We start from the raw sequence: 53,415 nt of genomic DNA on the forward strand, positions 1-53,415 counted from the left end.
AATGGACCAGAAAATTTTAAAACGGTCAACCGAGGCCCGCTCGGCCTTTGCTGGAAAAAAGAAAAAATACACTGTGCTAAAAGTCCAAAGATTACGAAGGGAATAAGTCCGACGATTATGAATTTAAGGAGTTTCAACATAACATGGCAGCTAACGTTAAAGTGTTTATGAAGTTGTGGCATTTGAAAAACGTCAGTTTCAATTAACCACAAAAGCAAAATAGCGATTTAAAGTTAAAAGTTTGACTTCCAGCCACAATTTAATAAACACACTATTGCAAGCAGTTTTTAATGATTAGATAACGCCTTTTTTAAAAAGAGACATGTTCTTGTCTTTGTGCCAGCTTTTTAATATCAGCAATCTCTAGTATTTTGTTTGGATACTTTTCTAAAACTGTCATAATCATTGCTTGTCCTAGTTGAGATAAGGTCATTGATTTTTGAGGAAAAATTTTCGGGTAGAACCAGCCAATAATTTTGAATACAGATTTTACATTTTTCTGAGTTTTAAAAGGCTTCATGTAACCGGGGCGAAAATTGTAGACATCTTTGAATGACAGCCTTAATAGTTCATTTTCTGTTTTCCCTTTTACTCTTGCCCACATAAATCTGCCTTTTTCAGTACTATCCGTGTACAGGCCAGAAATATATCCAAAAACCATATTTGGATTTAAGCTTGCTAAAGTTCTTGCGAAATGGATGGTTGTATCGTAAGTAAAGTAAGTGTATTCTTTTTCACTCATTAAAAATGCACTTACACCTGCACAATAAAAACAAGCATCATAGCCGTTTAAAGAACTTACATATCCATCTAAATTCATAAAGTCGGGGATGATTAATTCCTTCAATTTTTGATGGCCTATGCCTGATGGTTTACGGCTTACGGCAAATACACTTTTTACAGTGCTATTCTGAAGGAATTCCCTCAAAACGCCTTCTCCTACCATTCCGGTTACTCCGGTTATAATTATATTCATTTTTCTAAGGCTATCATTTTCCAAAACATATCAAAGGTTTGTTCAATCGTTATTTGGGTTGCTTTTTTTGATGATTTTTGTTCGACCAGATAATTTTTTATCACCGTAACTTGGTTGCTGATTAATGTATAAAGCAATATGGGTTCTTGTGGAATGATAACACCCGTTTCTATACCTATCCTAAAATTTTGCAATACGGGTTCAATGTATGTCTGCATTTCCGTGGATGCAATTTTTTGCAGGTAAGGTGAATTAGAAAATTGGGAAAGAAATTGAAATTCAGTATCGTTTTTCAGTGCCCACTTAAGTGATTCTACATAATAAGTTTTAATAATTTCTTTTATCGAAGCCGATTCCTTAATTTTTATTAAAATAAATTCTGAAGCACGATTCTTAATTTCTACATAAAGAGATTTTATCAAGGCCTCTTTCGTAGGGAAAAAGTAAAAAAGCGTGCCTGTTGCAATTCCTGCTTCCTTAGCAATTCTGCTTGTAGGTGTATCATTAAATCCATTGTTTGCAAATAAATGCAATGCAGTATTTAATATTTTTTCCCTTTTATCCATCTAATTCTATTTACAAAAAATCAATCATCTTCTTAAAGCCCTTTTGAGCAACCTGAATATGATTCTTTCAATGTTGATTTTCTAGTTCACCACAAAAAAGCTCGTTCATCATAATAGTATCCAGGTATTCCCTTTGTTCCGTAATAATATCATTCTGCACTCTTAAATGTACCAAGACATCATTATCGTAAATCTTGCCATCTATTCGGGTTGCATTATTATGAACTTGTACAGCTGCATATTCGCCGTCTGTAAGAATAGAATTGATGGTAATGTTTAAGCCGTTAGGAAAACGTTCCTTTACAATCGACCACAATTTACCCATGGATTCCGGTGAATTATATCCTCCAAAAGGCCAGGTGCCATTACCGCTAATCCAATATTTTTGGTTGGGCGATACATACTTTTGCATATCTGCAAGCCTACCTTCTTTCACGGCGTTGAAATAATTCTCAACTACAATTTTTGCACTCATTTTCTTTACTGATTAGTCAGTCACAAAAGTAGTAATTTTCTCCACCTTTAAAAGAATATATTATAATCAGCCTGTGATTATAAATTAGGCCCTAATGAAATTCTGGGAATAAATGCTGACTAATGTTAAACTTAAAATTTGATAATCAATAAGTTGTATTTTTATATTTTCTACTAATTGATTATCTAAAAATAGAAACAAATTTCGTTAGCGACTAAAAACACGTTGGGATTTTAGAAATAGGAGAATTGCAGCCAACGGGTATTATATACAAAGGCTGTAGCGGAGCGAGGCTTTTGTATATACAGTATTATGTGCTTTTGTTTTACTTTGCCAAGTTTAGTAGGTATCGCAAACCGTGGCTAAAAGCGGCACCAGGAACAGAAAGGTGAGATTCATTTTCAAAAACCTGGGTCTTTAAAGAAAGGCCAGAATATTTCCTTTTCTTCAAGGCTTTGGATAGTCTTTTAACATTTGTTTCCATGTATGCATCGCTATACTGCTTTTCTTCTAGTCCACCCACTGACAGGAAAACTTTTGCCATCAAATTCTGATGCGATTTTGCATGTTTTTGCTCAAATGTGAGTGAAATATTGTTGTCGTACCAAATAGATGGACTTGCAATAAGGTAGTTTTGAAAGCTTTGCGGCTCATGAAAAAGTGCATATAAACCAAACAAGCCTCCATATGAAACACCAACAAAGGAAGCTTGATTGGTTACTCGATAATTCTGCTGTATAAATGGCTTTAACTCTTTATTTATGAACTCCAAGAAAGCCGCCGCGCCTCCAGTCGGCCATTGGTTCTCAAATGGGTCAGGTATGGCAGTAGGGGTAAAATCTCTGCTCCGTAAACTAGTCGCCAACTTATCCGTTTTATAACCTATGCCTACTATAAGCACCTGCGGTACTTCGTTTTCAATTTGCATGACCCGCATTTGTTGAGTTAAAGTGGCGAAGTAAAGATTTGCGTCGGAGAGGTATAAGATGGGGTACTCCTTTCCCGAAGATTGGTAGTCAGCTGGGTATGCGATGTAAATAAAGAAAGTGTCCTCCACAATTGCCGAGTGAATAGTTCTTATTTCTGTATGTGGAATAGATACACGAGGGAAGTTTTCTATCTGCTGCGCCATGACTTTATTAGTTATTAGCACCGCTACAGAAACAATCAGAAGAAAATTTATTAGTCGCATTTTTAATTATTGTGAGTGCAATTGCACATAACGGTTAGGCTATGGCGCGTTTTAACGATTTTTAGCTTTTGTTGGCAGGTGGGATTTTTTGTATCATTATATCAAATGGTACAAGTAAACAGCAAAATTTATCATACCTATCAATTCGTTTTTATCCAACTTGTTATATTTTTTGAAATAATATTCAGTCATTCCTTCAATATTAAAATCAGCTAAGTCAGCATAGTTTGATTTGCTCTTGTTGAAGTATTTTGATTTGGCAGTTTTAGAAATCTCAGAAAATAAGTCATTCTTTAATTCTCTAATGTAGTCGACCCTTTCCTGGTTATATTCACCCAAATCATAATATTTAAGTCGCCTTTTAATTTTCTTCTCTGCTTCTTTCTTATCAGAAAAGACAAATTCGTAAGCTAAGTCTGTAAAACAGATGAAATCATATGATTGAGTGGATTCTTCTTTCATTTTATCTTACTGCCAACGGGCCGCGTGTATGCTAAGCCCGCAGAGTTTAGTATAAATTGTGTTGTGGAGCGTTTTTTTAGTTCTTAGTTAGGAGTCGATAACTAGATTTGATGGCTTCTGTTAATTCTCCAGGTACAATTTTACTCTGCTCTGCGTAATATTTAATTTCCGCAAAGCATTTAAGGTCGTCAAAGTCTTTATCGTCATTCTCAAGTATCCACGTCCAATTAAAAATGCTATGACTTAATTCATTTATAATCTTGATGGCCTCTACTTTTTCTTTGTCCGAAGTCTCTGGATTTGAACAAATGCTTCTTATTGCTAAAGTAAGGTGGAAACCTAATCTGTCGTAAAAGCGTAACTTAACCTCTTTAGTCATGCCTTCTAGGTTTTTGAATATGTCTTCTACACTATCCATTTTTTAAATGCTATACAACGTACTGGGCAAAGGCAGGCTTTAGTGTGCTTTAGGTGTGGTTAGGAATGGTTGTTTTTTAATTTTTAGTCCACCAATCTTCGGCTTCAGGCAAAGCTATAAGAACTTTATTGGCTATTTCCCCAAAATCCTCATTCTCAAAATTAAATGGATTTTTTCCTATTCGACTTCTTTTTCCACAATGATTATATTTTACAATTTCTGGAGGGAAGTGCTTGCCATCCAGTAAGGTTATCCCATCAATTGGAGACCTGGCAATATTAACGTAGAATTGTGGACCCCATTGGCTAAATTGAAAACCTAGAATATCAATTTTATTTTCATTTATTCTTTTGAAATGAGGATACGCACCTTTAAATCCTTTTTGACGAAGAGCGGGTACTACTTTTTCCTTTAACTCTCTTTGTCCATAAGTTTTCTCTTTTCTTTCCAATCCATTTTATTTTCAATTTTTCCTAACGGTTAGGCTAAACGGCAGCGGAGGCCGTCGGCCGAGGCTAGCGTTTAGCTGTTGTGTCTGTTGCACAATGGTATGAATATAGGCGTAAAGGGGGAAATGACCAAACCTTGAATAAGATGCAGGGCAAAAAGCACTATATTGATGAGCAGGAGTTATGTTTCTCACTTTCGGCACATGTACCGGCGCATAATTTTTACCGGCGGCTAAAGCAGCAACTAGACTTGAATTTTCTGTATGAGTTGACAGCACCTTATTATGGCCGTTGTGGTCAGCACTCGATTGACCCAGTTGTGTTCTTTAAGCTCTGTTTAGTAGGCTATCTAGAAAACATTATTTCTGATAGAAAACTTATAGAGCATTGTAGTCTGCGGTTGGATTTGCTTTACTTTCTCGATTACCAACTAGACGAGCCGCTGCCCTGGCATTCTACTGTTTCGCGCACCCGCCAGCTTTTACCAGAGTCTTTGTTTGCAGAAGTATTCAGGCAAGTACTTTCTTTATATGTAGAGGCTGGCCTGGTGGCTGGTCATACGCAAGTAGTAGACTCAGCCCTGATAAAAGCCAATGCTTCCCTGGATTCATTAGAGCTGAAGGTTCCTGTACAAGACCTGTACACGCACCTGGAGCAGGTGCGGGCCATCAGCCGGGCAGACAGAAAAGCCAAGATTAATAAAGCTACTATGCAGCAGCAGACCCTCACGGCTACGCATGAGGAGTTGCAAGCGATAAAGGCGCGCAACAAAAAGTGGTGCTTGCAACAGGACCAGCGGCCTGGTTCCCATAATAAAAACAGCAAGTACACTTCCAACAAGACCCACTATTCGCCCGTGGACCCGGATGCCCGCATTGCCGTGAAGCCCGGAAAGGCACGCAAACTCTGCTATCTGGCGCAATTAGCGGTCGATACGGTCCATCATACCATCACCCACGTATAAGCAGACTTTGCGGACAAGAAAGACAATCAATGTTTGCCCACGTTGCTATCAGCTTTGACGGGCAGCTTGCAGCGCTTACATCTAAGCTGCAACACGGTTTTAGCGGATGCCGGCTACTCCTCGGGGGAGAACTATGCGCTTTTAGAAAAAGCAGGCATCACCGCTTTTATTCCCCCGCACGGCACTTACAAAGGCGGCCCCGAAGGCTTTACTTATCATAGAGAGGAAGACTACTGGCTTTGCCCACAGGGCAAGAAAGCTACTTTTAGAAAGATTAAAGTAGCGCCTAAGAACAACATTAAAAAGAAGCTCTACTTCACTACCCGCAAAGACTGCAAAGGCTGTCCCCTGCGCGAAGGCTGTATCGGCAAGAGCCAGGAAAAAAAAGTAGAGATTACCTACTATCGGGAAGCGTACGAGCCGGTCACCAAACGAATCAATAGCCGCTATGGGCGAAAGATGAAAGGACTGCGGCAAGCAACGGTGGAACCGGTGCTGGGTACGCTCATTAACTTTTTAGGCCTTAGAAAGATTAACACCCGGGGCATCGAGCAGGCAACCAAGGTTATGCTCTTGGCGGCCACGGCTTATAACCTCAAAAAACTGCTACACTTTAAACCCCAAAAGAGCCAAACCGCCGTTATGGCTCTGCCTAAACATGCTTTAATCGCTTTTTCTGAAAACTTTTGGCCGAGAATATTTGCTAAAATTGCAAGATAAACCCAAAGAACCTTCCCTGGTTCAACTTTTGAAAGGAGTTGTGCAACAGCTATTGTTGTTACCCACAGTTATTTTACAATAGAGTATAATTTTTAATATATGTTTTCCAATCTTCGCCAAAAGGTATTTTTATAAAATTACCCTGTGGCGAAATCAAAATTTTAGTTGGATATCCAGATACTTCAAATAAATCATTAGTCTGCTTGTCAATCTCGCTCACTAAAAATGTATATTTATTTTTGGCCATAAAATCTGATAAGTTTTTAGAGCCAAAAGAAAAAGTATAAATCTTTAGTTTTGAATGTTGAACTTGCTTAATAGAAGAATACAAAGACTGTAAATCTGGTAATTCTTCGAGACACGGACTGCACCAAGTCCCCCATACATCAATATAAACCCAGCTACCTGACTTATGGGTCAGATCTAATTCTTCGTTTTCAAATTTTATTTTAACCTTTGGAACAGGTTTGCCCTGATTATGTATGTAATTTTCCCAAAATCTTTTAAAAGAAATTGCATTTTTAGTATTTCCATAATAGTCCTCTAGCAGCTTAAGGTTATCATCAGAAGGATTGCTAAAAGTTATATTACAGAGGAGATCGAGGGCCTCGCCTTTTCTATTATTATTGTTTAAGTATTTTAAATATTTTAATTTATAACCAATTTGTTCTGGATTACCAGTCAGGAGAGCTGCATCATAAAAATATGCACTTTTGTTTAGCCTGTCGTTTAAATCTGGACTAAAATCTGAAGCTTTTTTCAAATATTCTTCACTGCCCTTTCCAATTGTATATAAATAATCATAACTATATGCCAGCAAATACCTATGCCAAGCTCGTTCTTCTCTTTCCTTACTAGTGGTTGCATTACCTAAATTAGTAAGATTAGCAGCTAAGCTGCTTATGGTCCTATTTACTAATTCAATCCGCTGTTCATTATCTATTGCATTATTTTTATCTAATTCTTTAAAAATTAAAAGGCAATATCTTTCCCTTTGAGATTTATAATCAGAACGGTCTTTTTGTAATTGTTTTAACTCTTCTTTAATAGATATTATCTCTTGTTTTTCATGGGCATTAATTGCCTTGCTCCAGAGATAAATTGGAGCAATTATTTCATTTATATCTTGATTTCCTTCCTTTTGTAATTGTTCAAGATATTTAAGGCCGAAACGTTGTGAATCCTTTGGTAATTGTTGTGCAAGTGTATTATGAATTCTATCTAATAAAAATGGAGGATAAAGTCGATATAATTCTAATGATGCCTTAATGGCTTTATCAGTATCTCCATTGCGCCATAATTTAGACAATGAATTAGTTAAAGGAAAAGCTTCTTCTGGAATTTGTGCCATACCAATTCCTAATAACAGGAAATTGATAATTAATACTAGTACAACCTTTTTCATTATTCTGGTTTTATTTTAATTGATGATAACGTATTAGCTATGGTGCGCTTATGCACTTTAGTCTTGTTGTGCGGTCGTTACTATGTAAATCATGCAGTCATTTATAACCAAATAAGTGAATATAAAAAGATAATAAGTGAAGTGAGACTTAAAAGGCCTCGAACAGCATGTAATCTTCCCCAACGGTCCAATAGTTGATATGCATATGCTGAATTTTATCCAATGAAGGGTCTAATAATTGTTTGTTGGAAAAATAACAATGACAGTGAAAGGAATTACTAATATGATTGATATGCCACCAATTAGCCATAAGATTCCTGTTCCCATTAACCAAGCAGCGAATGCACTAAGAAACGAAATTAGAGCTAACAGCACTTGCATGATAGTTGCTCTTTTATAACTGGGGGCAAATTCAGTGACGGCTAAAGCAGTGCCGCAACTCATTCTTGCTGGATGTTCCACCAGATTTATATAAATGGATCCACCTGTAAATAAGCTTACTGAAAGTGTAGCGAAAAATTCAAAAATTGGATCCATAATTTATTTTGGGAAACGTGTTTACAACCATTTACAATAAAGTATCATTTTTTATTCTGAATGATTAGTCTTTATAATTTAGAGCAAGTAAGATTTTACAATACTATTCGTTTGACTTTAAAACTATTTGAATCCATTGCCCTGCAATGCCGCACAACGGTTTGTATATGCAAAGGCCGCAGCAGAGCGAGGCTTTTGTATATGCCTTGTTAGGCGTTATAATTCTTTATTTTTAATGGCGGCAGTTTCTCTTTTACTATTTGTTTAAGTTTGTTTAGAGCATCTTCGCCAATTTCCTGCTTTGAAAAGGACCAAGTTGAACTAATCTGCTCCATTAGAATATAAATAGTACTTTCTTCCTCCAAATAAGCTCTAAAATATTCCCATTTAACTTCAGAATTAAATTTTTCAGTTGTTACTTTTATTAAATCCTGATTAAATTCCAAAATAAAATCTCCTAATTGATCAAAATTTTCTTCCGCAACAACCTTCAACTTGGCTTTTTTTTGTTTGTATTTCCGATACTTAATAAAGGAGTTTATTATGAAAATAACCCAGGAGACAATTATAACAATATAGAAACCAATTAAATATTCCATAGAGCCTAACACGGAAAGTCCAACTATTATAGCAGTCAAAGAAAGTATATAAATAAGTTTGTACTTAATACCCCTTAATTCTATTGCTCTAATAAAGTTGAGAAGGAACAAAGCTTGTCGGTAATCTTCTTCAATGGTTTTATTTAATTTAATTGTTTCCAATTTTAAAACTTATTATTTATTACGCCTAACTATTACATATACGTAATAATGGTGTTTATTTCCTCTTAATCAGCAAGTAGCTTATTACAGCTAAATTACTGTTAATCTATATTTTACCTTTTACAACCAAAACTACCATTCCGAAAAAACTTACGGATATATAAATCTGGAGGGGTTTTGCCACAACCTCCTTTAGCAAGGTTGTTACTGTATTTATATAATTTAAAATTGTAGCAGTATAGCTGTAACAATATATAAAAATTACTTAAAACCACCTAATTATAAAACAAAAAAACCGGTGTTACCCGGTGTTCCTGTTTACCCTACAGACAGCTTAGAAATGCCGCTTATTCTTACCAATACCAGCAATACAAAATTTATCTGTTGCTTTCGGGTAAATGCGGCGTTAATTCTTACCAAATTTTTTATTGGGCAAAGCACTTGTTTTAGCTGCGCGGGTGATAATCTTTAATAATTTGCTTTAGGTAATCACGGTCGAGGTGGGTGTAAATTTCGGTGGTGGTAATAGATTCGTGGCCCAGCATTTCTTGTACGGCGCGTAAATCGGCGCCGCCTTCTATCAGGTGGGTAGCAAAAGAATGCCGAAACGTGTGGGGGCTAATTTGTTTTTGCAGGCCGGTTTTCTGGGCCAATTGTTTAATTATGGTAAATACCATTACGCGGGTAAGCTTGGCGCCACGGCGGTTAAGGAAAATATAATCTTCGTGGCCTTTTTTAATGGTTAAATGTGGCCTTACCTGGTCCAGGTAAATCCGGATGTATTTAAGAGCTGCGCGGCCAATGGGTACCAACCGTTCTTTATCGCCTTTACCGCTTACTTTTAAAAAACCCAGCTCTTCGTATAAATTACTGATGCGCAGTTCTACCAACTCGCTTACGCGCAACCCCGAACTGTAAAGCGTTTCGAGCATGGCCTTGTTGCGCGTGCCTTCGGGCGTAGATACATCAATGGCCGAGAACAAATTTTCTATCTCCGGAAAGCTTAACGTATCGGGGAGTTTACGGTCTAATTTAGGCGCTTCTATGGTATCAGTGGGGTCGGCAAAAAGCAAATCTTCCATGATCAGGAATTTATAAAACGCCCGGATACCCGATAAAGTACGCGCCTGCGAATGCGGGGTCATGCCCAGTTCATTTACCCATTCCAGAAATTCCTGGATATACTTGGGTTTCATTTCCAGCGGTTTTACTCCGTAGCCTTTCAGGTCCAGAAACTGCGTAAGCTTTAAAATATCGCGTTTATAAGCTTCTACCGAATTGCCCGACAAAGACTTTTCGAGTTGCAGATAGGCTTCAAATTGTTTTATCAGAACAGACCAGGTCATGGGGCAAATTAATAATTGCAAGTTTCATTTTGGCCGGCAGCAGCATACACCAGCAGCCGGCAAAATTTAAACAAAGATAGGTAATCCAACCCTAACCTGACTTTAAAACAAAGGATTTGGCCAGGCGGTAGCGGGTTTAAAAATTAACTTTTAACATTTAACCTGTAACTTTATACCCAGTTATGTACCTTTGCGGGCTTATACTTAACCGGCAGTAACTCCAAACCATGAAAATAATTATTATTAACGGGCCTAATTTAAATTTGCTGGGCGTACGCGAAAAAACGGTGTACGGCAGCCGCTCTTTCGAACATTATTTTGAGGAGCTAAAGAATACCTACCCCGACATTGAGTTGGAATATTTTCAATCGAATACCGAAGGCACTTTAATTGATAAACTGCACGAAGTAGGTTTTACGTACAACGGCATTATTTTAAACGCCGGGGCTTACACCCATACGTCTATTGCCCTCTCCGATGCTATTGCGGCCATTACTACGCCCGTGGCCGAGGTGCACATATCCAATATTTACGCCCGCGAAGCGTTCCGACATAAAAGTTTAATAGCCGCCCGGTGCCTGGGCAGTATCTGTGGATTCGGGCTGGAAAGTTACCGCCTGGCGCTACAATATTTCATCAGCCTGAAACCCAATAAAGTAGGCTTCGAGTTAAAAAAATCGTAGCGCCGGCAAAATATTGCTGATGCGGTATCGGGCTGATACTGATTAAATATTTCTTTTACCCTTACAAATTTGCCGTATGCTCACATTTTATCCAGGTCCGTCTAAAGTTTACCCGCAAGTGCGGGATTATATGGCCATGGCCTTCGACGAAGGTATCCTGAGCATTCCGCACCGCAGCGACCGTTTTATGCAAATGAGCAAAAACACGGTGGCTTTGTTGCGCAAAAAATTAAATATTCCGCAGGATTACTACATCTATTTTGTGTCGTCGGCTACCGAATGCTGGGAAATATTGGCCCAGAGCCTTACCCGCCACAAAAGCTATCATTTGTACAATGGGGCTTTCGGCGAAAAATGGATGCAATACGCCAAAAAAATAAAGCCCCAAACCACCGGCGCGCGTTTTGAGGTAAACGAAGAAATACCCGTAAAAGACCTGGCGGTAGATGCAGATGCCGAACTGATTTGCATTACTCAAAACGAGACCTCAAACGGTACCCAAATAAAAGAAAATATTATTCTTAATTTATTTAACCGCTACCGCGATGCCCTGATTGCCGTAGATGCCACCTCCTCTATGGCCGGCATTGCTTTAAAATACATTAAAGCCGATGTTTGGTTTGCCTCGGTGCAGAAATGCTTTGGCTTGCCGGCCGGCTTGGGCATTATGGTATGCTCGCCACGGGCGGTTTTCCGGGCGAAAGAAATAAACGATCGCAGCCATTACAACAGCATGGTTACGCTCTACGAAAAAATGCTCAACTTCCAGACTTCTATTACGCCCAATGTGCTTAATATTTATTTATTGCAGCGGGTACTGGAGCAACGGCCCTTAATCAAAGCCATCGACCACGATTTAGTAACCCGGAGCCAGGATTTGTACGAGTTTTTCGAATTATTTACGTCGTTTTCGTTGCTGGTTACCAACCCCGAAGTACGGTCTAATACGGTTATTGCGTTGCAGGGGCCCGAAAAAGTAATTGATGAGGTAAAGCGCAACGCCTTGCGCCACGAAATTATGCTGGGCAACGGCTATGGGCCGTGGGCCAAAAACACTTTCCGGATTGCCAACTTCCCGGCCATTTCCGACGACGAATACAAAATCCTGAAACACTTTTTCCTGTCTAACTACGAATAAGAACTTATTCTATAGTTTGCGCCATGTTTAGTTTAAAAGAAATTTTATCGGTTACGCTAATATTATTTGCAGTTATTGATATTCTGGGCTCTATTCCGGTAATTATTGAACTGCGCCGCCGAGAAGGCGTTATTCAGTCGGAGCGGGCTACCTTGGTGGCGGCCGTGCTCATGATTGCCTTTTTGTTTCTGGGCCAGGAAATATTAAAATTATTTGGCTTAGATGTAGAGTCGTTTGCTTTGGCCGGGGCCATAATTATTTTTTTAGTGGGGATGGAAATGGTACTGGGCATTCATTTATTCCAGACCAACCCTAACAGCAAAAGCGGTTCTATTGTACCTTTGGCTTTCCCGATGATTGTTGGGGCTGGCACCATGACCACTTTGCTGTCGTTAAGAGCGGTGTATGCCTTACCCAATATTTTGGCGGGTATTATTATAAACCTGGTGTTTGTGTACCTGGTATTAAAAACATCGGGTTGGCTGGAGCAAAAATTAGGTCAGGCCGGTACCGATATTTTACGCAAGGTTTTTGGGGTTATTTTGCTGGCCATTGCCATTAAATTATTTAAATCTAACCTGCATTTTTAAACGGGTTGGTGGCTGCCCGGCAAAAAAGATAATATTCTTAAACGGGCTACTAACCAATTCTGCATAGGTTATTTTACAAACCCAAAACCAACCCTTTACTTAAGCTGATTTTAACATGATTGAAATATTTACCGATGGCGCTTCGCGCGGCAATCCGGGACCGGGCGGTTACGGCACCATTTTGCGTTACAAACAACACCAGAAAGAACTAACCGCCGGCTTTCGGCTTACCACGAATAACCGCATGGAATTGCTGGCGGTTATTGTGGGGTTAGAAGCTATTAAAACCGACAATATTCCGGTAACTATTTACTCCGATTCTAAATACGTGGTAGAAGCCGTAGAGAAAAAATGGGTATATGGCTGGCAAAAGAAAGGCTTTGCCGGCAAAGCCAACGCCGATTTATGGACCCGTTTTTTGCGCATTTACCCCAAGCACCAGGTACGTTTTATCTGGATTAAAGGTCATGCCGGCCACCCCGAAAACGAACGTTGCGACGAACTGGCCGTGCAAAGTGCTTTATCCCCTAACCTGCTCATCGACCACGGCTACGAAGCCATTGCCAAACAGAATCTTTAACCCGTGCCCAATCAGTATTTCCGGTTTAAGCAATTCTTGGTAAACCAAGACCAGTGCGCCATGAAAGTTTGCACCGATTCGTGCATTTTAGGCGCTTATACCCCGATAAACGGCGCGGCTACTATCCTGGATATTGGTACCGGCACCGGTTTGCTCGCGCTTATGCTGGCCCAACGCACCACTGCCCGGATTGATGCCGTAGAAATAGAGCTGGCTGCCGCCGAACAAGCCCGGCAAAATATTGCGGCCAGCCCCTGGGCTTCCCGGATTACGGTATACCCAATAAGTTTGCAGCAGTTTGCCGCGCAACAGCCAGGCCCTTACGACCTGATTATTTGCAACCCGCCTTTTTACGCTGCTTCGCTGCCTTCCGAAAGTAAAGCCCGCAATGCGGCCATGCACAGCCAGGAATTATCTTTACCTGAAATTGCCGCTTTTTGCAGTCGTTTTCTCTCCCCTACCGGGCAATTATATATTTTATTCCCACCCCTGGAAAGTAATTATTTTAAAGCAATTGCCCAGGAGTACGGCCTTAATCTTACAGCAACTTTAAACATATTTACAAAAGTGGGAGGCAAGCATATCCGGACGGTGCAGGGCTTTGGCAAAAAAGAAAATAACCAGGTTCCGGCAGAAGAACTGTTTATTCGGGATGCAATCAATGCTTATACTCCTGCTTTTAAAGAACTGCTGCAAGCGTTTTACCTCCAATTTTAATAATTGCGGCAGCATTTAAATTGATATCAGGTGCTAATTAGTATAAAACTTCTTCTATAGCTGAAAATAAAATTCGTTCTACCCAGCCCAGTCATTCAGTAGAATTCGAAGAATTCCAAAAGAATCTTCTGGGTTTCCTAATCAGAAGATTCTTTCTGAAGGACGGACCTTGATTGGCAAAGCTACATGACTTGCTGCCAGGTAATTTGATTTATATCAGGTGGTAATAGGCGCTAAGCATTATTTTAAGGCTTTAGCCAATATTTATAGCACTTGCTCTTCTTCCTGGAGAGAAATGCCGTAGGTGGCCAGCTCGGCCAGGATAGGTTTATACCAGCTTGGTTCCGTTGGAATGACTACGCCGGTTTCCGTTATTTTGCCCAGTAGCATCAGTTTAGCCGCAATACCTACCGGCAAGCCCACGGTCTTGGCCATAGCTGTGCGGCGGCTATCCTGGCCCATTACCACCAACGACGATGTTATTTGCCTTTGCTGACCGTTTAGTTCATACGTAACCAGGTGCTGCATTACCACCATGTCTTTGTCCGGGGGGGCAAGTTGCCATTTTTGCAGCAGTAATTTTTCTAAAACCTGGGCCGGGGTAGCTTGCGGTAAGCCAATGGCCTGTTCCGGAAATTCTAAATAGGCCAGCAGCTTTAGTACTTCGCTATCCGCCGGAATATTTAAATATTCAGCTACCTGGGTTAACCCATTCGTACTTCCGTTAGCAGCAGGTAAAAAACTAAGTAAAAACTGCCGATAGGTTAAGTGCTGCGTTTCGGGTAAAGTATAGGTATCGTCGGTAAGGCCTAGTTGTACCAGCAGGTGCCAGCCCTGACAATAGCCGCGCCGCCGCAAAGTACCTCTAATTAAAGTTTGTACATCTTGTAAGCCGTAGGGCTGCTGGTATAAAAGCGAATCGCGGTTAGCGTATCCATCAAAGGCACCTAGCTCTTTTACCACCAGGGGTTCAGTGCGGGCAAATAATTGGTGATACGGAATAAATTTATAGCGCCCGTTTTCCAGGTATTTGGCCGTTCCCTGACCGGCCAGCACCACGTTGCGCGGGTTCCAGGTAAATTTGTAATGCCACGGATTATTATCCGATTCCGGTGCTACCAACCCACCCGTATAAGATTTAAACGTTAAGACTTTGCCGCCGGCCTGCCTAATTCTATCTAACAAAGCCATTGCCGACAAATGGTCAATGCCTGGATCCAAGCCGGCTTCCATCAGAAACAGCAATCCGGCTTGTTTAGCTTCCTGGTGCAAGGCGCGCAGCTCCGGCGTAACGTAAGAGGCGGTTATAAAATTCTTTCTTAATTTTAAACACCAGCGGGCAATTACCGGATGTAAAGTGGCCGGCAAAAGCGAAATAACTAACTCGGCACGCGCTATCTCGGCAGTCAAAAGCGCTTCGTCCTGAATATTTAAAGAAATAACCCGGCACTCCTTTTGCGCTGGTACTGGCACTTGGTCTACTACTGCATCGGCTACCGTAACTTGCCAATTATAATGTACAGCCTGGCTAAACAAGTAAGAAATTAATACCGTAGCCGAGCGGCCAGCCCCCAGGAGCAAAATACTTGGCATCATAACGTTTAAATTAAAGTAAATACTTAAAGTATAGCTAAAGAGCCGCTCCTTTTACTGGGCGTATGGCATTTTACGGAGAAAAGAGTACATTTAGTTCCTTTTACTAAACGCCAATATTTGCATGGCTCATAAATTAGAAATTAATATAGCAATAGAAGTATTTGCTTCAGCAGCCGAGTTACCCACCGATGAACAACATTTATTAGCCCAGGCCCAAACTGCCAGCCAACATGCGTATGCCCCCTATTCTAATTTCCTGGTTGGGGCCGCCCTGTTACTCCACGACGGGAACATTTACCTGGGCAACAACCAAGAAAATGCCGCTTACCCCTCGGGCTTATGCGCCGAACGTACGGCTTTGTTTGGCATGAGTGCAAATAATCCGGAAAAAATAATCCGGAAAATTGCCGTTACAGCTACCCGGAGCGGAACCCACCAATATGTTGCGGCCCTGCCCTGCGGCGGTTGCCGCCAGGTTATGGCCGAATACGAAAACCGCCAGAAAGCCCCCATAACCGTTATTATGCAAGCCGATAATGGCCAGGTGTATCGCTGCGACTCCGTAAGTATGTTGCTGCCTTTGCAGTTCTCTAAACATAATTTGGGGTTATAATTAATTAATTTATACAGGTGTTAGCAACAAGTCAATTAACCCTCAATACTAAATGACCACGCAGATTGTAATTGTATTAGTTCTGACTTTTATAATTAATATAATTACAACGCTGTCTTATTCGGTTAGGATAGTTGGTATTAGAACAGGAAGAATTGCTATCTCTTTTGCTTTATTTAATATTTTAGTGCTAATCTCAAGAACCGCTAATGGTTTCCAGGCACCATTATTAGCAAAGGCAGTTGAGGATGATATTAAAAGCGGAATATTGGACAATATTGAACCGTTCAGATATGTAATTCTTTCATGTACAGTAGGTACAGTTATCGGAGCCATTTTAATTCCTACATTTCAAAGGGTACTTTCTAAAGCAGTATTAAATTTTAGTGTTTATAAATCCATACCTAAGTTGGTTTTACATGGATTCTCTAAAACGGGTATTCTTTATTTTAAAGAAAGCCTTACCATTCCTGTAAAAGAGAATCTTACGCAAATCCAAATGGATAAATACTTCCCGTGGAAAATATTCATATTAAATGTTGTTGCAGTAGCAATTTTAACTATTGGCGTTTTATCAGCTGTATATGCCTCTTATTTAAATCCAGAGTACCGGACAACAGCTAGTAATCTTTCAGCATTTATCAATGGCTTTGCCACTATTTTAATGTTTACCTTTATTGACCCGCATTTATCTGTTATGACCGATGATGTAGTTATAGGGAAATGCTCAGAGACAACTTTTAGGAAATACATCGTATACATGGTTATAGCCAGACTATTGGGAACATTGATGGCACAAATACTATTTTTCCCTTGCGCAAAATTGCTAGCTAGCATTGCAGAAATAATGTAAAGTGGCTCAGCAACATACACCAGCGAAAAGCATTACTAAAGCACTATTCCTTGCTCTTAATCCCCGCTTACTAAAATATTCGTATTGTTCGGCAAAAAGTTAAATGGCACAATATTAGCCTTTCTGTTCAGCCCGGAGCTACTAGCCACATTATTAAAGAAGATTGATTCTTTTTTAAGGCAATATCTGATATCCGGATAAACAATACTGAACAGTTAATGGGCTATATGAAAATTTTATTTTCTCTTGTAAGTGGGCTGCTGTTATCCTTAAGCGGCATTTGCCAGAATGCGGATACCTTGGTGTACCAAACCGGCCGTAAACTAACGTGGCAAGATTTTAAAGGGAAACCCCGTACTGCCGACCGGAATAATGGGGCCGAAATAAAAGTTACCATTAATTTAAAAGTTAAAAAGGTAAGCTTTTGGACCGGTAAAACAACTTACGATGCTTTTGCGGTAGCCTTTGCGCATGAGTCGTGGGTTAAGCCCGCCTATAAAGACGATTACACCTTAGCGCACGAGCAACTGCACTTTGATATTGCCCATATTTACGCCGAAACCCTGGAAATGGAAATTAATAATTTGCCCAATGCGGCCCGGCAAAAAAAGGAAGTAGCGGCATTGGTGGAAAAATACGTAAAAGAAATGAGCGCTTACCAGGCTTTGTACGACCGGGAAACCAGCGGCGGCAATAATAAAGCAAAACAAAAAGAGTGGGCACAAAAAATAGAAAAAGATTTAAATCTTTTCGGCGCTCGTTAAGGTCCTAGGTTACTGGTTTTGGGGAATATTGCTTTAAATATTATCTAAGTCAGAATAAGCTGCTTTTAACAACCTATTCTGGCTTAAATATTTTTATTATCAGTAAGCTACCGTAAACCGTTGTTGGTAGTGTTTGGGATTTTCCAGTTCATCCACAATCGCAATGGCCATATCTTCTACCGAAATAATACTCCGGCCATTTTCATCAAATACCGGGTTTTCCAGGCCCTGGCGGTACGATCCGCGGCGCTCGCCCGATGTACCCTGGTGCATTTCAATGGCCGGGCTTAAAAAGGTCCAGGCTAAATCTTGTTCCTGCTTTAAAATATTTAAATATTCGCGGGCCGCTAGCGCTCCGGGTTTATATTCGGCCGGGAACTGAGGCGTATCAATAAGTTGGGTCTGGGGATCAACGTACAAACTACCGGCCCCGCCTACTACAAAAAAGCGCTTTACTCCCGATTTTTTTACGCCGTTCTGAATAGCCTGCGCTCCTTGTAAAAACTCTTCGTAAATATTGGGGTTGGTCCAACCAGGGTTATAACAGCTCACAACTACGTCGTGGCCCTTCACTGCTTCAGCTATTTCGTTTTCGTTTAAAGCGTTGGCACTAACCGCCGTTACTTTGGCTTCGGTTTTAATTTTTTCGGGATGGCGGGCAATAGCGGTAACTTCGTGCCCCCGCTGGACTAACTCATGTAAAACCGCTGTGCCTACAAAGCCGGACGCCCCAATTAATGCTACTTTCATGTGGTAATTATTTAAATAGGTTATAAATATTATCTGTAATAATTAATATAACAGTTAAGAACAAAAAAAAATTACTTAAACTTTTTACTAAAATCGGCCAAAGTTGTTTCCTGCAAGTTTTTAATTAAGGCTGCCTCTGCCTCCTGGTACAAATTTTCTAAATGCTGATTGATGTTTTTACCGATTGGACATGCGGGATTGGGCTCGTTGGCCCGGCCCAACAACGGCGACGAATTAACGGCTCTATAAACATCGGCAAGCTTAATATTTGGGGCTGCTTTGGCCAGGGTACTGCCGCCGCCTTTCCCTTCTTTGCTTTTGATTAAGCCGTGTTCGCGCAAATTGCTCGTCTCCTTCCGGACAATAGCAGGGTTTATGCCAATACTGCCGGCAATATATTCCGACGATAACAACTCTCCTTGCTTGTACGCAAGCAAAGTAAGAATGTGCAGTGCAGTAGCAAATCGGCCGTTATACATACTGTAATATTATTTATTACAGTACGAAGGTAAAATAAGTTTAGTTCCAGTACAATTATTTACTGGATTTCATTTTAACCCCTATAATTTAGGCAGGATTGTAAATAAAAGCTGAAAATAAACTTTGCAGAAAATAGCAAAGGCAGGTTAATCGAAGGAAAACCTGCCTGCTAATAGTACTATCAAATAAAATTGATATAACCTTAATTTACCCCAACTATCATCAGGCTTTTTGAATAACAGTGGCCGACGCTTGTGCCGTTGGGAGCAATAAAATATCGGCCAGGTTTACGTGGGCCGGACGGGTAACCATAAACAAAATTAAATCGGCAACGTCTTCGGCTACCAAGGGTTTAAAACCCTGGTAAACCGCGGCTGCCCGGTCTCTGTCGCCTTTAAAGCGTACTTCCGAAAACTCGGTTTCTACCGCGCCCGGTTTAATTTCCGAAACTTTAATACCTTCTTTTAACAAATCGAAGCGCATGCCCTGCGTAAGCGCATTTACTGCGGCTTTGGAAGCACAATAAACGTTGCCGTTGGGGTAAACTTCTATTCCGGCTATAGAGCCAATATTTATAATATGCCCCTTTTGGCGGCTAATCATCAGGGGTATTATTTCTTTTGAGACGTACAGTAAGCCTTTTACATTTATATCCAACATCATGTCCCAATCCGTTAAATCGCCGTTCTGGATGGGCGCTAAACCGTGGGCATTGCCGGCATTGTTAATCAGCACATCAATCTGGCGCCACTCTTCGGGTAAACCCGCTATAGTTGCGGCTACCTGGGCCTGGTCGCGTACATCAAAAGTAAGCGGTAGTACCCGGGCCGTCGATATTTCGGCTTGTAGTTCCTGCAACCGTTCGGTACGCCGACCAGCCGCAATAATATCGAAACCATTTTGCGCCAGTAACAACGCAGTAGCCCGGCCAATACCCGAAGTAGCGCCGGTTATAAATGCAATTTTAGCCATAATCTAGTTTTCGAAATTAAGGTAAAGCGTAATGGTGTTGGAACGCATGCCCTGCACACTGCGGCTGTAAGGGTTTACGCCCGTAGCGTACCGGTTTACAATACCATTAGAGAAACGTAATTCGGGCGCAAATTTAAAGAACGGATAAAACATATCTAAGCCAACGCCATATTCAATGGCAAAATCCTGGGTATTCACTTCCAGCTCGGTGCTGGCACTGGCTTTCTTTTTGTTGCCTACGTCTATACCGGCTTTGGCACCGCCTACAAAATACATGCGTACGTTGCCCCGGCGCAACGACTTAAATTTAAAAAGCAACGGAAACTCTACTGATGTAGAACCCATTTCCTGCATTACCGTGGAACTGCTGGTTTTATATTCTATGCCGCGCGAGTAAAAACTTACTCCTGGCAAAAAGCGCAGGTCAATAAAATCGGTAATGCGTTTATTTAAAATAAAACCAATAGAAAAGCCCGGATAAAACTTAGGATTTATCGCCATGGTATCGCGCACCCGCTCTACGTAATAATCAGAATGCGTTAACGTAAACCGCGAAGTATTGCCCGCCAGGAAAAAACCATAGTGCATCGATTTATCGTCGTGGCCCGGTAAATTTTCGCGGACATAGCGTTTTTTTTGCGCGTGCGCCGAAAAGCTTAAAAAGAATAAAAGCTGAAATAGAAAGAAAAAGATTATTTTATACCGGTATAAATAGAACTGATGCCAAAGGTTAGGGAATGCCATTGCGTGTTTTTAAAACCTACTTGATTTAAAATCGAAATAAAATCTGCGCCATCCGGAAATGCCTGTACCGACTCTGGCAAATACGTATAAGCCGCCTGGTCTTTAGAGATTAACTTACCGAAAACGGGCAATATTTGTTTAAAATAAAAATTATACACTTGCTTAAACGGGAAAGACTGGGGTTTAGAAAACTCCAGAATCACAATCCGGCCACCCGGCTTTAACACCCGATGCATTTCCCGCAGTCCCTGCGGCAAGTTTTCAAAATTACGGACGCCAAAAGCCGCCATGGTTCCATCAAAGGTATTGTCGGCAAAAGCCAGGTTTTCAGAATCGCCGAGCTGTAGCTCAATTCTATCGGTTAACTGGCGTTTCTTTATTTTTTCCTGCCCTATGGCCAGCATCCCTTCCGAAATATCTACCCCAATTATTTTTTCTGGTTTTAGTTGCAGAGCTTCTATGGCAAAATCGCCGGTGCCGGTAGCAATATCTAAAATTAAAGCTGGTTTGCTTTGCCCCATAACCTTAATGGCTCTTTTGCGCCAGTAAATATCAATGCCGGCACTTAAAAAATGATTTAAAAAATCGTATTTGCCCGCAATGCTGTTAAACATTTGCGCTACCTGCGATTTTTTATTTTCCTGTGCATCTTTATATGGAACTACCGACATGCTGTAATTATTGTGAGAACGAAAAGCCAAAATTAGTAATCTGATAACTTAAATTTTAGAAATATGTTGTAAAAAAAAGGCTAAACCTCCGTTTAGCCTTTTTTTGCCCTTGCGGGTTATCTTAAAAAGAAATGGTCTACCTCAATTATCTTTTCGGTTTTACTTATTTCGATTCGTCGGCGCGGGGAATAATGGTAAATTCGGTCCGGCGGTTTAACTGCATATTTTCTGGCGTATCGTTAGGTACGGCTGGCCGGCGCTCGCCGTAGCTAACGGTAATTAACCGGGTTGGCGCAATACCGTTTTTAACCAGATAGTCGTAAGCCGCTTTGGCGCGGTTCTCACCCAAGGTCATGTTATAAGCATCGCTATGGCGCGAATCGCAATGGCCGTCAATCGAAATATTTAACAACGGATTGGCTTTCATTACCGAAATTAAAGTATTCAGCTCCTGCACCGATTCGGCCCGCAGGTCATACTCGTCGGTATCAAAGTAAATAGGCTGCACAGCCAACCGGCCCAAACCAGCGGTATCGGCAAACGGTACGTAAAAATCTTTTTCAATCACCGTGGTATCGTTGGTTACCACGGGTACATCAAACTCTTCGTTGGCAATACTGCGGCCATCTTTGGTTACAGCTACTTGGTATTTCCGGCCCGATAAAACACTCACCTCGTAAGCACCGGTACCGGGTTTGGTTACATCGCGGTAACTAATGGCTTGGCGGTTAGCTTGCTGGCCGCTAAATACCAACTCTACACCCGGAATAATGGATTTATCGCGCAGGTTATATACGTGGCCCCGGATGGTGATATTTTTAATGTAGTTAATGGTCCAGATATCTTTTTCGCCGTAGCCGCCCATGCGGTAAGACGACAGGTAAGCATACGAACCATCAGGGCTTAAACGGTAATAGGCATCGTCGTCGGGGGTGTTGATGGGATAACCCATGTTTTCGGGTTTGCTCCAGCGGCGCGATACCGAATCGAATTTGGTAACAAATACATCGTAACCGCCCATGCTGTTATGGCCACGCGAAGTAAAATACATGGTTTTACCGTCGCGGGTTAAATACGGGCTGTCATCATCTTCGGGCGAGTTAATTAAAGTACCCATGCTCTTGGGTTTACCCCAGTCGCCGTTGGTTTCCCGCTCCGATACATAAATATCTTTATCGCCGTTTTCGGAATAATGGCTGGTTGAGAAGTACAGAAACTTACCGTCTGGCGTAATGTACGCATCACCTTCGTAATCGCGGGTGTTAATGTTGCTGCTCAGCGGCTTAGGTGCCGACCAGGTGCCATTTTCGCGGGTGCTGTAAAAAAAGTCGCCGTTGTTCTGGTCGCGGTACAAGAGCAGTTTGGTATCGTTATCAAACAACTGGATAGCGGCATCGTGGTACTGTGAGTTTACGTTGGCTACTGGTTTAGGAGCTTCCCAAGCATCAGGGCCGGTGCGGCGGGTCTCAAAAACATCCTCAAAATATTCGCCGTACTGGTCTTCTTTACCACCTGTTACGTTTTCGGCCCGTGAGGTAAATAACAAATAGTTATCGTCGGAGGCTATTACGGGGCTGTGCTCCGAGTAAGCCGTATTTACCTGGTCGCCTAAGTTTTTAACAAAAATATCGCGGGCGTTGTTAAACTGGGCCTTGGCATTGCGGCTTTGCTGCATTAAACGCGCAATTTCCGGTTTACGCTCGTCGTTCTTTTTAAGGGTAGCATCATAAGCGCGGTAATGCGCAATGGCTTCGTCGAAGCGGTAGTTGATATGATCGATGCGGCCTAACCAATATTCTACATCTTTGGCTACTTTAGGTTTAAGCCGCTGTGCCCGGTAAATGTAATCGCTGGCTTTTTCCTTATCGAAAGAGATGTAACTAACGCCGGCTTTAAAAAGGGCTTCTGCTTCGTCGGGGTCTTTCGTTAATATTTGTTCGTAAAAAGGAATAGCCGAGCGGTAAGCTTCATCATTAAATAATTTGTCTCCTCTTTTCATTAACTGCCGGTTACTCTGCGCCATTGCAGATACCGCTACCAGCAGCGTAAAACAGAACAGCAAGGAAAACTTAAAAACTCTGGAGGCTAATTTATTCATAAGGGCTAAAGATTGATATCTGGTGAGTTTTACGTTTTTACTGTTTTTTAACGATTTAAAATATATGGTGATTTAGAATAAAATAAGAAATATTATATTTTACTAGGCCTATACGTTATTTTTAATGGTTTGATATAACCTTTAACCTAGTTTTTATTCAAAAATTTATAACATTTGCCCTGCGCTTGCCAACCTGTATAATTCTGCTTTAAGGCAATTTGTGCGCTAAGATAGAAAACTTACGTTTATTCAAAAAAAATATTCTGCTAAGTACACTAAAATATCCAGGGCAAATATATAGTTAATTATTTATATAGTTTAATAAAGGTAGCTGCAATCTTACATATAAATGTGGTTGGTTAAACGGCAGGCCATATTTTATTATTTACTAATTTAAATTAATAACCGGGCAATATTTAATTTAATTAAGAATTTAATTTTGCCTTTATCGCGCTAAACGCCGTAGGGTTTAAACAAAAAAATTGGGTAATTCATACACTTCTGAATTACCCAATTTTTATATAATTAAGTGGCTAAGTTTCTGCCCGGTTATAGCTCGTTATCCACAAAGCTAATGGTCATGCCGGTAGTTTTGGTAATTTTATCATCGATAACGGCATCTTTTTTACCCTGAAAACTAACCCGGCCGGGTTCAATGCCTTTGGCGCGTAAATATTTAATAATCGCGGCGGCTCTTTTGGCATTTAAATTCTTTTTGTACTGGAAGGTATCATCGGGGTTTGCATAACCGGTAATTAAAACATCCAGGTTCGGGTTGTCTTGCAAGTAGGTATATAACCAATCTAATTCGGCTAAAGAATAACTTTTAATGTAGTCGTGGTTCGGGAAAAAATGCACGTTTTGCAAAGTTACTGCCGCCTGCGCATTATCGCGGAAAAGCATGGGTTGCACTGCAACGGCTTCCGCCTCGGGTTGCTCGGGCACCACCACCGACTCCGAAGTAACCGGGTAACCATCGCTTTCTAAAACCAAACCGTAATTTTTATCACGGGCTACTTCAATTTCAAAATAGCCGTTTACGTCGGTTTCCAGAATTGCCTCAGTACTCAGCAAGGTTTTATCGAGTAAAGTAACGCGGGTATTTATCGGCTGACAGGTAATGGCATCGGTTATAAAGCCTTTTAACAGGAAAGTATTTTTCTCTACCGCCGGAGCAGCCGTTTCGGTGGGGTAAAGAATAAAGTCGGAGTCTAACATGGCAGTATAACCACCTTCCAGAGTATTCAGATCGGCCAGTTCTTCGGTGGCCGACGGCACAATGGCATATATATCGCTCTCGCCAAAGCCACCGGGGCGGTCAGAAGAAAAGTAAGCCATTTTACCGTCTTGGGTTTGCATGTAAAAAGCATCGTCGTAAGGCGAGTTTACCGGCACGCCCACATTTTGCGCTATCGACCAAACTGTGCCATTAATGGTGGATTTAAAAATATCGTAGCCGCCTATAGAGTTATGGCCTTTAGAGCTAAAATATAAAATATTGTTTTCGGCATTCAGGAAAGGGGCATCTTCGTCGTAAGCGGTATTGATATTGGCTCCCAGGTTAATGGCTTCGCTCCATTTACCGTTGCCTTCGTTAATACTCATGTACAAATCTAAACCACCGTAACCACCGGGCCGGTCACTAGAGAAAAAGGCAAAGTTACCATCGGCCGACAAGGTAAAAGATAATTCATGGTGACGGGTGTTAATGGCCGAGCCTAATTTTACCGGTGCTTTCCAAACGCCATTGGCTTTTTCGCTCTCGTAAATATCGCCGTTGGCTTCTTTGTTGCTGTACAGGTACATTTTATTGCCATCGGGCGTAATGGCCAAAATAGCCTCGTGCTTGGGGGTGTTAAAAGGCTTGTCCAGGCGGTTAGGCTCCGACCAGCCTTTTTCCTGGCGGGTCATCAGAAATATATCTTCGTCCTGGGCAGCATTGTTTTTTGCCGTAGCTTTGGGGCGCTGCGAGGTAAACAAAAGGGTTTGGTCGTTGGCGGTAAGCACCGGCACGTGGTCGGTGCTAGAGGAGTTAACCAATGCGCCTAAATTATGCACCTGCACTTTTGTAGGGTTAGCCATTAATTGCTTACCGGCTACGCATTCGTTTATTTTTTTCTGATAAACGGCAATTTCGCTGCTGTTTTTACTTTGCCGCTTCAGCAAATCAAAATACAAAGTAATTGCGTTATCAAAATCATTAGATAGCTGATAGGCCAGCCCTAATTGTTTATTTAATTCTTCGGAGTAGCCTTTGTGCATCTCCAAGGCCTTTTTTAAGTATGCAATAGAACGATCAGGCTGGTCAGAACTTAAATACAAGCTGCCCAAGCGGGCATTCGATAAATAATGGTTGGGAGTAGTGCGCAGCACTTTTAAATAAAGTTCTTCGGCTTTTACCAACTTGTTTTCAGCGTAAGCTGCTTCGGCCTCCTGAAAACTAGTTTTGTATAATGGTTCTGCAATGGTGGTAGTACAAACAAACATTGCAAGCACCAACATAACTGATTTGTAATTCTGTTTCATAAATTTGATGTTGGTAAGTATTACAGACCTGACTTAAATATTATAAATTCTATTATGAAATTTTTATTAACCAATAACAACCCAATACTTAAAATAATTGCACTTATTAAACATTTATTTACCTAAGCAATTTTAAATAAATATTTTTTAGTACAATCCTTAAAAAATTAAATCGCCTTAAAACATTAAATAATAAGGCTTTTTACTTACTAAGTGTAGTAAATTTAAAACAACTTTTATCTATATTCAAAATATATAATGATAATTTTTCAATATATGATAAAGTTATAAAATAAGGTAAAAATAATGATAATCAAAGAAGCTACTTTTATCAGCAGCAATACTACAGTGGCTAAGTGCCCGGAAACTACCCTACCCGAATATGCCTTTATCGGGCGCTCCAACGTAGGTAAATCATCGCTTATAAATATGCTGACGGGGCGGAGCAAGTTGGCTAAAACATCTTCGTTTCCGGGTAAGACCCAGCTGATTAACCACTTTTTAATTAACAACAACTGGTACCTGGTAGATTTGCCGGGTTACGGCTGGGCCAAAGTGAGTAAAGAGTCGCGGGAGAAATGGCAAAAAATGATAAAAGCTTACCTGCAGCAGCGAAAAAACCTGGCTTGCGTTTTTTTATTAATAGATTCGCGGCACGCACCTTTAAAAGCCGACCTGGACTTTATTCAGTTATTGGGTAGCATTGGCGTGCCATTTGTGGTAGTATTTACCAAAACCGACAAGCAATCTTTAAATAAAACCCAGGAAAATGTAGCCGCTTACAAACAAAAATTGCTCGAAACCTGGGAAGAACTCCCGCCTATTTTTCTTTCCTCGGCAGAAGAAAGAATGGGCCGCGATGAAATTTTAGGTTTTATAGATTCGGTAAATGCCGACCTGAACAAATAAGTTAGTAAATTGGCACTAAAATTGGGCAACCTTCTGTTATTTACCCGTTAAAACTTTATTAAATATTTATGAAAATGAAATTTTCGCTTTTGTTTGCCCTTTTGTTACTCGTTGGTGTTGGTTCGGCTACGGCGCAAACGGCTGCTCCGGCGCCGGTTAAATTACAAAGTCCGCCGGTAACCGATAAAGTTTTGCCGGCAGCTGAATTTTACGAAGGCGGCCAGGCGGCCATGTATGAGTTTATTAACAAAGAGATGGTTTATCCGCCTTTGGCTAAACGTAACCGTATTGCCGGCCAGGTAATAATAAGCTTTGTGTTAAACGAAGATGGTACCACCTCTAGCCACAAAATTGTAAAAGATGGTAGTGGCGGTATGGGCGCCGAAGCGTTACGTTTAGTAAAACTTTTAAAATTTAAAGGGCCCGGTTATAGCCTAAATACCAGCATTCCTATTAATTTTAAACTTTAATTTAAATTTTATAAATATTTATGCCTGTTGAATTAAAAGATATTGCTTCTATTGCCGGCATGAGCGGATTATACCGGGTGGTAAGTCCCTCGCGCAATGGTATTGTGGTAGAAACACTCGATGAAAAAAATAATCGTTTTGTCGCACAGGCAAAGCACCGGATATCGTTGTTGAGCGAAATTTCGGTTTACCAGGCCAATACCGAAGAAACCTTGCCTTTGGCCGAAGTATTTGATCGAATCCGGAAGGAATTTGGCGATGACCTGCCCGTAAACAGCAAATCCGATAACCCGGCATTAATCCAGTTTATGGAAACCGTAGTTCCGGATTATGACCGCGACCGGGTGTATATTTCGGATATTAAGAAAATAGCAGGCTGGTACACCATAGTAAGCAAACACGTACCTTTTACCACCGCCCAGGCCCCATCTGACGAAGCCGCGGCGCCGGAAGCGGTAAATGCCGAAGACACAGGCTCCGAAAAAGCTTAAAATTAAAAATCCTCGTAAGAGGATTTTTTTTTGCCTACGTCTGCCCACCAAGCCCGTTTAGGGTTAAGAAACTTTGTACCATTAAAAATTCAATAGTTGTAAAGGCCGGAATAAATTTTAACCTTTAGGCTCTTCTATTTAAGTAACGCATGAAAGTTTTTAAATTTGGTGGAGCCTCGGTAAAAGATGCGGCGGCCATCCGGAATGTAGCGGCTATTTTATCGCTTTACCCCGGCCCTTTGGTAGTAGTGGTATCGGCCATGGGTAAAACCACCAACGCCTTAGAAAATATTTACCAGCAAGCGGTAGCACAACAAGATTTTCACACCCCGCTCCAATCGCTTACAGATTATCATCTGCAAATAGCCCAGGCCTTATTCCCGGATAAACAACACCTGGTGTTCGAAAAGTTACTGGCACAATTTGCAGAACTAAGAAACTACCTTATCCAGCTTCAGCCGGGTAATTACGATGAGCAGTACGACCAGGTGGTAAGTTACGGCGAAATGATTTCGTCGGTGTTGCTGTACCATTATTTAGCCGAGGCCGGTTATAAAGTAGTTTGGCAGGATTGCCGTACCTGTATTTGCACGGATGCCAGTTGGCGCGAAGCAAAAGTAGATTGGGCCGTATCCGAAAGCAACATACAACAACAGGTAACGCCCTTGCTCCGGGAGAATATTGTGGTTACGCAAGGTTTTTTAGGCGGTACTACCAACCAGCGCACCACTACGCTGGGCCGGGAAGGCTCTGACTTTACGGGGGCAATATTTGCTTATTGCCTCTCGGCCGAATCGCTAACTATTTGGAAAGATGTGGCCGGCTTTTTAAATGCCGACCCCAAACATTTTAGAAACACCTTTAAATACGAAGAAATTTCTTACCAGGAAACGGTAGAAATGGCTTATTACGGCGCCAGCGTAATTCACCCCAAAACCATTAAACCCCTGGCCAACCGCCACATTCCGTTGTATGTAAAATCTTTTCTGCACCCCACTGATGCCGGCACTGTAATCCGGGAAACCAAAAACGATAAACTGGCTCCGGCTTTTATCCGGAAAGATAACCAATGCCTGATTTCGTTTGGCGTGCGCGATTTTACTTTTATTTCGGAAAAAAACTTAAGTGTAATATTTCAGGCCTTGGCCGATTTGCGTTTTAAAATAAACCTGATGCAAAACTCGGCCATCTCCTTCTCGGTTTGCTCCGACTACGACCAGCAGCGATTAGAGGATTTAAAAAACCGTTTGCAGGAGCAATTTGTTATTCATTACAACTCCTCGCTTTTGCTGTATACCATAAAAAACTACACCGAGAACAGCATTAATTTTTTAACTGTAGATAAAGAAATATTACTGGAGCAGCGCACCCGTTCTACGTTTCAGTTTGTTTGCCGCGACCATTAAGTCCTTTTTTAAAGTTTATTTTTGTTAGCCGATGGGCAAAATGACGGCCGTACAAAACTTGACAGAAAAAGCTTTTATAAAAAGGATAGCCTGCTGATTAAAGGGAAAAATGCAGCGGGCTTTTCTTTTATTAGCCGTGTGGCAGTATTTCTTTCGGGAATTTATCGGCAATTAAATTTAATGTAATATTATGTTCCAGAAATGCCTTTAAGCCATCGAGTACCGTTGTAAAACCACCCGTCGAATCTTTAATGGTATTTAAAAGCTCGTCGCCGGTTTGGCTAAATCCATAATTTCTGATGGTAACATAAGTGGTATCATTGCTTAATGGCTTAAACGCAAAGTCTACCGTGGTGGCGGGCTCGTCCCATTCAATTAATATTTTTTCATTTACCACAATTTCCTTAACCAGCACATCGGTCCAAACATCATACATCTCCCACTGCCATTTAACTGTTTTGCCCACTTCCAGCTTGCCACTCCCTTTGGTAAACCAAAAATGCTTGGTTATCTCGGGATCCACAAAGGCATTAAACACTTCGGCTACTGGTTTCCGGATTAACATCTGCGCTTCTACACATGCGGCGTCATTCATAGTTGTTTAGTAAGGTTTAGTATAGAAAATATTAGATTAGCCTGTTATACATATTAAAAGATTAGAAAAGCCAGGTTGCCATGCGCCCTATAATTTATCTGGCATGACAGCTTATTTTTTTATCGGTATTCGCAAAATACTGGCTTATAAGCGCGTATAGTTCCGGATCGTATTGCTTTAATTCGGGCCGGGTATTTATTTCGTTGTGCACACCATTGGCCGGACTGGCTTCCAGGTTTAAGTTAAACCAGCTTTGCACACCTTCGGCAAAATATTCGGATGAGTTGGTAGCAGCATAGGTGTTTTTCCAGAGGCCTGCCGCCAACGCATTATTATAAATCTTAACCAACTTATCTTGAAAATCTTTTTGACTAAATCTTAAGCCCATTTCATGAATGGTATGGGCAAATTCATGAATCAGAATATCTTCGCCCCGATAACGATCGTTTTCATAACACAAAAGGTTTTCTTCGGCGCAACTGGTTGCCGGGCGGGCTAAAGTAGCGCCCAGGCCGCGGGATCGGGTATTCCAGTTTGTCGCCGGAAAAGCTTTGTTTAAATCGCTGTGCTCCGGAATATCGGTGGTTTGTTCGGTTTTACCCATTACTGCCACTCTAACTTTGTTCTGGCTAATTTTAGCAATTGCCGCATCCGGAATTTTCTCCAGCATAAGTAAAATTATTGCCTGGGCCTGGTACAAGGCAGCATCGGGTACCTGGTTTGAACTAACCACCGGAATACCTTTTACATTTAAATATTTCTGGTAAAACGTACTGTACCCCAACGCGGCCGGTACTTTGCTTACAAAAGATGTGCTGTCTGGCAGGGGGGCCAGAGCAGGAAGCAACAGTTTACCAGATTTCTGCTGCCAAACGGGCCAATAATCCGGCAATATATTTATTGGCCAAACTTGCCCATACGCGCGGTTATTTCCGGTTGCAAACCTTTCCGGAAAAACAAAGGCCTGGCTAACTAAAAGCGCTCCAAAAATGAATCTAGTAATTAGCATAAGCTAGTTAAGTTATTAATGGAAAAATAAATAAGCCATGGCTATAGCCGTAATAACCCCCACCAAATCGGCCAAGAGGCCGCAGGTAACCGAGTAGCGAGTGTTGCGAATACCAACCGACCCAAAATAAACCGCCAGAATATAAAAGGTTGTTTCGGTACTACCCTGTATACACGAGGCCACCCGACCTACAAACGAATCGGCACCGTAGGTTTTCAGAGTATCCAGCATCAGGCCGCGGGCACCGCTGCCGCTCAGGGGTTTCATAAAGGCAACCGGTAAAGCCGGTACAAACTCGGTATTTATGCCCAATTGCGCCAGGGCCCACCCCATGCCGTTTACCACCATATCCAATGCTCCCGAGGCCCGAAATACCCCAATAGCCACCAGCATAGCCACTAAGTACGGAATGATATTTATGGCCACGCCAAAGCCTTCTTTAGCGCCTTCAATAAAAGCATCGTAAACATTTACTTTCCGGAGCCAGGCCAACGTTATAAAAGATACAATAATCGAAAACAGAATTACATTACTGGCAACTTGCGAAATAAGCGCCACCCGCTCCTGACTTTGATTTGATAGGTAATAAATAATTAAGCCAATCAGCAGAAAAGCCGTGCCTAGGTAAGCCATAACTACGCTGTTAAATAAATTAATGCGCTGGTAAATAGCCACAATTATTAAGCCCACCAAAGCACTGATAATAGTTGTGAGCAAAATCGGAATAAAAATATCCGTAGGGTCGGCAGCGCCCATTTGGGTACGGTACACCATAATGCTAATAGGAATAACCGTAAGCCCGGCGGTATTGAGCACCAGAAACATAATTTGGGGGTTAGAAGCCGTTTCTTTGGTAGGGTTTAGCTCCTGCATTTCTTTCATGGCTTTTAAACCCAGAGGCGTAGCGGCATTATCTAAACCCAGCATATTAGCCGAAAAATTCATGAGAATAGAGCCAAATACCGGGTGGTTCTTGGGTAGATCCGGGAAAATACGGTTAAAAAATGGACCAACGGCTTTTGCCAGAATGGCCACAATACCACCCTGCTCTCCTATTTTCATCAGCCCCAGCCACAAGGTCATTACACCCGTCAAGCCCAAAGATATTTCAAAACCGGTTTTAGCATTATCAAAGGTACTGGTTACCAAAGCCTGAAAAATAGCTGTATCCTGAAAAAATATTAATTTAAAAAGGGCAATGGCAAAAGCAATCAGAAAAAAAGCAATCCAGAGGTAGTTTAAAGCCATGTATGCTGCTAAAAGTAAAGTTAATTGGGCTTACAAGATAGTATTTTAGGTCGATAGAATTTTAACTCCTGTATTAAACTGTTTGTATTTCGGCGCAAAAATTATTTATGTACTTGGTGAGCGTATCTAAATCGGTGGGGGTATGCAAACTATTTAAAATAACGCGGGTAATGGGTGCATGGGCCGGCGTAGGATACGAAAAACTGGAAATAAGAATATTATGCGCCAGCAGGTATGGGTATAACTGATGCTGAGGCGTGTAAAAGACCGGGTAGTTGCGCAAAAACCGGAATAAGCCGGGGTATTTAAGCTTAGCTAAAAAATAACGGATATTAGCCTGTAATTGCTGTCGGGCCTGCTCATAAAGTTGCATGCTCTGCATAAAAGCGTACAAATAAGCCGGCGCAACCGGGGACCCGCCGCCAAAAAAAGAACTTTTTTTAAAGGTATCGATACTGGCTTTATCGGCCAGGATAACGCCTGCCGGAATACCCAAAGCTTTGCCAATTGAACTCACCACAATTTTAGAGACAAAAGACGGCACTTGCAATTGGTTAAAAATTCCTGCTCCATTTTTACCGGTAATTCCAAAGCCATGCGAATCGTCGATAATAAGGGTAATATTTCTATTGGTATGGGGTAAAGATTGTAGCCAATCCATAGAATATTCCTGGGCAAAGAGCGGGTCGAGGGCGTTAAACAACAGGAATATTTTCTGCGCAGATGACGCGTTGATTAAGCGGGGAACTTGCTGCGCCCAGGTATTAAATTCCTGTTCTGAATAAAGAGTCGGGTTTAAGCCCAAAGCCGGGTGCACGCCTGGGCTATATATAAAATCGCCGGTGCCAGCCAATGTTCTTACTACCAATTGCCCGGCCAAAAAGCCTGACGAAACAGTTAAAGCCGCTTCGGCACCGGTATAAGCCGCCAGGTAATTTTCAGCTTCGGCAAAAATAGCTAACTGTACATTAGATAACCGCGAACTGGAATAATTGGTACCGTAGCGCTGCTGCCCTTCGTGCAAATAGGCATTAAAATCCGGGTTTCGGCCCATGCCCAGGTACGAGGTTCCACTAAAGTATAAATATTCTTTATCGGCCGTACGCAAGGTTCGGCCCGGCAATTCCTGGGTAACTAAATCCGGCGACAACACTTTTGATTCTTATGAGAAGATTTATTTATCTCTAATAAACATAAGTATGCATTAGAAAACAAACTAATATTTCCTGTTGCGCACGGCACAATAGAATAAAATAATTTTAAAGATTTGGCTATGACTGAAAAAAGAAACCGGGCAATAATAGCGTTTTAGCCGGATTTTATTCTTACTTAAAGCTATATAGCCATTATATTTTATAACTTAGTAGGCCAAATGAATAATTAACATATCTCAAAAGATGAATAAAATTTACGCGCTGTTCTGCTTTTTATTCTTTTTAATGGGAAGCTTAGCAACTGCCCAGGCCCAAACTGCCCAGGAATATTTAGATGCCGGTAACCGTAAGTTTAAAGCTCAAAATTTTAATGCGGCCATCGAGGACTTTTCCCAGGCCATAGCTTTAAAACCAGATTTGGTACAAGCCTATAATAACCGCGGATTAAGCTATACCAGCCTCCGTAACTATGTTAACGCCATTCTGGATTTTAATAAAGCTTTAAAATTGGCTCCCCGGCAAGCCGATATTTATTATAACCGGGGCCTTGCTTACGCTGGTCAGGGAAAACAGGCGGCTGCTATCCAGAATTATTCGCGGGCAATAGAATTAAAACCGGCCTTTGGTGCGGCCTATTATAACCGGGGTATAGCCAAAGGATTGTTAAAAGATAATGCGGGTGCCATTACGGATTTTACCCGGGCTACGCAGCTAGATCCGCAAGATGCTGCTGCTTATTATTTATTAGGCATGGCCCAATTTAACCAAGGGAACCGGCAAGGCGGCTGCCACAACTGGGAAAAAGCCAGCCAAATGGGCTATGCCAAGGCTAAAATAATTTTAAACCAAAAATGTAAATAGCTGGTTGTACTGTATTTCCCCGCGAATAAATTACGCCATTGAGCTAGCAATTGCCCCTACAACCCTAATTTTTCTTAAATCCCAAATTATCTAAAGGCTAACCTGAACCCAGCTAAACGACTGTTTGTTCTACTGATGTAAACCGGTAATACAAAGAAATCTGATCCTGAACCTTTCGGTTTAAATTGGGTTTATATATTTTTGCATTATATTTAATTAAATAAATTAAAAATTAGTAATATGGGAATGTATCCTGAATATATGGTGGCTCCAATTCGTGAAGATTTAACTTCAGCTGGATTTGAGCAATTAATGACCCCCGAAGAAGTAGAAAAAGCTTTATCTGAAAATGAGGGAACCGTTTTAGTAGCCGTGAACTCGGTTTGTGGCTGTGCCGCCGCCAAAGCACGTCCGGCCCTGAAAATGGCAGTTTCGGCTTCTGATAAACGTCCGGATAAGCTGGTTACTGTTTTTGCAGGTATGGAAACCGAAGCGGTAGCAAAAGCCCGGGAACACATGCTGCCGTACCCTCCTTCTTCGCCGTCTATTGCCTTGTTTAAAAACGGCGAGTTGGTGCACATGATTGAGCGTTACCACATAGAAGGCAACGACCTGGTAAGAATTGTAGATAACCTGAAAGGCGCTTTCGATGAATATTGCTAAACTGCCTTTTACCTGGTTAACCGGTTTAACTGCCTAAAATAAAAGCGGGCTGAATTTAAATATTCAGCCCGCTTTTATTTTTTATAAGCTTAATCTTTAGAAAACAAAAGAATATTTCTACTAAAGTATTCGCAGTTTATTAAATTTTACTGTAAATCAAAGCCGATGTCTTTGCGGTAGTAGCGGTTATTCCAGGTTACTTTTTCGGCCGCCGTGGTTGCTTTGGTTAAAGCTTCGGGAATATTAGCGCCCAACGCCGTTATCGCAATTACCCGGCCACCGTTGGTAACAATCTGGTCTTTGTCATTTACACCGGTACCGGCATGAAAAACAAGCACTTCGGCCTGGGGTTCTAAACCGGTAATAACATCACCTTTTTCATACGCTTGGGGGTAACCGCCAGCTACCAACATAATGGTGGCCGCAGTACGCGGATCAATATCTAATTTAAAACTACTTAATTCGCCGTCGTGCATGGCCCGGAACAATTCAAACAAATCGGTTTGGATGCGGGGTAAAATGGCTTCAGTTTCCGGATCGCCTAACCGAACGTTATATTCAATTACATACGGCTCGCCGTTTACATTCATAAGGCCAATAAATAAAAAGCCGAAATACGAAATTTCTTCTTTTTGCAAACCGGCAATAGTAGGCTTAATAATGCGCTCTTCTACCTTTTGCATAAAAACGGCATCGGCAAACGGTACTGGCGAAATAGCACCCATGCCACCGGTATTCAGGCCGGTATCGCCTTCGCCGATACGCTTATAATCTTTGGCTTCCGGCAGCATTACGTATTCTTTGCCATCTGTTAAAATAAAGGCCGATAACTCTATACCGGTTAAAAATTCTTCGATTACTACTTTATTACCGGCGGCACCAAACCGGTTCTGGTGCAACATGCCTTCCAGCTCGGCACTGGCTTCTTCGTAGTTTTGCGCAATTATTACGCCTTTACCAGCGGCCAAACCATCGGCTTTTAGTACAACCGGATATGGGTGTGTTTTTAAATAATCCAGCGCTTCAGTATAGTTTTCCTGGGTAAAGGAGCGGTAGCGGGCCGTTGGTATGTTATGGCGCTGCATAAATTTTTTAGAAAAATCTTTGCTGCCTTCCAGTTGGGCGCCGTCTTTACACGGACCTACCACCAATATATGTTTCGAATTTTCGAGGCTTTTAAAATAATCATGAATACCTTCAACCAAAGCCGCTTCCTGCCCTACTACTACCATCATAATATCGTAATCGTCAGCAAATTTGGCGAGCACTTCAAAATCAGTAATAGCAATATCTATGTTGGTGGCTACCTGGGCGGTGCCAGCGTTACCTGGCGCTACAAATATTTTGTCGGCGTACTGGCTTTGGCGCAGTTTCCAGGCCAAAGCGTGCTCTCTTCCTCCCGAACCAATAATTAATATATTCATGTTATAATAATTTGCTGAACTGGTCTTTTTTTTAATCGGTTATTTAGGCTAACCTAAGTGGCGAAGTTACAGCTTTTAGGAAATGGATTTAAATTTCGTTCAGGAATTTTAATTTATGAGGTTATAAAAAATAAAAGGCCAACCCTAAGCGGCTGGCCTTTTTTATATCTATTTTAAATGTTTAAAAACTTTTTAAAGCGATTAAATAAAGTTAAATATTTGTAGCCTAAACACTTAGTTAGCGTATTCCGATAAGAATTTAATCCGCATCAGGCGCAGATCTTCTTCGGTGTAATCGTCGGTACCTAATTCTTTTAAAGCAACAGCAATATTATCGGTGCTGGCGTGCATAAAGTAATCGTAAATTTCATCCTGCCGCTCTTCGTCCATTACTTCGTCTATATAATAATTAAGGTTTAGCTTAGTGCCGGAGTAGCAAATGTGCTCAATTTCTTCAATGAGCTCGGCCATGGTTATATCTTTAGAAGCGGCAATTTCTTCTAAATCCATCTTTTTATCGATCTGCTGAATAATGTAGATCTTAATTTTAGATTTATTTACCGCCGATTTTACCACCACATCAGCCGCAGTTACAATATCGTTGTCTTCTACGTATTTGGTAATTAAATCCAGGAAGGGCTTGCCAAACTTCTGCACTTTACCCATACCTACTCCCGAAATGTGGGCCAGATCTTCTTTTTTAGTGGGGTAAGTAGTAGCCATCTCTTTTAAAGACGGGTCTTGGAAAAGTACGTAAGGCGGCAAATCTAACTGATTAGCCATTTTTTTCCGTAGCGCTTTCAGCATGTCAAACAGTACGGTATCGTGCCCGGCCGAAGACTGAATTTCTTCTTTTTCTTCTTCTTTCTGAACTTCTTCTTCGAAGTTATGGTCTTTGGCTATTTTTACCGGATGCGGCGCATCAATAAAATCTAAGCCTTTCTGGGATATTTTAAGTACGCCAAAGTTTTCAATGTCTTTTTCTAAGAACCCCGATAAAAGTATTTGCCGGATTACGGAAGTCCAGAACTGCGCATCTTGTTCACTGCCTTTGCCATACACTTCTAACTGGTCGTGGCCATAGCTTTCTACGTACTGGTCTTTCATGCCGGTAAGCACGGCTACCAGGTGGTCCATGCCAAAACGCTGGTCGGTTTGTACTACAGTTTTCAAGGCCAGTAAAACTTCGTCGCCGGCTTCAAACCGTTCTTTGGGGTGCACACAGTTATCGCAGAAGCCGCAGTCTTTCTCAAAGATCTCGCCAAAGTAGTGCAGCAATTGTTTGCGCCGGCAAACCGCCGAATCGGCGTAAGCGGCCATTTCCTGGAGCAAAAGTTTAGAATTATCGCGTTCCGTAACGGGCTTGTCTTTGCTAAACTTTTCGAGTTTAACAATATCGTCGTAAGAATAGAACATGAGGCAATTGCCTTCCAGTCCGTCGCGCCCGCCCCGGCCGGTTTCCTGGTAATAACCTTCTATAGATTTAGGAGTGTCGTAATGAATAACAAAACGTACATCGGGTTTATCAATGCCCATTCCAAAAGCAATGGTGGCTACAATTACGTCGGCATCTTCGTTCAGGAAAGCATCCTGGTTGGCCATGCGTATATTAGAATCTAAACCGGCATGGTACGGCAAGGCTTTAATATCGTTTACACGCAGCAGTTCGGCAATTTCTTCTACTTTTTTGCGACTCAGGCAGTAAATAATACCGCTTTTGCCTTTATGTTTTTTAATGTATTGGATTAGCTGCTTTTTGGTATTGTGCTTGGGCCGCACCTCGTAGTATAAATTGGTCCGGTTAAACGACGATTTAAATACCGAAGCATCGTCCATTTGCAGGTTTTTCTGAATATCGAGCTGTACCTTAGGTGTAGCCGTGGCGGTAAGTGCAATAATGGGCAAATTACCAATATTATCGATAATACCGCGTATTTTGCGGTACTCAGGCCTGAAATCGTGTCCCCATTCCGAAATACAGTGGGCCTCATCAATGGCAACAAAAGAAATTTGCGCTTTTTGTAAAAAATCTATTGTTTCTTCTTTGGTTAAAGATTCGGGCGCTACGTAAAGCAGCTTTACCTCGCCGCTAATGGTTTCTTTTTTTACCTTGTTCATCTCCGCTTTGGTAAGCGTAGAATTTAAAAATTGGGCATTAACCCCAAAGGCATTTAACTGGTCTACCTGATTTTTCATCAGGGCAATTAGCGGCGAAATTACAATTGCCGTACCCGGCAGCACAAGAGCCGGAAGCTGATAGCACAACGATTTTCCAGCACCAGTTGGCATGATTACAAATGTGTTGTTCCCATTTATAATATTGTTAATTATTGCCTCTTGGTTACCTCTAAATTGGTTATACCCAAAAACTTCTTTTAATTTGTCCTTTAAATTTACCTCTTGTGTTACTAACATGTTTATGGGGTGAGAATATTTCTGTTGTTTTTAAAAAAGCTTGATTGTCTAATTGCTGCAAATATTGCGTAATACAAATTTAAATTGAATATAATAAAAAATATTACTTTAATAGCAAAAAATGTTTTGCAGGAAGAGGCCAGGGCCATTAAACAGCTGGAAAACTACCTGGATGCTGATTTTGAAGCTTGTGTAAACGATATTTTGGCCTTAACCGGCCGGGTGGTAATAACCGGAATTGGTAAAAGTGCCCATATTGCCGCCAAAATTGTAGCTACGCTAAACTCTACCGGCACCCCGGCTTTATTTATGCACGCTGCCGATGCCATTCACGGCGACATTGGTATGATACAGCCAAACGATTTTGTAATCTGTATTTCTAAGAGCGGCAACACTCCCGAAATAAAAGTTTTAGTACCCTTGCTTAAACGCAAAGGCTCTAAACTGGCGGCTATGGTGGGCAACACCGAGTCTTATTTGGCCCAACAAGCCGATTATGTTTTAAATGCTACGGTAGAACGCGAAGCTTGTCCGCATAATTTAGCACCAACCGCCAGCACTACGGCCGCCTTGGCTCTGGGCGATGCCCTGGCGGTATGTCTGCTGGAAACCCGTAACTTTGGCAGCGGCGATTTTGCCAACCTGCATCCGGGTGGGGCTTTGGGCAAACGTTTGTACTTGCGGGTATGCGACATTTATCCTCAAAATGCTGCTCCGGCCGTAAGCGAAACCGCTTCTTTAAAAGAAATAATTATTCAGATTTCTTCTAGCCGCTTAGGTGCCACGGCTGTTTTGGCGGCTGGTAATCAAAATTTAATCGGCATTATAACTGATGGCGATCTAAGGCGCATGCTGGATAAGTACGATTCTTTACAAACCATTCAGGCCAAAGACATCATGACGGCGGCTCCCTTAACCATTGATGAAGATGAATATGCTGCGGCCGCCCTGGCAATAATGCAAAAGCGCAATATTACGCAGCTAATTGTTACAAAATCTGGTAACTTTGCCGGGTTTATTCACTTACACGATTTACTTAAAGAAGGCTTGATTTAATGGAAAGCAAAAACACATTTGTAGTAATAATGGCCGGTGGCATTGGTAGCCGCTTCTGGCCTTTTAGCCGCACCAATAATCCAAAACAGTTTCATGATGTACTGGGTGTAGGTGCCAGTATGCTGCAAATGACCGTAAATCGTTTTCAGGATATTTGCCCGCCCGAAAATATTTATATTGTTACCAACCAGGACTACAAAGGTTTGGTACAGGCACAACTGCCACAACTCCACGACGACCAGATTTTGTGCGAACCAATTGGGCGGAACACGGCCCCGGCTATTGCCTACGCCAGCTATAAAATAAATAAAATAAACCCCAACGCTACTTTGGTTGTGGCCCCGTCTGACCACGTTATTCTGAAAGAAGAAAATTTTAAGGATACAATCCGTGAGGCGCTGGCAGCCGCCCAAGCTTCGGATGTACTGATTACCTTGGGCATTACGCCCAGCCGCCCCGATACCGGTTATGGCTATATTCAGTTTATAGACGAAGGGCAGCCCCTGAAAAAAGTAAAAACCTTTACCGAGAAACCAAACCTGGAACTGGCGCAAATGTTCCTCGACAGCGGTGATTTTGTTTGGAACTCCGGTATATTTATCTGGAGTGTGCGCTCGATTATTTCGGCCTTTAAACAATATTTAAGCGAAATTGCCGAAGTTTTTGAAGATGGATTGTCTTACTTGTATACCAACCGGGAAGATGAATTTATTTCGCGGGCTTATACCCAGTGCCGCAATATTTCTATTGATTACGGCATCATGGAAAAAGCCGACAATGTTTTTGTACTGTTAAGTGATTTTGGCTGGTCGGATTTAGGCACCTGGAACTCACTTTATAGTATCAGCGACAAAGACGAAACCGGCAATGTGATTGACGGCGATGCCCTACTTTACGATACCCACAACTGTATTATAAAAACGCCCAAAGAGCGCTTAGTTGTTATAAATGGTTTAACTGATTTTATTGTAGCAGAATTTGATAATGTGCTCATGATTTGTCCGAAACAAGATGAGCAAAAAGTAAAGGATTTTGTGGCCGATGTAAAATCTAAAAAAGGCCCCGGCTACAATTAATCGTTGTGCTTTAATCGTTATTCGATGTTCGATTTGTGTAAGTTGTTTAAAGTTTAGGCAAAATCTGGTTATGGGTAGCAGTAGTCTACCTACTACTATAAACTTAACAAACACCAATCATCGAATAACGATTAAAGAACAGCGAATAACAAATAATGGCTAAAGATTAACCGCCAAGCGTTGGCGCAGCACTTCAAACAAAATAATACCGCTGGCCACCGAAACATTTAAGGAACCTATTTGCCCCGCCAAAGGAATTTTAACTTTCAAATCTGCTTTTTTCAAGTATTCCGGCGAAATACCATCTTCTTCGCTACCCATTAAAATAGCGGTAGGACCGGTAAAATCGAGGGTATTCTCGTTGATATTGGTTTCGCCTTTTTCGGTGCAGGCCACTATCTGGATACCGGAATTTTGCAGGTAATGCAAGGTGTCTTTCAGGTTATTTTCGCGGCAAACCGGAATAATATTTAAAGCGCCTGCCGATGTTTTTAAAGCATCGCCATTTATTTGCGCCGCTCCTCTACTCGGAATAACAATAGCATCAACCCCCATACACTCGGCATTGCGGGCAATAGAGCCAAAATTACGCACATCAGTTATCCGGTCCAGAATAAGTAAAAGCGGACTTTTACCGCTTTCGTAAATGCCGGTAACAATATTATCGAGCGGCGCATAGGTAATCGCCGATAAATAAGCTACTGCTCCCTGGTGATTTTTTCGGGTAAGGGTGTCCAGTTTTTCGGGTGGTACCATTGCTACCGGCACATTGGCGCGGTGCGCCAGTTCCATTATTTCAATGGTCATGCTGTTGCGCTGACCTTTTTGCAAATAAATGCGCTCTAAGTCTTTGCCGGCCAGTAAAGCTTCGGTTATGGGCCGCAACCCAAATATCATTTGAATCTTTTCGGCGGATTCCCGGCGCGGGGCCCGGTAATTTATTCTTCCAGAATTATTCCTTTTCTCCATTTTTCTACAGTGCTATACCACAAAAACTCGTAACTGGGGTTTCTGACCAGTTCGTAATGATTTTGGGTAAAATTATTTGGTCTTTTAATAAATGCAAATTTTAAAGGTGGGCCGCCTTGAGCCTTACGGTTGTAAATCCATTCTTCGCCGTCGAACCTCCGGTGAACGGCATCCGGAACGCCAAAGATAATATAAAGCATACCGCGGTCGGTTAACCAGCCGGCTTTGTGCGAGCTAAAAAAAATATTGGCTTCTTTTACCCGTTGGTAATAAATTTTAATAAGCTGTTTGGCTAAATTCTGATCCTGGTTGGCAATATCTAACCAAAACCGATCCAGGGCGCGCTTGGGCTCCTCGGCGGCATACAGTTTTTTACGCTCGTCGGAGCTGGTCATGTAAATGAGTGGTTCAATCAGTTCGCGGGCCGTGGTAAGCTCCGGAAACTGATTTTCCACTGTGATTAAAGTAGTGCCGGCATCGCCGGTTCCCAGCACATATAAACCTTCGGTGCTTAAAGTAAAAGGTTCGCCGGGGGCAATATCCTGCGACTGGATTAACCGCAAAGAAGGCGCTACATTTTTTTGGTTAAGAGAAAAGGGCGGCAAGGCCGCCGGAAAATTGGCTTCGTATTGCTTTAGCGGCAAACGGCCCGATGTGTTGGTTGTTATTAAAGTAATTTGCTCAGCAGTATTTACGTACGGCCGAAACAAAGGCATACCGGTACCGGGATTGGTAACAGTTACTTTCTTGGCTAAGTTATCTTTCGTAAGCGGTATGTCCAGCCAAATATATTCCTTATCGGCAACGTGTTGGGGCACCTGTAATTGTAAAACCGACGGAATGGTTATACCGGCCAGGGGAAGCTTAAAATTAACCAAGGCGTACTCGTCGGTTATTTGCAGCCGTTGCCCAAATTGTTTTACCGAATCGCGCCGAATAATTTCGGGGCGATCGTAACGCAAACTAATGGTATACAGCAGCTTTAACTGCGATTTAGGTACACCTTTAAATAAATTAACATCGGCAAACTTTAAAAAAATCTGCAGACTATCGCGTTCGGCGAGTAAATCGTACGCAATAGTGGTAGCCGGAATATACGCATAATGCAGGTTTTGCCGGTTCATGACCTGTTTGGGCGTACAGGCTGCCAGGCAAAACACCAACAGCAAAAGCAGTAAACTCTTTTCGCGGTTCATAATATTTCAGGGGCAGGTATTTATTTTAAGTAACGTAAATCGAAAGAGAAAATCTATATCTATTCACGTCTTTGGGAATAAACACCTCTATCAGCAAAAAAAAACCGGTTCGGGCGGAACCGGTTTCTTTTTGCTTTTTTATTCTTAACGATTACCGTAATATTTCATAAAGGTTTGTTCCATTTCGGCGGCTTTCTCGTTCATGCCCAAGGCCCTGGCCGACATAATTAGTTGCTGCAAAATCATAAAATTGGTTTGCACTTCGCGGTCGAATAAGGCGCTATTCGGGTCGTTGGCATAATAAGCCAAGGCTTTGGTAGCCCGTTTAGCCATAACATCCATAATGCCAATAGCCCGGTTCTTCTCGCCTACCGCGGCCAATGGTTCTATAAACTGCGGCGTATAATAATCGTACGGAATAGACTTATCAGGCATTACGGTTAAGCACCGGTCTAATACAGCCTTGGCTTTGGCCTTATCGCCGGCCTGCAAATAAGCCGTAGCTAACCGGTAAAACTTATCGCGGGTATTTGGCGGCAATTGGCTTACGTAGCTGTCGTCGTAAAAAATATTAGGGTTATCCAGGTTGCGCCAGCTAAATTTATTCATCATGTTGTCGTACATGATTTCTTTTTCTACGTACCCTTCAGCTTCATTCTCCGGATTTTTAACCGGTACTACTCTAAATGCCAAGCCTTCTAACTGGAAATAAGGTTGCAGGTTCAGGTAATCGGCGGAGCTGGTGGTGGTTGAGAAATATACCGGGCGCTTCCAGTTGTTAGTCGCCAGAATATCCAGAATAACCAAGTGTTTTTTCTCAATAGCCGATTTACCAATACTCCAGTAAAGCTGATCCAGAATTTGATCTTGCCGGTCGGCCGGAACTGCTTTATGCTGGATTACCGCTGCTTTGTCTATATCTAAAGAAAAAGTTTTGGTTGGGAACGACAAAAATGGTTTGGCATTCTGGGCCGCTACCTGCAGTACCGGGTGGTTTTCTTTAACCAAACCAATGTACCGTTTTAAATCGATGCCGGCTTTTACTTCGGGCCGTTCCACAAAAGGCAAATAATCGTTGGTGCCCTGGCGGTAGTTCTCAATCTCTAACGAAATAGGCAATGGCTCTGACTTGTAAGAGCGGCGTTTCATCTGGTCGATGTACCAATCGGTGTTCAGGTAACTCAATACGGCTACGCGTACGTCGGTCCGGAAACCTTCTACTTCCTGGGCGTACCATAGCGGGAAAGTATCGTTATCGCCGTTGGTGAATAAAATAGCATTAGGCGCCAGGGAACTCAACAGGTTTTTGGCCGAATCTACGGAATGGTAGCGGTCCGACCGATCGTGGTCGTCCCAACCCTGCACAGCCATTATTACCGGTACACTTAAGCAAACCAGGGTAATTAAAGCTGCCCGGGTTGTATCGCTTTTAATAATTTTTTGTAGCCAATCATATAAGGCCAGCACGCCTAACCCAATCCAGATAGAAAAAGCAAAGAAAGAGCCCGCAAAGGTATAATCACGTTCCCGTGGTTCGGTGGGTGGCTGGTTCAGGTACAAGGCAATGGCCAGGCCGGTAAAGAAAAACAACAAGCCCACAATAAATGCATCGCGTTGGTTTTTACGCACCTGGTAAATTAAGCCCAATATACCCAGCAACAGTGGCAGCATATAAAAGTTATTACGAGCTTTGCTATCAGCCACCCGATCAGGCAGGCCGGCATTGCTTTCGAGGGGCCAAAGCACCCCGGCGTTTTGCACATCGCTATCGCGGCCCACAAAATTCCACAGGAAATAGCGCCAGTACATGTGCCCTAACTGGTATTTCATCAGAAACGACAGGTTTTCGCCCATAGTAGGCTTACGGCCTTCTTGAATAGGCACCCACTTTTTGTATTCCTGAATGTGCATGGCCTGGTTGCTGTAAATACGTGGCAGCAAACTCATGCCCTGCGGGTCGTATACAGGCTCAATCTTGTAATCTACAATTTCGTACTTGTCTTTGCCTTTAATATAGCGTGGGTCGCCTTGTTTCTGGTCAATTACTTCGGCGGTAAACTGCGGGCCGTACAACAAAGGCCGGTCGCCGTATTGCTCCCGTTTCAGGTAAGAAACAAAGCTTACTATATTCTCGGGGTCGTTCTCATCAATAGTAGGGTCGTAAGCCGACCGAATAGGAATAATCAGGTAAGAGGAGTAACCAATTAAGATAAACACAAAACAAAGCAGCGCCGTGTTTAAATACCTTTTGCCTTTGGCTACTGAATACCGGAACGCGTATAAAATCACCCCAATAAACAAAGCCAGGAAAATAAAAATACCACTACCAAAGGGTAAACCAATATTATTGATAAAGAAAACCTCAAAAGAACCGGCCACCGAAGGCAGTCCCGGAATTACGCCCCACAAAATCAGCCCAATAATTAAAGCACTAACTACAAAAGTAAGGATAGAGCCATTGCGGGTAGGCTTGGTTGTTTTGCGATAATAGTAAATAAAGGCCAGGGCCGGAATAGCCAATAAATTTAGTAAGTGTACTCCAATAGATAACCCTACCATGTAAGCAATCAGGATTAGCCATTTATCGGCGGTTACTTCGTGGGCTTTACCTTCCCACTTTAACATGGCCCAGAATACAAATGCCGAGAAAAAAGCCGACATGCCGTAAACCTCAGCCTCTACTGCCGAAAACCAAAAAGAATCGCTAAATGTAAAGACCAGCGCACCAACCATACCGCTGCCCATTAAAATCCAGGTTTGGCCGGTAGTAGGCACATCGGTAGTTTTAACCAACAACTTGCGGCCCAGAATAGTTATGGTCCAGAACAAGAACAATACGGTAAACGCACTTACCAAACCCGATAAAAAGTTTATCAGCGGTGCTACCAGAAGTACATTATCGCCGGCAAATAAAGAAAAAATGCGGCCAACCAATAAATAAAAAGGCGCTCCGGGAGGGTGCGGCACTAATAATTTGTAAGAACAAGCAATAAACTCGCCGGCATCCCAGAAGCTGGCGGTTGGTTCAATGGTAATCCCGTATACAGTGGCCGATATTAAAAAGACTATCCAACCAATAACGTTATTAATCTTGTTATAATTACTCATAAATGGATTTAGAAATAATCCCCGAAATTAAACAAATTACCTCTTATACAAGAACTGGTGTTAAAATTATCTAAAAAAAAAGCCGGCCCTGTCAGGTCGGCTATTTATCTTAACTAATTTTAATATATTTTATTGTTGCAAAATCAAACGCTTGGTTTCAACCATTTTATCGTTTACCAGCAGGCTGTAAAAATATACTCCGGCCGGATAATCCGATAAATCAAGTTTAATTTCTGATTCGCGCGCGGCATCGGGCACCTTAATGGTTTTAAGTACCTGGCCAATGGTGTTAGAAAAAGTAATCTTATAAATATCGTTCCCAGATTGTACCAGCTTAATTTTAATTAATCCTTTAGAAGGATTGGGATAAGCACTTAAAGTAGGCTTAATACGGCCTTCATCCCAGCTTTGGTTGGTATTAATCATGCTTACGCCCAGCATAGAAGCGCTAGCAGAATTGGCTGTAAAACTATAGCCGATTCTTTTGGGCATAGATAAGCTTTTATATAAATTTTTATTTAGAAGCGACCAATCCAAAGCTGATTTAAAACTGGTGCTTACCAAACGGCTGCCCGATTTACCTAACCAGGCAGAAACATCGGCCTGCGCTGCTAATGGATTTTTTGGAATATATACGCCATCGCCAAATGTGCTATACGCTTTACTGGCACCATAGCCGGTAAAGCACGTAGCTATCAGGAAAATGGGTATTAATAATTTAGTAAAAATTTTCATGTCATATATTTTAATTTCAAATATAACTTCTGCCAATTGGCCCAAATATAAGCCTAGAAAACTAAGAACGCAAATTTAATAGAAGTAATCATATATAATCAGGTATACAACTTACTTAAAAACAATCAAATATAAGCACACAAAAGAAAACGTCTGCCCTATTTATCGTATAATTTGCGGCCACTTTATAAAAGCCTAAAGAATAATTGGCGTAATTATTTAAAAATTTAATTAACAAAAACCCAGCCAAACTGACTAAATAATTGCCCCTTCTATCGTTCTGCTCTTTAATTTATCTGCTATACCGTAACCTGGCTGTTTAGTTACAACAAATCTAATTTTTATTCAAATAATATTAATATTTGGCAAAAATAACCCAGACAGACGCAACAAAAACAAATGCAGATTACCGACTTATTTACTTAAACTGGAAAATTTGTACAGAATATAAAAAGGAGCTATTAGGTACTAAAATGTAAACAGAACCAGACTCCTGTGGTAATAAATAGAAGCATGAAAGAACCTGATAAATATACTAATTTAATCTCTAATTCCTAATATTTTAATTTAAAAATTCTACTTCCTTTAATCCAAAATATTGCACCGCCCCAGCAATCTCTAACCCCAGGTGGCCGGTAGCATTTATGCCGGTAATTTCACCCTTTACTACAGCATTGTTAACCTTAAAATAATGCGCTTGCTGATACCGGTACAGATGCGCCAGGTATTCGTTTTTCTGGTTCTCCGTTTTTCCTTGCAGCAAAGCCAGGTAGTGCGCCTCTAAACTTTCCAGTAATCCCTTGATTAATACTGGTATTGCATACGCCTGGCAGGTAATCTGGGCCAACGACGATGCGCCCGGAGCAGCAAAACAAATCTGATTTATGTTTAAACCAATTCCAATAATTGCATGTTGTAAATACTGGCCGCTAATAGAATTTTGAATTAATATACCACCAATTTTTTTATTTCCGTAATAGACATCGTTGGGCCATTTAAGTTTAAGGGCGGTACTATCGGGTAAATATTGCCGTACCAAGGCCAGTACACCCAACGAAATACAAATATTTAAGCTAAATTGGTGTTGAACAGATAAAAAATTAGGCTTCAGAATTAAAGTTAAAGTTATATTTTTACCCGGTTCTGCTTCCCAGGATGTGCCACGTTGTCCGCGGCCTTGGGTCTGGTTGTCTGTAATTACAACGCAACCTTCTGTGGCTTCATTTTTGTTAATAAGTTCTTGCGCATACGAGTTAGTTGAGTCGCATTGCGGTAAATATATTAATTGTTGCCCTGTAAATAGGGTATTAAGCGCTATTTTATCCAAAGAATTTCATAATATTGTATCTCAAAATTAGTTATAACCAATGAAAAAAACGAAGATTAAGGACAATTCAGACATATTGGCAGAGCTGGTAGTAAAAGGCATGCAAGAAAAAAAAGCTTCTGAAATATGTGTAATTGACCTTAAGTCCTTAAATAATGCTGTTTCTGATTACTTTGTAATAAGCTCTGCCAATTCCGATACCCAGTTAGATGCCATTGCCCGTGCTGTGGAGGAAGAGGTTTTTAAAATAACACAGCAAAATCCGTGGCAAAGCGAAGGCCGCACCAATAAAGAATGGATTCTGTTGGATTACGTAGATGTGGTAGTGCATATTTTTCTGAAAGATAAACGGGAATTTTATGCCTTGGAGGATTTATGGGGCGATGCTCCCATCCGGTACGTAGAAGAATAATAAAACATTTTAGATATTACGGAACATTTAGCCTTATAGCGTGTTCTAAAAACTATTGAAGCAAAAGTAGATGACAGATAAAACGCCTAAGAAAAAAAAGATAAATATGCCCAATACGCCGCCGCGCCCAACCATGCAAATGTGGGTACTGGCAGCATTGGTATTTTTAATATTTGGCATTGCTTACTTTAACCGCAGTAATGCTACTATCCAGATTAATCAACAACAGTTCGACGACATGGTTCTAAGCCAGGATGTAGAACGGTTAGTAGTGGTAGTAAACAAGCGCATTGTTGAAGTAACCCTGAACCAAAGTGCCCTGGAGAACGAGAAATATCGTAAAATTGTACCGAGCCGGGGGGCATTTACCCTGGAGCAAGGCCCACATTTTTACCTGCCTATTTTCTCCGGCGAGAGCTTTAAAGAAGATTTAGCTAAACTGCAGGAAAAGATTCCGCAAGACCAGCGCATTGGCTACAGCATAGAAGAAAGAACCGGGTTTTCAGAGTTTTTTGTTAACTGGGGCTTTATTCTGCTAATGTTATTTGGTTTCTGGTTCCTGATGCGCCGGGTAACAACCGGTGGTGCCGGTGGCCAGATTTTTAACATTGGTAAATCACGGGCTGCCTTGTTCGATGCCGAAAACAAAGTTAAAATTACGTTTAAGGATGTAGCCGGCCTGGAAGAAGCCAAAGAAGAAATCCAGGAAATTGTAGAGTTCTTGAAAAACCCGTCTAAGTTTACTGTATTGGGTGGTAAAATTCCAAAAGGAGCTTTATTGGTTGGCCCTCCGGGTACCGGTAAAACTTTATTGGCCAAAGCCGTTGCCGGCGAAGCCGATGTTCCTTTCTTCTCCTTATCAGGTTCCGACTTTGTGGAGATGTTTGTGGGGGTTGGTGCTGCGCGGGTACGCGATTTGTTTAAGCAAGCCAAAGCCAAAGCGCCTTGTATTATTTTTATTGATGAGATTGATGCCATTGGCCGTTCGCGGAGCCGCGGACAAGTACCAGGTGGTAACGACGAACGCGAAAATACCCTGAACTCTTTGCTCGTGGAAATGGATGGTTTTACCACCGATTCTGGCGTAATTATTTTAGCGGCTACTAACCGCCCCGATACCCTTGATTCAGCGTTGCTGCGCCCTGGTCGTTTCGACCGCCAGATTAGCATCGACAAACCAGATCTGGTTGGCCGTACCGAAATATTTAAAGTACACTTAGCGCCTTTAGCTTTGGCCGAGGACATTGATGCCAAAAAATTATCGGCGCAAACGCCTGGTTTTGCCGGGGCCGAGATTGCCAACGTGTGTAACGAAGCCGCTTTAATTGCCGCCCGTCGCGACAAGAAAAAGGTAGAAATGCAAGACTTCAACGACGCCATTGACCGCGTAATTGGTGGTTTAGAGAAGAAGAACAAAATTATTTCGCCGGAAGAAAAACGCATTGTAGCTTACCACGAAGCGGGTCACGCCATTGCGGGCTGGTTCCTGGAGCACTGCGACCCCTTGGTTAAAGTAAGTATTGTACCACGTGGTATTGCGGCTTTGGGTTACGCACAATATTTACCAAAAGAGCAATTTTTATACACCACCGAGCAGTTAATCGACGAAATGTGTATGGCCCTGGGTGGTCGTGCGGCCGAAGAAATTATCTTCGGAAAAATTTCTACTGGTGCTTTAAGTGATTTAGAACGCATTACCAAAATGGCTTATAGCATTGTAACCATGTACGGTATGAACGAAAAGATTGGCAATATTTCGTATTACGATTCTAAAGGTGCGAACGAATATTCTACCACCAAACCGTATTCTGAAGCCACTGCCCAAACCATCGATAACGAAGTACGTGCTATTATCCAGAGTGCTTATGACCGTACCAAGCAATTGCTTATCGATAAATTAGATAAACTGGAAGTAGTAGCCCAGGAACTCCTGAAAAAAGAAATCCTGTTCCAGACAGACCTGGAGCGATTGGTAGGTCAACGGCCATTTGCGGCCCTTACCACTTATCAGGCGCATACAGCCGGTACCGACCGGAGCAAAACCCTAAGCGAAGTAGAACAGGAAACACATCCGATTCCGGTAGCCCAGGATAATAATGGTAAGCCTCAAAACGGTCAAACGCAAAATGGCAAGGAGCCGGAAGAAGCCGAATCGGAACCCGAAAATGAAGGCGCCCGGCCCGGTACTACTTATTCTTTTGATGTTTAATCCAGTATAACCATCTGGTATGTACGAACCTCGTTCGAAAGACATAATTTTAGGTAAAATAAGAGAGGCGCTGGCTAAACCAGCGCCTTTTATGCCTTCTACCCCTGATTTTACCGCCTCGGTGCATCCACCACTCGATGAGGACGATCTATCCATTTTATTTGCGACTACTTTTGTAAAAAGCAGTGGCACTTTTATTTACTGCGATTCCGAGGAAAACTTTCTGGATCATTTATACCTTTATAAAAAAGAGAAAAAAATAAATTACCTGTTTGTTTATGAGGCCGATTTAAAAGCCCGTTTACATGCAGGTGGTATTACTTGCACCGACGACGAATCGGCTTTTGTGAAACACGCCGAAGCTGGTTTAACTACCTGCGAAGCTTTAATTGCCCGTACCGGCAGTATTTTGGTTAGCGGAGCTACCCAAAGCGGGCGGCGTTTAAGCATTTACCCCGAAATTCATCTGGTAGTAGCGTATGCCTCGCAGCTTTTACCCGATATTAAACAAGGTTTAACTTTTGTACGCGAAAAGTACCAAGGCAAAATCCCTTCTATGATATCTTTGGTAAGCGGCCCCAGCCGTACTGCCGATATCGAGAAAACCTTGGTAATGGGGGCACACGGCCCAAAAGAGCTTGTATTATTTTTGATTGATGATACCCTCTAGCAGCCATTTAGTACCCGGTAAAAAAATATACTTTGCTTCTGATTTTCATTTGGGTGTACCCGATGCCGCCAGCAGTTTAGCCCGCGAAAAAAAGATAGTACGCTGGCTAGATATGGTAAAGCAAGATGCCCAAATGCTTTTTTTAGTAGGCGATATTTTTGATTTCTGGTTTGAGTACCGGCACGCCATACCCAAAGGCTTTATAAGGTTACAAGGCAAGCTAGCCGAACTAAGCGATAGTGGCTTACCCATTTATTTATTTACCGGCAACCACGACATGTGGATGTTCGATTATTTTACCCAGGAGTTAAATATTCCAATAATCCGGCAGCCGGTTTCCATCAGCATCAATAACCAAAATTTTTATATTGGACACGGCGACGGCCTGGGACCTAAAGATTATACCTACAAGGTATTAAAAAGAATATTTGCGCATAAGTTTTCGCAGTGGTTATTTGCCCGGATTCATCCTAACTTAGGCATTGGCATTGCTAATTCATGGTCGCGGAAAAGCCGTATCCGCAATACCAAGCACGATGAAGTGTTTAAACCCGGCGAAGAATGGCTGGTTACATATTGCACCGATATGGAAAAAACTGTTCACCACGATTATTACATTTTTGGGCACCGGCACTTACCCCTCGACCTGGAAATAAATAAGCGGAGCCGGTATATAAATTTAGGAGAATGGGTCAATTATTGCTCTTACGCCGAATATGATGGCCAAACTGTTACCCTTAAATTTTATTAAAGCTGTAAGCTACCCCTTACTCACTTTTATCTTACTGGTGCACCAAGTTCCGGCGCGGGCGCAAACCTGGCAATTAGTTAATAGTATTACCATAGAAAAACCGGGGGCTATTTCCATCGATCGGCTATCCAATATTTATGTAACCGACCGTAAAAACAATTTACAGAAATTTGCACCTAATGGCCAGTTGATACAAACGTTTTCGCCGCCGGCTACAGGCCACGTAGCTAGCGCCGAAGCCTGGAGTGCCGTAAAAACACTTTTATTCTACGACGACCGGCAACAGATTACCCTGCTGGATCGCTTCCTGACACCACTCTCCACTACCCGCCTTACTGAACGTACTGATGGCATCATTCGGGCGGCTACCCTGGCAGCCGACGAGCGCATCTGGCTCCTGAATGAAAGCGATTTTACCTTGCTTAAAATAGATATCCGGTACCCCGAGGCAGTACTTAAAACGCAATTAAACCAAATATTAACTGGTCAGCAAAACGACATTAGGTTTATGCGGGAGTACCAGAATAATTTATACCTCGTAGATCGGGTAGCTGGTATTTATGTTTTCGATAATATGGGTAATTACAAAAGCTTATGGCCCTTAGCAAATCTCTCGTACATTGGTTTTAAAGGCGAAGAACTTTATTATATCAAAGATAATCAGCTCAGCTTTTTTAACCTTTATACCCAAAAAACCCGGCATTTGCCTTTACCAAAGGGTAAAACCTACTTGCAAGCATTAGTGGGCGAACAGGCTTATTATTTTATTCATGCGGGCGGCTTCGATATTTATTCTACTAAATAAACTGCTGCTTATCCCCTATCGGTTTACCATTAACACGCGTAAAATTTGCTTTAATTTTATTTGAATAAATTCCATAAAATATTCTTTCCATTCAATGCTGCTTTATCTCATTAAGCGGCTCCTAGCTAATAACTTAAGTCACCCTAGTTTATTATAATCAGGGTAAGTTGGGTATTTGCTAGTTAGGTCAATCGAATTTTTTCTGCCTTAACTTTGTCTTACCAACAGCAGAATTCTCTGGCAATGGGAATAGATTTAGTAGGAAGGTTGTAAATTCCTGCTTATAATTACCCAATGCACGAGATTTTAGTATATTTGTCTCTTATCATTAGTTGTGAAAGCAAGAATTAACATATATAAGGAGTATTAATTGTGGGATGTAATTCATGTTCTAGTGGCGGGTGCAGCCC

52 protein-coding genes and 1 pseudogene are annotated in these 53,415 nt (G+C 41.8%); 23 read left to right on the forward strand and 30 right to left on the reverse strand.

What is annotated here, in order from left to right:
• Nucleotides 1-310: 310 nt before the first annotated feature.
• From ACO1R6_RS04535 to ACO1R6_RS04565, 7 genes are all read right to left on the reverse strand, one after another.
• Entirely contained in the window at nt 311-976 is a 666-nt protein-coding gene (locus tag ACO1R6_RS04535) for an NAD-dependent epimerase/dehydratase family protein (protein ID WP_486262556.1), read from the reverse strand.
• Nucleotides 973-1,542 (reverse strand): TetR/AcrR family transcriptional regulator, encoded by a 570-nt coding sequence (locus tag ACO1R6_RS04540; protein ID WP_486262558.1) that lies wholly within the window; start codon nt 1,540-1,542, stop codon nt 973-975. The genes ACO1R6_RS04535 and ACO1R6_RS04540 overlap by 4 nt, the downstream gene beginning before the upstream one ends.
• A gap of 67 nt (nt 1,543-1,609) precedes the next feature.
• The gene (locus ACO1R6_RS04545; protein WP_486262560.1) at nt 1,610-2,017 is read right to left on the reverse strand and encodes a nuclear transport factor 2 family protein; all 408 of its coding nucleotides are present in this window, start codon (nt 2,015-2,017) and stop codon (nt 1,610-1,612) included.
• A 325-nt stretch (nt 2,018-2,342) separates the two neighbouring features.
• The gene (locus ACO1R6_RS04550) at nt 2,343-3,149 is read right to left on the reverse strand and encodes an alpha/beta hydrolase (protein WP_486262562.1); all 807 of its coding nucleotides are present in this window, start codon (nt 3,147-3,149) and stop codon (nt 2,343-2,345) included.
• A gap of 156 nt (nt 3,150-3,305) precedes the next feature.
• Entirely contained in the window at nt 3,306-3,671 is a 366-nt protein-coding gene (locus tag ACO1R6_RS04555; RefSeq protein ID WP_486262564.1) for a hypothetical protein, read from the reverse strand.
• A gap of 76 nt (nt 3,672-3,747) precedes the next feature.
• Complete coding sequence (locus ACO1R6_RS04560; protein WP_486262566.1) at nt 3,748-4,089, reverse strand: hypothetical protein; 342 nt, start codon at nt 4,087-4,089, stop codon at nt 3,748-3,750.
• Between the two features lie 76 nt (nt 4,090-4,165).
• Entirely contained in the window at nt 4,166-4,540 is a 375-nt protein-coding gene (locus ACO1R6_RS04565; RefSeq protein ID WP_486262567.1) for a DUF4304 domain-containing protein, read from the reverse strand.
• 143 nt (nt 4,541-4,683) lie between these two features.
• Between ACO1R6_RS04565 and ACO1R6_RS04570 the strand changes: the two genes are divergently transcribed.
• Together ACO1R6_RS04570 and ACO1R6_RS04575 are read left to right on the forward strand one after the other, a co-directional pair.
• Nucleotides 4,684-5,502 carry a transposase gene (locus tag ACO1R6_RS04570; RefSeq protein WP_486262643.1) on the forward strand — a complete coding sequence of 273 codons (819 nt, stop codon included), beginning with the start codon at nt 4,684-4,686 and terminating at the stop codon, nt 5,500-5,502.
• 21 nt (nt 5,503-5,523) lie between these two features.
• Nucleotides 5,524-6,222, forward strand: a pseudogene (locus ACO1R6_RS04575) (transposase); the annotation flags it as partial.
• Nucleotides 6,223-6,295: 73 nt separating this feature from the next.
• Here ACO1R6_RS04575 and ACO1R6_RS04580 read toward each other — a convergent pair.
• From ACO1R6_RS04580 to xerD, 4 genes are all read right to left on the reverse strand, one after another.
• A complete protein-coding gene (locus ACO1R6_RS04580) occupies nt 6,296-7,627 on the reverse strand; it encodes a TlpA family protein disulfide reductase (RefSeq protein WP_486262569.1) in 1,332 nt (443 codons plus the stop codon).
• Between the two features lie 231 nt (nt 7,628-7,858).
• Entirely contained in the window at nt 7,859-8,164 is a 306-nt protein-coding gene (locus tag ACO1R6_RS04585) for a hypothetical protein (protein ID WP_486262571.1), read from the reverse strand.
• Between the two features lie 209 nt (nt 8,165-8,373).
• A complete protein-coding gene (locus tag ACO1R6_RS04590; protein ID WP_486262573.1) occupies nt 8,374-8,925 on the reverse strand; it encodes a hypothetical protein in 552 nt (183 codons plus the stop codon).
• 446 nt (nt 8,926-9,371) lie between these two features.
• Entirely contained in the window at nt 9,372-10,271 is a 900-nt protein-coding gene (xerD, locus tag ACO1R6_RS04595) for a site-specific tyrosine recombinase XerD (protein ID WP_486262574.1), read from the reverse strand.
• A gap of 227 nt (nt 10,272-10,498) precedes the next feature.
• On the opposite strand from xerD, the gene aroQ reads away from it, so the two are divergent.
• The 5 genes from aroQ to ACO1R6_RS04620 all read left to right on the forward strand — a co-directional run bounded on the left by aroQ (nt 10,499) and on the right by ACO1R6_RS04620 (nt 13,979).
• Nucleotides 10,499-10,954, forward strand: a complete 456-nt coding sequence (aroQ, locus tag ACO1R6_RS04600; protein WP_486262577.1) for a type II 3-dehydroquinate dehydratase — start codon at nt 10,499-10,501, stop codon at nt 10,952-10,954.
• A 76-nt stretch (nt 10,955-11,030) separates the two neighbouring features.
• Nucleotides 11,031-12,092: an aminotransferase class V-fold PLP-dependent enzyme gene (locus tag ACO1R6_RS04605; protein WP_486262579.1), complete on the forward strand. Its 1,062-nt coding sequence runs from the start codon at nt 11,031-11,033 to the stop codon at nt 12,090-12,092.
• Nucleotides 12,093-12,115: 23 nt separating this feature from the next.
• Complete coding sequence (locus ACO1R6_RS04610) at nt 12,116-12,682, forward strand: MarC family protein (RefSeq protein WP_486262581.1); 567 nt, start codon at nt 12,116-12,118, stop codon at nt 12,680-12,682.
• A gap of 115 nt (nt 12,683-12,797) precedes the next feature.
• Complete coding sequence (gene rnhA, locus ACO1R6_RS04615; RefSeq protein ID WP_486262582.1) at nt 12,798-13,262, forward strand: ribonuclease HI; 465 nt, start codon at nt 12,798-12,800, stop codon at nt 13,260-13,262.
• Nucleotides 13,263-13,265: 3 nt separating this feature from the next.
• Entirely contained in the window at nt 13,266-13,979 is a 714-nt protein-coding gene (locus ACO1R6_RS04620; RefSeq protein WP_486262584.1) for a tRNA1(Val) (adenine(37)-N6)-methyltransferase, read from the forward strand.
• A gap of 264 nt (nt 13,980-14,243) precedes the next feature.
• Here ACO1R6_RS04620 and ACO1R6_RS04625 read toward each other — a convergent pair whose 3' ends face one another.
• Entirely contained in the window at nt 14,244-15,575 is a 1,332-nt protein-coding gene (locus ACO1R6_RS04625) for a saccharopine dehydrogenase C-terminal domain-containing protein (protein WP_486262585.1), read from the reverse strand.
• A gap of 121 nt (nt 15,576-15,696) precedes the next feature.
• Between ACO1R6_RS04625 and cdd the strand changes: the two genes are divergently transcribed.
• The 3 genes from cdd to ACO1R6_RS04640 all read left to right on the forward strand — a co-directional run bounded on the left by cdd (nt 15,697) and on the right by ACO1R6_RS04640 (nt 17,805).
• Nucleotides 15,697-16,188 (forward strand): cytidine deaminase, encoded by a 492-nt coding sequence (gene cdd / locus ACO1R6_RS04630; RefSeq protein ID WP_486262586.1) that lies wholly within the window; start codon nt 15,697-15,699, stop codon nt 16,186-16,188.
• A gap of 52 nt (nt 16,189-16,240) precedes the next feature.
• The gene (locus ACO1R6_RS04635; protein ID WP_486262587.1) at nt 16,241-17,041 is read left to right on the forward strand and encodes a lipid II flippase Amj family protein; all 801 of its coding nucleotides are present in this window, start codon (nt 16,241-16,243) and stop codon (nt 17,039-17,041) included.
• Between the two features lie 227 nt (nt 17,042-17,268).
• Nucleotides 17,269-17,805: a DUF922 domain-containing protein gene (locus ACO1R6_RS04640; RefSeq protein WP_486262588.1), complete on the forward strand. Its 537-nt coding sequence runs from the start codon at nt 17,269-17,271 to the stop codon at nt 17,803-17,805.
• Between the two features lie 99 nt (nt 17,806-17,904).
• Here ACO1R6_RS04640 and ACO1R6_RS04645 read toward each other — a convergent pair whose 3' ends face one another.
• The 7 genes from ACO1R6_RS04645 to ACO1R6_RS04675 all read right to left on the reverse strand — a co-directional run bounded on the left by ACO1R6_RS04645 (nt 17,905) and on the right by ACO1R6_RS04675 (nt 26,046).
• The gene (locus tag ACO1R6_RS04645) at nt 17,905-18,555 is read right to left on the reverse strand and encodes an NAD(P)-dependent oxidoreductase (RefSeq protein ID WP_486262589.1); all 651 of its coding nucleotides are present in this window, start codon (nt 18,553-18,555) and stop codon (nt 17,905-17,907) included.
• Between the two features lie 71 nt (nt 18,556-18,626).
• Nucleotides 18,627-19,034, reverse strand: a complete 408-nt coding sequence (locus ACO1R6_RS04650; protein ID WP_486262591.1) for an Rrf2 family transcriptional regulator — start codon at nt 19,032-19,034, stop codon at nt 18,627-18,629.
• Between the two features lie 223 nt (nt 19,035-19,257).
• Nucleotides 19,258-20,007 (reverse strand): SDR family NAD(P)-dependent oxidoreductase, encoded by a 750-nt coding sequence (locus ACO1R6_RS04655; RefSeq protein WP_486262592.1) that lies wholly within the window; start codon nt 20,005-20,007, stop codon nt 19,258-19,260.
• A 3-nt stretch (nt 20,008-20,010) separates the two neighbouring features.
• Entirely contained in the window at nt 20,011-20,751 is a 741-nt protein-coding gene (porT, locus tag ACO1R6_RS04660; RefSeq protein ID WP_486262594.1) for a type IX secretion/gliding motility protein PorT/SprT, read from the reverse strand.
• Nucleotides 20,700-21,422 carry a bifunctional demethylmenaquinone methyltransferase/2-methoxy-6-polyprenyl-1,4-benzoquinol methylase UbiE gene (gene ubiE, locus ACO1R6_RS04665; protein ID WP_486262596.1) on the reverse strand — a complete coding sequence of 241 codons (723 nt, stop codon included), beginning with the start codon at nt 21,420-21,422 and terminating at the stop codon, nt 20,700-20,702. The genes porT and ubiE overlap by 52 nt, the downstream gene beginning before the upstream one ends.
• A 163-nt stretch (nt 21,423-21,585) precedes the next feature.
• Nucleotides 21,586-23,421: an OmpA family protein gene (locus ACO1R6_RS04670; RefSeq protein ID WP_486262598.1), complete on the reverse strand. Its 1,836-nt coding sequence runs from the start codon at nt 23,419-23,421 to the stop codon at nt 21,586-21,588.
• Between the two features lie 648 nt (nt 23,422-24,069).
• Nucleotides 24,070-26,046, reverse strand: a complete 1,977-nt coding sequence (locus tag ACO1R6_RS04675; protein ID WP_486262600.1) for an OmpA family protein — start codon at nt 26,044-26,046, stop codon at nt 24,070-24,072.
• 306 nt (nt 26,047-26,352) lie between these two features.
• Between ACO1R6_RS04675 and yihA the strand changes: the two genes are divergently transcribed.
• The 4 genes from yihA (at nt 26,353) to ACO1R6_RS04695 (ending at nt 29,322) form a co-directional block, all read left to right on the forward strand.
• Entirely contained in the window at nt 26,353-26,955 is a 603-nt protein-coding gene (gene yihA, locus ACO1R6_RS04680; RefSeq protein WP_486262601.1) for a ribosome biogenesis GTP-binding protein YihA/YsxC, read from the forward strand.
• A gap of 68 nt (nt 26,956-27,023) precedes the next feature.
• Nucleotides 27,024-27,425 carry an energy transducer TonB gene (locus tag ACO1R6_RS04685; RefSeq protein ID WP_486262602.1) on the forward strand — a complete coding sequence of 134 codons (402 nt, stop codon included), beginning with the start codon at nt 27,024-27,026 and terminating at the stop codon, nt 27,423-27,425.
• A gap of 20 nt (nt 27,426-27,445) precedes the next feature.
• Nucleotides 27,446-27,916, forward strand: coding sequence for a DUF5606 family protein (locus ACO1R6_RS04690; protein ID WP_486262604.1), 471 nt, complete (start codon nt 27,446-27,448; stop codon nt 27,914-27,916).
• A 149-nt stretch (nt 27,917-28,065) separates the two neighbouring features.
• Nucleotides 28,066-29,322: an aspartate kinase gene (locus ACO1R6_RS04695; protein WP_486262606.1), complete on the forward strand. Its 1,257-nt coding sequence runs from the start codon at nt 28,066-28,068 to the stop codon at nt 29,320-29,322.
• 130 nt (nt 29,323-29,452) lie between these two features.
• Here the strand turns inward: ACO1R6_RS04695 and ACO1R6_RS04700 are convergent, their stop codons facing one another.
• From ACO1R6_RS04700 to ACO1R6_RS04715, 4 genes are all read right to left on the reverse strand, one after another.
• Nucleotides 29,453-29,917: an SRPBCC family protein gene (locus ACO1R6_RS04700; RefSeq protein WP_486262608.1), complete on the reverse strand. Its 465-nt coding sequence runs from the start codon at nt 29,915-29,917 to the stop codon at nt 29,453-29,455.
• 94 nt (nt 29,918-30,011) lie between these two features.
• Nucleotides 30,012-30,926, reverse strand: coding sequence for a hypothetical protein (locus ACO1R6_RS04705; protein ID WP_486262610.1), 915 nt, complete (start codon nt 30,924-30,926; stop codon nt 30,012-30,014).
• 15 nt (nt 30,927-30,941) lie between these two features.
• Nucleotides 30,942-32,174: a nucleoside recognition domain-containing protein gene (locus tag ACO1R6_RS04710; protein WP_486262612.1), complete on the reverse strand. Its 1,233-nt coding sequence runs from the start codon at nt 32,172-32,174 to the stop codon at nt 30,942-30,944.
• 73 nt (nt 32,175-32,247) lie between these two features.
• Nucleotides 32,248-33,324: an aminotransferase class I/II-fold pyridoxal phosphate-dependent enzyme gene (locus ACO1R6_RS04715; RefSeq protein WP_486262614.1), complete on the reverse strand. Its 1,077-nt coding sequence runs from the start codon at nt 33,322-33,324 to the stop codon at nt 32,248-32,250.
• A gap of 247 nt (nt 33,325-33,571) precedes the next feature.
• On the opposite strand from ACO1R6_RS04715, the gene ACO1R6_RS04720 reads away from it, so the two are divergent.
• Both ACO1R6_RS04720 and ACO1R6_RS04725 read left to right on the forward strand, forming a co-directional pair.
• Nucleotides 33,572-34,189, forward strand: coding sequence for a tetratricopeptide repeat protein (locus ACO1R6_RS04720; protein WP_486262616.1), 618 nt, complete (start codon nt 33,572-33,574; stop codon nt 34,187-34,189).
• A gap of 246 nt (nt 34,190-34,435) precedes the next feature.
• Entirely contained in the window at nt 34,436-34,852 is a 417-nt protein-coding gene (locus ACO1R6_RS04725; RefSeq protein ID WP_486262645.1) for a BrxA/BrxB family bacilliredoxin, read from the forward strand.
• Nucleotides 34,853-34,998: 146 nt separating this feature from the next.
• Here the strand turns inward: ACO1R6_RS04725 and purD are convergent, their stop codons facing one another.
• Nucleotides 34,999-36,276, reverse strand: a complete 1,278-nt coding sequence (gene purD / locus ACO1R6_RS04730) for a phosphoribosylamine--glycine ligase (protein WP_486262618.1) — start codon at nt 36,274-36,276, stop codon at nt 34,999-35,001.
• 234 nt (nt 36,277-36,510) lie between these two features.
• On the reverse strand, nt 36,511-38,691 hold the full coding sequence (gene recQ / locus ACO1R6_RS04735) for a DNA helicase RecQ (RefSeq protein ID WP_486262619.1): 2,181 nt from the start codon (nt 38,689-38,691) through the stop codon (nt 36,511-36,513).
• Between the two features lie 84 nt (nt 38,692-38,775).
• On the opposite strand from recQ, the gene ACO1R6_RS04740 reads away from it, so the two are divergent.
• Complete coding sequence (locus ACO1R6_RS04740; RefSeq protein WP_486262621.1) at nt 38,776-39,747, forward strand: KpsF/GutQ family sugar-phosphate isomerase; 972 nt, start codon at nt 38,776-38,778, stop codon at nt 39,745-39,747.
• Entirely contained in the window at nt 39,747-40,823 is a 1,077-nt protein-coding gene (locus ACO1R6_RS04745) for a mannose-1-phosphate guanylyltransferase (RefSeq protein WP_486262623.1), read from the forward strand. Before ACO1R6_RS04740 ends, ACO1R6_RS04745 begins: the two co-directional genes overlap by 1 nt.
• 159 nt (nt 40,824-40,982) lie before the next feature.
• Here the strand turns inward: ACO1R6_RS04745 and rlmB are convergent, their stop codons facing one another.
• The 5 genes from rlmB to ACO1R6_RS04770 form a co-directional block, all read right to left on the reverse strand.
• On the reverse strand, nt 40,983-41,792 hold the full coding sequence (gene rlmB / locus ACO1R6_RS04750) for a 23S rRNA (guanosine(2251)-2'-O)-methyltransferase RlmB (protein ID WP_486262625.1): 810 nt from the start codon (nt 41,790-41,792) through the stop codon (nt 40,983-40,985).
• Nucleotides 41,762-42,988 (reverse strand): GWxTD domain-containing protein, encoded by a 1,227-nt coding sequence (locus ACO1R6_RS04755; RefSeq protein WP_486262627.1) that lies wholly within the window; start codon nt 42,986-42,988, stop codon nt 41,762-41,764. The genes rlmB and ACO1R6_RS04755 overlap by 31 nt, the downstream gene beginning before the upstream one ends.
• 144 nt (nt 42,989-43,132) lie before the next feature.
• Nucleotides 43,133-46,096 carry a glycosyltransferase family 117 protein gene (locus tag ACO1R6_RS04760; RefSeq protein ID WP_486262629.1) on the reverse strand — a complete coding sequence of 988 codons (2,964 nt, stop codon included), beginning with the start codon at nt 46,094-46,096 and terminating at the stop codon, nt 43,133-43,135.
• 129 nt (nt 46,097-46,225) lie between these two features.
• On the reverse strand, nt 46,226-46,831 hold the full coding sequence (locus ACO1R6_RS04765; protein ID WP_486262631.1) for a T9SS type A sorting domain-containing protein: 606 nt from the start codon (nt 46,829-46,831) through the stop codon (nt 46,226-46,228).
• A 562-nt stretch (nt 46,832-47,393) separates the two neighbouring features.
• Entirely contained in the window at nt 47,394-48,158 is a 765-nt protein-coding gene (locus ACO1R6_RS04770; protein ID WP_486262633.1) for a biotin--[acetyl-CoA-carboxylase] ligase, read from the reverse strand.
• A 40-nt stretch (nt 48,159-48,198) separates the two neighbouring features.
• On the opposite strand from ACO1R6_RS04770, the gene rsfS reads away from it, so the two are divergent.
• The 5 genes from rsfS to ACO1R6_RS04795 all read left to right on the forward strand — a co-directional run bounded on the left by rsfS (nt 48,199) and on the right by ACO1R6_RS04795 (nt 53,005).
• Nucleotides 48,199-48,570 (forward strand): ribosome silencing factor, encoded by a 372-nt coding sequence (gene rsfS, locus ACO1R6_RS04775; protein ID WP_486262635.1) that lies wholly within the window; start codon nt 48,199-48,201, stop codon nt 48,568-48,570.
• 70 nt (nt 48,571-48,640) lie between these two features.
• Nucleotides 48,641-50,779 (forward strand): ATP-dependent zinc metalloprotease FtsH, encoded by a 2,139-nt coding sequence (gene ftsH / locus ACO1R6_RS04780; RefSeq protein WP_486262637.1) that lies wholly within the window; start codon nt 48,641-48,643, stop codon nt 50,777-50,779.
• Nucleotides 50,780-50,798: 19 nt separating this feature from the next.
• Nucleotides 50,799-51,449 carry a LutC/YkgG family protein gene (locus tag ACO1R6_RS04785; protein WP_486262638.1) on the forward strand — a complete coding sequence of 217 codons (651 nt, stop codon included), beginning with the start codon at nt 50,799-50,801 and terminating at the stop codon, nt 51,447-51,449.
• Nucleotides 51,436-52,200, forward strand: coding sequence for a UDP-2,3-diacylglucosamine diphosphatase (locus tag ACO1R6_RS04790; RefSeq protein ID WP_486262640.1), 765 nt, complete (start codon nt 51,436-51,438; stop codon nt 52,198-52,200). Before ACO1R6_RS04785 ends, ACO1R6_RS04790 begins: the two co-directional genes overlap by 14 nt.
• Nucleotides 52,166-53,005: a hypothetical protein gene (locus tag ACO1R6_RS04795; RefSeq protein WP_486262641.1), complete on the forward strand. Its 840-nt coding sequence runs from the start codon at nt 52,166-52,168 to the stop codon at nt 53,003-53,005. Before ACO1R6_RS04790 ends, ACO1R6_RS04795 begins: the two co-directional genes overlap by 35 nt.
• The last annotated feature ends 410 nt before the right edge of the window (nt 53,006-53,415 follow it).

The organism is Adhaeribacter sp., assembly GCF_057359045.1.

Bases quoted from the DNA above. Each gene is read 5' to 3' on its own strand.
- ACO1R6_RS04725 (WP_486262645.1), top strand. From the start codon at position 34,436: ATGTATCCTGAATATATGGTGGCTCCAATTCGTGAAGATTTAACTTCA.
- aroQ (WP_486262577.1), top strand. From the start codon at position 10,499: ATGAAAATAATTATTATTAACGGGCCTAATTTAAATTTGCTGGGCGTA.
- ACO1R6_RS04695 (WP_486262606.1), top strand. From the start codon at position 28,066: ATGAAAGTTTTTAAATTTGGTGGAGCCTCGGTAAAAGATGCGGCGGCC.
- ACO1R6_RS04635 (WP_486262587.1), top strand. From the start codon at position 16,241: ATGACCACGCAGATTGTAATTGTATTAGTTCTGACTTTTATAATTAAT.
- ACO1R6_RS04700 (WP_486262608.1), bottom strand. From the start codon at position 29,917: ATGAATGACGCCGCATGTGTAGAAGCGCAGATGTTAATCCGGAAACCA.
- ACO1R6_RS04760 (WP_486262629.1), bottom strand. From the start codon at position 46,096: ATGAGTAATTATAACAAGATTAATAACGTTATTGGTTGGATAGTCTTT.
- ACO1R6_RS04745 (WP_486262623.1), top strand. From the start codon at position 39,747: ATGGAAAGCAAAAACACATTTGTAGTAATAATGGCCGGTGGCATTGGT.
- ACO1R6_RS04655 (WP_486262592.1), bottom strand. From the start codon at position 20,007: ATGGCTAAAATTGCATTTATAACCGGCGCTACTTCGGGTATTGGCCGG.
- ACO1R6_RS04795 (WP_486262641.1), top strand. From the start codon at position 52,166: ATGATGGCCAAACTGTTACCCTTAAATTTTATTAAAGCTGTAAGCTAC.
- ACO1R6_RS04640 (WP_486262588.1), top strand. From the start codon at position 17,269: ATGAAAATTTTATTTTCTCTTGTAAGTGGGCTGCTGTTATCCTTAAGC.
- ACO1R6_RS04580 (WP_486262569.1), bottom strand. From the start codon at position 7,627: ATGAAAAAGGTTGTACTAGTATTAATTATCAATTTCCTGTTATTAGGA.
- ACO1R6_RS04645 (WP_486262589.1), bottom strand. From the start codon at position 18,555: ATGAAAGTAGCATTAATTGGGGCGTCCGGCTTTGTAGGCACAGCGGTT.
- ubiE (WP_486262596.1), bottom strand. From the start codon at position 21,422: ATGTCGGTAGTTCCATATAAAGATGCACAGGAAAATAAAAAATCGCAG.
- ACO1R6_RS04560 (WP_486262566.1), bottom strand. From the start codon at position 4,089: ATGGATAGTGTAGAAGACATATTCAAAAACCTAGAAGGCATGACTAAA.
- ACO1R6_RS04555 (WP_486262564.1), bottom strand. From the start codon at position 3,671: ATGAAAGAAGAATCCACTCAATCATATGATTTCATCTGTTTTACAGAC.
- ACO1R6_RS04755 (WP_486262627.1), bottom strand. From the start codon at position 42,988: ATGAACCGCGAAAAGAGTTTACTGCTTTTGCTGTTGGTGTTTTGCCTG.
- ACO1R6_RS04625 (WP_486262585.1), bottom strand. From the start codon at position 15,575: ATGATGCCAAGTATTTTGCTCCTGGGGGCTGGCCGCTCGGCTACGGTA.
- ACO1R6_RS04605 (WP_486262579.1), top strand. From the start codon at position 11,031: ATGCTCACATTTTATCCAGGTCCGTCTAAAGTTTACCCGCAAGTGCGG.
- ftsH (WP_486262637.1), top strand. From the start codon at position 48,641: ATGACAGATAAAACGCCTAAGAAAAAAAAGATAAATATGCCCAATACG.
- cdd (WP_486262586.1), top strand. From the start codon at position 15,697: ATGGCTCATAAATTAGAAATTAATATAGCAATAGAAGTATTTGCTTCA.
- rnhA (WP_486262582.1), top strand. From the start codon at position 12,798: ATGATTGAAATATTTACCGATGGCGCTTCGCGCGGCAATCCGGGACCG.
- purD (WP_486262618.1), bottom strand. From the start codon at position 36,276: ATGAATATATTAATTATTGGTTCGGGAGGAAGAGAGCACGCTTTGGCC.
- xerD (WP_486262574.1), bottom strand. From the start codon at position 10,271: ATGACCTGGTCTGTTCTGATAAAACAATTTGAAGCCTATCTGCAACTC.
- ACO1R6_RS04545 (WP_486262560.1), bottom strand. From the start codon at position 2,017: ATGAGTGCAAAAATTGTAGTTGAGAATTATTTCAACGCCGTGAAAGAA.
- ACO1R6_RS04540 (WP_486262558.1), bottom strand. From the start codon at position 1,542: ATGGATAAAAGGGAAAAAATATTAAATACTGCATTGCATTTATTTGCA.
- ACO1R6_RS04550 (WP_486262562.1), bottom strand. From the start codon at position 3,149: ATGGCGCAGCAGATAGAAAACTTCCCTCGTGTATCTATTCCACATACA.
- rlmB (WP_486262625.1), bottom strand. From the start codon at position 41,792: ATGGAGAAAAGGAATAATTCTGGAAGAATAAATTACCGGGCCCCGCGC.
- ACO1R6_RS04685 (WP_486262602.1), top strand. From the start codon at position 27,024: ATGAAAATGAAATTTTCGCTTTTGTTTGCCCTTTTGTTACTCGTTGGT.
- ACO1R6_RS04690 (WP_486262604.1), top strand. From the start codon at position 27,446: ATGCCTGTTGAATTAAAAGATATTGCTTCTATTGCCGGCATGAGCGGA.
- ACO1R6_RS04650 (WP_486262591.1), bottom strand. From the start codon at position 19,034: ATGTATAACGGCCGATTTGCTACTGCACTGCACATTCTTACTTTGCTT.
- ACO1R6_RS04570 (WP_486262643.1), top strand. From the start codon at position 4,684: ATGCAGGGCAAAAAGCACTATATTGATGAGCAGGAGTTATGTTTCTCA.
- ACO1R6_RS04670 (WP_486262598.1), bottom strand. From the start codon at position 23,421: ATGAAAAGAGGAGACAAATTATTTAATGATGAAGCTTACCGCTCGGCT.
- ACO1R6_RS04720 (WP_486262616.1), top strand. From the start codon at position 33,572: ATGAATAAAATTTACGCGCTGTTCTGCTTTTTATTCTTTTTAATGGGA.
- recQ (WP_486262619.1), bottom strand. From the start codon at position 38,691: ATGTTAGTAACACAAGAGGTAAATTTAAAGGACAAATTAAAAGAAGTT.
- yihA (WP_486262601.1), top strand. From the start codon at position 26,353: ATGATAATCAAAGAAGCTACTTTTATCAGCAGCAATACTACAGTGGCT.
- porT (WP_486262594.1), bottom strand. From the start codon at position 20,751: ATGGCATTCCCTAACCTTTGGCATCAGTTCTATTTATACCGGTATAAA.
- ACO1R6_RS04790 (WP_486262640.1), top strand. From the start codon at position 51,436: ATGATACCCTCTAGCAGCCATTTAGTACCCGGTAAAAAAATATACTTT.
- ACO1R6_RS04535 (WP_486262556.1), bottom strand. From the start codon at position 976: ATGAATATAATTATAACCGGAGTAACCGGAATGGTAGGAGAAGGCGTT.
- ACO1R6_RS04705 (WP_486262610.1), bottom strand. From the start codon at position 30,926: ATGCTAATTACTAGATTCATTTTTGGAGCGCTTTTAGTTAGCCAGGCC.
- ACO1R6_RS04710 (WP_486262612.1), bottom strand. From the start codon at position 32,174: ATGGCTTTAAACTACCTCTGGATTGCTTTTTTTCTGATTGCTTTTGCC.
- rsfS (WP_486262635.1), top strand. From the start codon at position 48,199: ATGAAAAAAACGAAGATTAAGGACAATTCAGACATATTGGCAGAGCTG.
- ACO1R6_RS04585 (WP_486262571.1), bottom strand. From the start codon at position 8,164: ATGGATCCAATTTTTGAATTTTTCGCTACACTTTCAGTAAGCTTATTT.
- ACO1R6_RS04765 (WP_486262631.1), bottom strand. From the start codon at position 46,831: ATGAAAATTTTTACTAAATTATTAATACCCATTTTCCTGATAGCTACG.
- ACO1R6_RS04785 (WP_486262638.1), top strand. From the start codon at position 50,799: ATGTACGAACCTCGTTCGAAAGACATAATTTTAGGTAAAATAAGAGAG.
- ACO1R6_RS04675 (WP_486262600.1), bottom strand. From the start codon at position 26,046: ATGAAACAGAATTACAAATCAGTTATGTTGGTGCTTGCAATGTTTGTT.
- ACO1R6_RS04610 (WP_486262581.1), top strand. From the start codon at position 12,116: ATGTTTAGTTTAAAAGAAATTTTATCGGTTACGCTAATATTATTTGCA.